Raw genomic sequence first — 57,671 nt, 5'->3', positions numbered from 1 at the left:
GATAGGTGAGCGGTGCACCGGCATCGTGGTCGGCGGCTCGCTCGTAGTCGAACCGCATCGTTTGGTAGTCGATCTGCATGGCGTCTCCGGGTTTTGCGGGATATCTTTTATTAATGTATAGCAAGCAGTATTGCTCCTTGCTAATAATAGCCATTCTATAAAGCTTTTTGAGCGATCGAATCTGTATTTACCCTGGTGCGGTTCCATTGCCCGCAAACCCGGCAACGAATATCCCAGTGAATCGCACTTTCGTCCAAAGCCAGGCGCGCAACGGGCAACGCGGATCTGAGTCAGCGTACCGAGGAGCAGGCGAGCGCACTGCAGGAAACCGCCGCGTCGATGAAGCAACTAAGCGGGACCGTGAAGCAGAATGCCGCCAATGCGTTGGAAGCCAGCGAGCTCACGACTGGCGCTTCGTCGATCGCGGTGCAGGGCGGGAACGTTGTCGGCGCGGTCGTCGAGACGATGAGGGGGATCAACGAGAGCTCGCGCAAGATTGGCGAGATCATCGGCATCATCAATGACATCGCGGCGCAGACCAACATTCTCGCGTTGAACGCGGCAATCGAGGCAGCGCGTGCCGGGGAACAGGGCAGAGGATTCGCTGTCGTCGCGGCCGAGGTGCGCTCGCTCGCGAAACGCAGCGCGCAAGCCGCTCAGGAAATTCGGGAGTTGATTTCCGCAAGCGTGGAGCGCGTCGATCATGGCAGCGCGCTCGTCGACCACGCGGGCGCAACGATGGTGCAGGTCGTGGATGCGATTCAGCGCCTGAGTATTCTCGTGGCGGAAATCAGCAACTCGGGTGCGCAGCAGAGCGTCGGCGTGGGGCAAGTCGGGGAAGCGGTCAGGCGGATCGCCTTCGAGTTGGCGGGGTCGTGTTAGAAGTGAAGCTGACCCAGCCTGTGGCAGGACGCCTGATTCGGACGACGACGTGCTGACTATGCTCACGTTGCTACAAACCGGATATAAAAAAATGCGGAGCCACTCGCACATGCGAGGGCTCCGCTGGTAGGAAGGGCCGGGTGCCGACTGACCATCGATGATTGGATTCTTCTCCGCTGAGGACCAGCACCCGCTCTTCCTGAACAAACCCCGTAGCGTCGATAACTCATTGGGTGGTATGCGCCGCGCCGGCCTGAGTCGTGCCAGGTTGTGCCGATTCAGCCAAAGCGGCGCGTGCGCGGTCGCGGGACTCGCTTACCGACTGGTTGCGTTCTTGCCGGGATTCGCGAGCTTCGGCCCTGAACGCCTTTCTGGCTTCCGCGGTCCGGGCACGTTGTTCACGGTTGGCCTCGCGAATCTCGTTTCGCTTCTGAACGATTGGATCACTGTGGGTAGTCGCCGGTACAGAAGCAGCCTGTGCGACTTGGGGTGCCGCCGTGGCCGGCTGCTGGGCAATAGCAGCGCCGGAAGTCATCAGGCCGAGCACGACGAGCGTTGTGGCGATTCGGTTGGTAAGGCGGCTCATGATTTACTCTCCGTTTAATTGAGGTCTACTGAATAGTGGCGACAGCCTGCAAAAGCGATGTGAGGTTGTCAGCCGAGTGCGGTTGCCTCCGGTGCAGCGAGGCGCTGATGGTTTCTTTCGGACTAGTCTCAGCACAGGAGCCATTCTAACGAATGCCCGATTTATTTCAAATAGCTTTCAGTCAGATTTCCCAGGGTAAACCCTCTATTTAGGGAAACTGAATTCAGTGCCTGGCTCGACAACGTCGAGGAAGCGCACGCCGCGCTAGAGGAGCGTCGGCAGGAAGGGAAGACGGGGGTCGAGATCGGCTGAAGGCAGACGCGTAGCGCGCCGCCAAGCATTGAAACGTCGGGTCGACCTTGGCAAGTGGCATTCGTGATACGTTAGCTGGCACAAGCAGCGATGGAGACCGCCCATGCTGATTTCTCTGCTGTTACTTGTGGGGCTTCTTTGGTGGATGTTCGCGATCCATCCGGGGCATGCGGCGCTCGAGCGACTTCGTGCGATGATGGAATTTGCCCGCTTGGACTTCAAACATTTTCCGAAGCTTGCCCCGCATTCGACTGCCCGGTCTGCGATTGCCCTGGCTCTTTACGCCATCACTTGCGCGATCAGCACAGACAACCTTGGCCTCGCGCAGGCTCAAGCACAGCCGCCGTCGTTCGAGAGCTTCGCCGTCCCGGCCGGCAGCGCACCGCATGACGTCGCACCGGCGCATGACGGCGCCGTGTGGTACACCGCGCAGGCGCGGGGAGCGGTCGGGCGGCTGGACCCGCGCAGCGGCAAAACCGACACGATCGCGCTCGGCGCCGGATCGGCGCCACATGGCGTGATCGTCGGCCCCGATCGTGCGGCGTGGGTCACTGACGGCGGCCAGAACGCAATCGTGCGTATCGATCCGAAGACGCTCGCCGTTACGCGTTTTCCGCTACCCAAGGACCGGCCGGACGCCAATCTGAATACCGCCGTGTTCGACAAACAGGGGCATCTGTGGTTTACGGGGCAAAGTGGTATCTATGGCGAACTCGATCCGCAGCGATCGCGCATGCGCGTCTTTGATGCCCCACGCGGCGCCGGGCCCTACGGTATCTGTGTGACCCGCTCCGGGGATCTGTATTTCGCTTCGCTGGCGGGAAATTACGTAGGTCGCATCGACCCGACCACGGGCGCGGCACAGGTCATAGAACCACCAACGTCGAATCAGGGCGCGCGCCGCGTCTGGGCCGATTCCAGGGGGCGCATCTGGGTCAGCGAGTGGAACGCCGGAAAAGTCGGCGTGTACGATCCTGGCACGCATCACTGGCGCGAATGGCGACTGCCCGGCAACGATCCGCACGCGTATGCAATATTCGTCGACGATCAGGACATCGTCTGGCTCAGCGAATGGAGCGCTAATGCGCTAGTGCGCTTCGATCCGCGTGCCGAGCGGTTCGACGTGTTGCCGCTGCCGCGTGACCACGCGAACGTGCGTCAGATGATGGGTCGTCCGGGCGAGGTCTGGCTGTCCGAATCCGGCACGGATCACCTGCTGCTCTTTCGATCCCGTGCAGCCGATGTGAACGGCCAGTGACCACGCACTGCACCGGGAGCGGAATTGCGCAGTCCGCTGCGCCCCGCGTGCGCGGGCCCGCTACCAAAATGGTCTAGAGGAGCTGGAGGGTCCGCGGATCGGCTTCTCCGCCGAAATACTTGCGCAAAGCTTCGATAAATACGTCGTTGTCGTTCGTGGCGTGCGCGAACAAGGTGACCGACGAGCGAAACTTCAGGTCATCCGGATACCCGAAAATTTCCTCGATGGACCGGTCGCTGACGAGGTTGACCAGGTGCGTCGTTTCGCGCAGCCGTGGGCCGAGTATCGGGTGGCGCAGATAGGCTTGCGCTTCGGCCAGCGAGGAAAGCGCGAATCGCTGAGCCATTGCGCTGGTTCCGAGCCCCTCGATTTGAGGAAACACGAACCACATCCAGTGGCTTCGCTTGCGTCCGTGCCTCAGTTCATCGCATACCTGGTCGTAGACCCGCTCTTGTGCATCGAGGAAGCGCTGAAGATCATAGGGATCGTCCATTTCGTACTCCGTTGCAGGCGTGGAAACCCATCGTTAAACCACGATTCTCGCGCGCATTGCAGGCACGGGTCTACGATGGATCTTCGCGCCGAACCGATGATCTGATTCGGTCCTGATGGTCCGCTTCATGACTGCTCCAAACGGCAACTAGCTGTTGATTTATCTTATACGGAGGCCCTTTTCGCCGCATCCGACGAATGTTCGCGATAGGGGAAACGGCTGGATTCCGATCGCGCGCAGACTATTTCCGATCGAACGTTGATTCGCTCCGTCATTAGCGATACCTTTACGTCTATCCAGGTCGTCGGGTGCTGGTCAACGAAGGGAGAACCGTTTCGTGAAGAGAGCGTGGGCTGTCTCCTGCATCGTCGCATTGAGCGCGATCTTCGGCGGATGCGGCAAGCAGGGACCGCAAAGCGCCACTGAGGCATCGGGCGCATCCGCGAGCTCGGCGCCGGTTCAGCCAGCACAGGGTGCGAGCGATGCAACCGCTGCATCAGGCGCCCAAGGAACGGGCGCGCTGGTCACCGTCACGAAGGCGCAGTTGCCGGCGGAAGCGGCCGAAACACTGCGACTGATCAAAGCGGGCGGCCCCTTCCCGTTTAGCGATGACGGCGTCTTGTTTCGTAACAGTGCGGCTTTGCTGCCGAAGCATCCGCGCGGTTACTACCACACCTATACGGTTCGCACACCAGGCGCGACGGATCGCGGGCAGCGTCGGATCGTATGTGGTGGGCCGCGCAAGCAAACCGGCGAGTGCTATTACACCGACGATTACTACGCCAGCTTTAAGCGCATTGGAGAATAAAGACGGAATGAACTGCATCAGCGACGCTATCTGCGAACTGGCGGCGGCGTCGCAAGGCATCTTTTCGCTAGCTGCGATGGCGCCTGTTTCAGCGAGTTCGGCGACGCAGTCATCGTGCCATTGAGGCCCACAACGATGAGATACCTGCCGACAGCATCAATCCATCGGCCGAAAGTCTGAACGTTGATGGCTTCATCCTGATCACCACAGATCTGGCGAAGAACGACCCCCAGCCATCAGCGCGGCACCTACGATCATCCCTTTGACGACCACGCCGAGTGGAAGGGCGCCGAACTGCGTTCAGCAGTACGTTCGAGCGCCTGGCCATCGCGGCGAGCCGACTGCGCCGAAGTGAAGTCGCGCGTCGGGTCTGGGGCATCGTGCGTGTGAACCTGGAGGGGTTTCCAGACAGTGCGAGTACGCCGTTGACGGCGAGGTCAGTAGGAGATCTCACAATCAGAAAACCTGAAGGCAGCCATCAGAACTATGAGATTTTCCTGCCGTCGGGCTCCTGCGATAGTTGTTCTCAACCGTTGTGTTGGATTTCCGTACCGCGCGTCGTCGTCCAGGGAGAATCTGCATGCATCGTTTTGTGATCGTGGGAGGAGGGGCGGGTGGCATCGAACTCGCAACGAGGCTAGGCGATCGTTATGGTGGTCGGCGAAGAAGCGGGACGCAACGTGCCTCCATTACGTTGATCGACCGCAACCCGACGCATATCTGGAAGCCGCTGTTGCACGAGGTCGCAGCAGGAAGTCTGGACCCATTCGCACAGGAACTGGCGTACGCCGCGCAAGCCCAGTGGCACGGCTTCCAGTTCATCCATGGCGAACTTGTCGGACTGGATCGTGGCTCGAGGCAGGTCCTGCTTTCGCCACTGCTCGATGACGACGGAACCGAAGTGGTACCGCCGCGCCGAATCGGGTACGACTCGTTGATTCTTGCCATCGGTAGTACAACGCACTACTTCGGCGTGCCGGGCGCGGCGCGTATGCTTTGTCTGCACGGGCTCGATCAGCACGATCCAGCATTCGTCGTCTGCGACTGGATTGTGCAGCGTGCCGCGCGGCACTACGTGCATCGAACCCGCGGGCAAATCGACGACGTGTCCGCCCTCATATTCGATCTTCAGATGTCCGCACACGACGAAGAACAGTACGTCCTCGTGCTCGTGGTCGTGCCACACGAGTTGCCCGCGCACTTTCGCGACCTTCACGTACTGATCGTTGACCTGTGCGACAACTTTCGGCGACCAATGATCCGACACATCGGCGAACGCGGCTTCAAGGTCGAACGATTCGGCGAACGGATGGGAAGACATGCTTATCTCCAGGTCGGAATGAGGGATGCGGCGAGCAGCACACCCATCGCGAGATTGAGAATGCGCCAGTGGCGCGGCGTCCGAAACAGCCGCGCGAATAGCACGCCGAGCGCACACCACAGCGCGAGCGACGCGCACGCAGTCACCCCGAACGCTGCACCGAGCAGCATCGCGAGGCGGTTCGGATTGTTTGCGAGCAGGGCGAAAGACGCCGCCGCGCCAACCGTCATCGCCCAGCCTTTCGGGTTGAGCCAGAGCAGCAGGAAACCGTTGACGAGCGAAACGGGCCGCACGGGGCCATTGCTCGCGTTTGGCGGCCCGCTGCGCGCGATGCGCCACGCGAGCCACAGCAGATACGCGGAGCCGAGTGTCCTCACCGCCGTTTGCAGCGACGGCAGCGTGAGAAGCAGACCGCCAAGCCCGAGTGCGGCGACCGCAGCGAGCAAGGCGAGGCCCATAGCGATGCCGAGCATCAGCGGTATCGAGCGTACGAAGCCGAAGCGTGCGCCTGAGGCGGCGGCGAGCGTGGTCGCGCCGCCGGGCGTCACGGTCGCGACGGCGACGAAGAGCAGAAGCGGCAGAATCGAGGTCATCGGTGCACATTCGGATCAGTGAATTCGCACTGTACGGATCGTCAAGGCATCGTGAAAGCTAATAATATTGATGCGGTACATTACGCCGCATAATGTATAGATGAGCCGAAATCTCGACCTCGATCTGATCCGCACCTTCGTTGCCGTCGCCGATAGCGGCAGCATGACGGTCGCCGCGAATCTGCTGCACATGACGCAAGGCGCCGTGAGCCAACAGGTGAAGCGCCTCGAAGATGTGCTGGATTGCCTTCTATTCGTTCGCAAGACGCGCCGGCTGGAACTGTCGCACCAAGGCGAGCAGTTTCTCGTGAAGGCGCGCAAGCTGCTGCGGCTGAATGATGAAATCTGGGCCGACATGACCGGCCAGCCGTTGCGCGGCGCCTTGCGTGTGGGCGTGCCTTACGATCTCGTGACGCGGCTCGCGCCCGCGATGAAGGCATTCGCCGAGGCCCATCCGCACGTCGAAATTTCGTTGGTGTGCGCGGCGTCGCCAGAGCTGAGCGAAGCGGTGAGTAGCGGTCGCGTTGACGTGTCGTTGATCGAATATGTCGCAAGCGAAGCCGAAGGTGAAGTGGTCTGCATCGAGCCGTTGGTGTGGGTCAAGGGGCGCGGCAGTGATGCATGGCAGAAGCGGCCGTTACCGCTGTCGATGGTAGACGAGCGTTGTGCTTTCCGCCCGGTGGTGCTCGGCGCGCTCGCGGACGAGGGCATTGCGTGGCGCACGGTGTTCGAGAGCGGAAACATCGAGGCGACCGCCGCAACGGTGCGCGCGGGCCTCGCGATCACGACCTGGCTCGCCTCCACGGTGCCGGCCGATCTGGAGACGCTCACGTTTCGAGTCAGCGGCTTGCCTGCACTGCCTCCGTTCGCGATCTGTCTGCGATTGCCCGCGACGGTTCAGCCAGCGGCACAGGAATTCGCGCGCCATGTGCGGGATTCGATGTCGAGCGACGCTGGCACTCGACGCGCGCCGCTCGCGAACATTGCGTGACGGACGGCGTTTGAAGTGCGCGCCGGAATCGAGTGATTCAGACGCACGCAGTGCCGCCAGCCATCTTTTAGTTCACGGACGTCGCGATCCTACAAGCGCTGCGGCAGCGCAGCCGCAAAATAGTCAGTCACCCGGCGCACGCGCGCAGGCACGAAACGATGCCTCGGCCAGATGATGCTCACATCACGGGCGTCGCGAATGAAGTCGTCTAGCACGGTCACAATGTCGGGATGCTTGAGTTCGTCGGCGAGCGAGAGCTTCGCGAAGAGGCCGATTCCCACGCCCGCGAGCACGGCCGATCGTATTGTCTCGACGCTATTCGACGACAGGTTGCCTCGCACCGGTACGCTGAATCGGCCTCGTGGCCCATGAAACGGCCAGTTTGCCGACTCCATCAGACCGCCGTAGAGCAGGCAATTGTGATTGGCGAGTTCGGTAGGATCCTTCGGTACACCGTATTGCTCGAAATAGCGACGCGATCCGACGCAGACCAGCGGGGTGCTGGCAATCCGCTTCACGACCGAATCCGGATCGTTGACGGAGCCCACTCGAATCGCGAGATCGATTCGATCCTCGACCATATCGCGTACGAAATCCGACAACACGAGATCGACCCGAAGACCAGGATAGCGCGACAGCAGCTCGGGAATGAGCGGAAGAACGTGCAGGCGACCGAACGTAGAGGCAGAGGCGATCCGGACAAGCCCCGAGACATCCAGCGTGCTGCTGGTCAGCTCGCTGTCGGCCACCTCCATCTCGTCCAGCAACGGCTTGGTGCGTTCGTAGTATTTCTGCCCCTGATCCGTCAGGGTCACGCTGCGTGTGCTTCGGTTGAATAGCAGCACGCCCAGGCGCTTTTCCAGCGCGCCGATCGACTTACTGATCGCGGACTGTGACTCGCCGGTTCTGCGCGCCGCGGCGGAAAAGCCACCTGCTTCAACGACGGCGAAAAAGGCGTTCAATTCGTGAAACCGATCCATTGTATTTCTCTCGTGCGATCTATTCTCTCGGTGAATGGATCTTATGATAAATCCGCCGATTATCATTCGCAGGGGCCGCAATTACGATGTCACTTCCATTCACGAACAGGCAGAAGCTTCAATGTCTACTCTCACAGGGAAGATCGCCGTGATTAGCGGCGGAACGACGGGTATCGGCCTGGCGATCGCCAGGCGATTCGTCGCCGAAGGCGCTCACGTCTTTATCTTCGGTCGGCGCCAAGGCCAGCTCGACGAGGCCGTCAAACTGCTCGGACGCAACGTTACCGCGATTCAGGCCGACGCCGCGAATCTCGATGACCTCGACCGGGTCGCTGCGGCAGTCAGGGACGAAAAAGGTGTCGTCGACATCATCGTGTCGAACGCGGGCTTTACCGAGCAGGCTTCGATCGACACCATCACGCCTGAGCATTTCGACAAGGCATTCAACCTCATGGCGCGCGGCCCGGTATTTCTGGTGCAGAAGCTGCTGCCGATGATGACAGGTGGCGGGTCGATCATCCTGGTTTCGTCGGCCATGCACGTCATGGGCATCCCTGGTCATACCGCCTACGCGGCGACCAAGGCCGCGTTGCGTTCCTATGCCCGCACCTGGGCCGCCGAATTCAAGGATCGCGGCATTCGCGTCAACATGCTTAGCCCCGGTGTCACCGACACCCCGATTCTCGACTCCCAGTCGGCGACACGCGAGGATCTGGTGAGCATGTACAAGAGCATGGTCCCGATCGGTCGACTCGCCCGCGCCGAGGAGATGGCGAGCGCGGCGCTCTTTCTCGCCTCCGAACAGAGTTCCTATATGACGGGCGCGGATTTGATGAATGACGGCGGCATCGGCCAGGTCTGAGTCCGCCATTAAAAGGAGTGCACCATGACCTATTCAACTATCGACCCTGGAAAACTCGCAGCGGAGGCTGGCCGCCGGCTCGCCGGCAGCGGCATGGCTATTGGCGTTGCCAACGCGCATAGCCGCGAGTCGATCGAGGCAATGGCGCAGCAACTCGGTGCGCAGGTCACGGCCATGAGTTTGCAAGATGCGCCCAGCGCGGAGGTCATGATCCTCGCCCTGCCGATTCATGCCCACGCCACCATTGGCGATCAGCTATCTGATTGGGACCGGATGGTCGTTGTCGATGCGAACGACCATGACAGCATCTCGCCGGATGAGCTTATGGGTCTTCTGAATGCCGCGAGGTCATGACCTCCGCGATTTTTACTCGTGCTATTTAGCGGTCGCGTTGTACCACTCGACAGCGTCCTCGCCGGCGGGGACGTTGAACGGGCTCGATGAATCGGTCGCTGCGAGCCAAACTGCTTCGGCGACATCCGATGCGTGCGTGACGGCCGTTTCTTTCTGCCAGTTTGCGAAAATCTGCTCCACGAGCGCGCCGTACGGCTCGGCGAATCCGTCTTTCATCCGTGCCTGCGCGTTCTCGCCGAAGCGGGTGGAAGGCGCGCGTCCCGGCAGCACGACACGCACGCGCACATTGAACTGCTCCAGTTCGAGCGCGAGCGATTCGCTGAATGCGTTGACCGCGGACTTGCTCGCGGTGTAGACCGACAGCAAATGCAGCGGTCGGCAGGTGACGCTCGACGTCACATTGATGATCACACCTTCGCGGCGCTCGCGGAACTGCGGCAACACGGCCTGCGCCATCGCGATGGTCCCGAGCGTATTGGTCTCGAAGATATCGCGCACGGTGTCCATCGGCGTTCCTTCGAGCGCGTTCAGAAAACCGATACCCGCATTGTTGACGAGCACGTCGATCCGACCGGCGGCATCGATGACGGCGCGAATGCTTTGCGGGTCCTTCACGTCGAGGGCGAGAATCGAAAGACGATCGGAGCGCGGCAAGACGTCTTCGCGTGGCGCGCGCATCGTGGCGATAACGCGCCAGTCGCGATCCAGAAAATAACGCGCGATTTCGAGGCCAAAGCCGGACGAGCAACCGGTAATCAAGACGGTCTTCATGTCGAATCCTGTGGTTGGTGACAGTACCAACACAATAAGTCCTGACCGCCCGGACTCGCTACAATTGAGCGTCCAGGTTTCATTCGAAATCGTCCGATCATGATCGACCCGCTCGCCGAAATCGTCACATTGCTGAAGCCGACGCCCACGTTCTCGAAAGTGCTGAGCGGCGCCGGCCGCTGGCGCGCGAGCCGCACGGAAGTCGGCCAGCCGTTCTATTGCGTGGTGCTCGAAGGTTCCTTCCGTCTATCCGTCAATGGTTGCGAGCCGCTCATTCTTCAGGCCGATGACTTCGTGCTCGTGCCCGCAGTTTTTAGCTTCACGATGACGAGCATCAATCCGCCCGACGATGACGACGTCTCCGATATCGCGCCCGCGGCACTGCCCGACGGCAGCTTTCGTTTCGGCGATGCATCGGTCGCGCCAGAAGCCCAATGGCTTGCGGGCCTCTGCGCGTTCGGTTCGCCGGATGCGGCCTTGCTTGTCTCGCTCTTGCCCAAGCTCGCGCACGTGCGCGGTGAACCCAGGCTGGCGACGCTCGTGAAGCTCGTGAGGGAAGAATCGCGCGCGCAGCGGCCCGCGCGCGAGGTCGTGCTGGCGCGACTGCTCGAGGTGCTCTTCATTGAAGCGTTGCGAGCCACGGGGACGGGGGGGCATCGCCCGGACTCGTCCGCGGCCTCGCCGACGCCCGTCTCGCGCTTGCCATCCGTCATGTGCACGAGAGTCCGCACAAGCCCTGGACGATCGCAGAACTTGCAAAAACCGCCGCGCTTTCCCGGTCCTCTTTCTTCGATCGATTCAGCCGCGCAGTCGGCGTGGCACCGATGGAGTATCTGTTGTCGTGGCGCATGGCCGTCGCCAGGAGCCTGCTGCGCCGGAACGAAGTCAGCATCGCGGTGATCGCGGAACGTGTCGGCTACGGCTCGGCGAGCGCATTCAGCGTCGCGTTCACGCGTCATGTCGGATTGCCGCCCACGCAGTATGCTCGAGACGCAGCGAATGTCGTCGCTCGATAGCGTCGTAAAAAGGCTATCGGGCCTAGGGCCGCGAGCTTTCGCCGGATTGCAATCCGTTCGAGGCAGGCCTGGCGTTCGCCTGCAAGCTCGACCGAGACATCGCCTTCCGCGGTCGCGACGCCTTTCTGCGTCTGCGCAAGGCGCCGCTGCGCCGGCGTCTCGCGATCCTGACGGTCGACGGCGCCGAAAATCTGATGCTGTGGGGTGGCGAAGCTATCTTGCGCGAAGGCGAGCCGGTAGGGGCGGTAACCTCAGCCGCGTTTGGGCATACATTGCGATGCCCGGTCGCAATGGGTTTCGTGAACCGTGCCGATGGTGCCGCCGATGCCGCGTGGCTCACGCAAGGCCGCTATACGATCGACGTGGCGGGCGAACAGGTGAGGGCAGCCGTGCATCTTAGGGCGCCGTACGATCCGCGATCGGAACGCGTGAAGGGCTAGATGCAGCGAGCTGAGGCGAGAACGACCCCGAAATCAGGTTTTCGCGCAACAGTCGCGCGTTGCGCCTTCGTGGAGCTTCAGGTCGATCCGGAAATTTTCACTAGAGCATCGTCTACGCCGAAGTGATGAAAATTACATCGAACCTATCCGGCCGATGCCGCGAGACATCGCTCAATGCTTGCTGCATCGCTCTTTCGCACTGTCAATCTGTTCGTCACCGACTTGACTCCGAGCACTGATCTTGCTGCATTGCCAGCGCGCGAGATCTGCCAGCTTTCCGGCACCGACCCGGTGAGCGTGACGACGCCGTGGCTCGCCCTGATGTGAATCTCTGAATCATCCATATCCGGTACACGCCTGAGGGCGCGGCGAACGTCACGAACTATCGAAGTATCCGGCCTGGGTCGAGGCGGCGAGCCCGAGGCCGCCACCCTTTGTGCGACCGCGCCGGCCGTCGCGCTCATACCTTGTTGCGCGTTCGCATAGGCCACGCCACTCGCGATGGCCGCAATTAACATTGCGCCGATTATTCTGCTGGCATTGCTTATGTTCATGCTGGCTCCTTTGGGTCCTGTGAACCTTGCAAAATCCGCTGTCCGTGTCGAACGATTTCTTTGACCAGCAGATCCAGGTCGCGAGCGTTTTCTCGGAACGCGGCTGAACGCCGTGCATAGGGAGCAAACCGGCTGCGTCGTTCTTCTCCATCTCGGCACCTGTCGGGTTCGACGTTGAGCAAACAAGAATCGCCCCAACAGGAGGCAGGATCGGCGCCGTAAGCCGTCACCACTCGGACACGATGCGATACACGCTTGCCCTGCCCTGGAGGCCGCGAAGCGGAGCCTCAAATTCGACGACAGTGCGGCCACCAAGGAGGTCGCGGACTCCAGGCGCACTATAGAGCGCTTCCGAAATGCAAATCTCCCCGGCGTCGGCGAGAGACTGCACGCGCGCGGCGACGTTGACGGCCTGGCCGAAATAATCGAGATTGTCGTTCAGTGTCACCGCAATGGACGGCCCGCAATGTGCCCCGATCTTCAGGATGATCGCCGGTTCTCCACGTTCGCGATTGAAGCGCCCGATTTCCTCCACGATACTCAACGACGCGGAGACTGCGTCCGTTGGTCGACAAAAGACGGCCATCACAGCGTCGCCAATCGTCTTTACGATAGCGCCGGAGTACCGTTGTGCGATCATCTCAAGCAAGGCGAAATGCTGTCTGACGAGGCCGTACGCATTCAGATCACCGATGCGTTCATACATGGCCGTCGAACCCTTGAGATCCGTGAAAACGAACGTCACTTGCCGAATCCCAAGGCCTTCCTTCTCGTCAACGTTCTCCGAGCGGAACAGGCGCCGGAAGGTTTGTCGCGCCACCAGCGCCCCTCCGGAGAGATACGGTTCGAATTCGAGCGGCGGCTTGATGGCCTGAGCGACGACCTCTGGAGGCCAATTGATCAAGAGCAGCGACCCGCGCGTGCTCCCGGTATTCCTTACCTGGATGAGGACAGGACCAGGCGGCACAACGGAGAGCGCCGGGGCAAACCGTTGACCGTCATAACCGACCTGCAACAGTGTCGGCGAGGTGGCGGGCTCACCAGCGATCGGAACAATGAGAGCGGCTTGTGTCTCGACATTCACACCCGTCAAGGCACCGGGGCCAAGAACAGCCTGCAGGGTCGTCGTCGAACCTGGCGGCAGGAACGTGAGGCCGCGCACGAGCCCCCGCAAGAAGTCGAGAAACCGGACTTGCTGGCCGGCGAACCGACCGTCACCGTTAAATCGCAGTTTCCAGTGGAAATCTTCAACGGAAAGCGACTCGGGATCGTGGAACGTCAGCCTCCGAAGTTCGGGCGATATTGAAAACGTGACCTGGATGAAATCGTCGAGGTCGGTTTCGCCCGTAACGTCGCATAGCCCACAGACGTAATGGGTCTTGAGAGTGCGCAATGATCCGAAGCTGTGGAGGACCATTCCCGACTGCGGACAAAGAACGTCCCAGTTCATCTCGAACAATCCGTATCGCGCCGCATGAAGAAAGAGGTCAATGCAATCAGCCTCGCTTATGCCGCGATCTCGCGCAAACGCCAGCGGATTGACCCGGTAGACGGACAGCTCGTCGCCGCTCCTGATCAGAGTCTCGAGCTTGGAAATGACGCGCGGACTCCATGACCTCGCCTGCTCGATCGCGATCATTTTGCTCTCGAGAAGCCGATCGTCAATGTTCATCGTCGTGGCCAGGTCAACGGAAAACAGTCAGACACAACTGCCGTGTCATGTCGCTCTACCTCGGATTGCAAGATACGGTGACGGTTGAACGGCGTCAACAGGAGTGAGCGCGGCGACCCTATCCTCCTCTATCGGCCTCGCCCGAAAGCGCGGCCTCGATCGCCTGGAGCGCATAAAGGAAACCCAGGCTGCTGCCCTCCTGCCGTAGCCGCTGGAGTTCCTTCAGCGATGCCGGATCGCGATTGCCGGTTCCATACGAGACAAGCGCCCGTGCGCGCGCCACGAAAAATCCGGAAAAGGGCGATGGCTCGCGGCGTGCGTAGTCTTCAAGAGCCGCGGCATGATGCGCGGCCGCATCCCAGCGTTTGCGGTCGATGCATGCATCTATCGCATCACGTCGAAACAGAAAGTGGTTGTGGCTCACCGCTCCGGCCGCGAGCAAAGCTTCGCCTTCCGCGAGCGCCTGTGCGAAGACAACGGGGTCGTCCGTCGTGCGCGCGAGCACGCCGAGATAAGCGGGGCCCAGGTAGTTCATGCCGGTCTCCCGGCTGATCGACAGCGCCGCTTCGATATCGGCGCGCGCTTCGCGCGAACGGCCGGCGACCCGATGCAATTCCGCGCGAAACGCGAGCGCTTCACCTTCGAAGCGCCTTGATTTCAGCTCGCGCGCGCACTGTAGCGCAGGAGCGACGTGCTCCCACGCACGATCCCACTCCGCGCGATCGTGCAGGCAGTGCCAGGCAGCGTGATGGGCGACGGCAAGTGCGCGGGGATGCCCCACTTTCTGCGCTGCGGCGACGCTGGCAAGCGCGGCGTCGAGTGCGCTCGCGGCTTCGCCGGTAAACCACGTCGTGATCGCCCGCATCGGAAGGTTGGCCACCTCGATCCGTCCGAAGCCATGGCATTTGCAGAGTTCGATGCAGCGGCTGAAGGCCGCGTGGGCGCTGATCATCCGGCCGCGCATGTACTCGCCATCGCCAAGGCCGCCGAGTGCGGCCGCCTCCTGTTCGGGATCACACGCGTCGCGCGCGAGGGCAAGGCTGCGCCCGTGCTCACGCACGCAGCCGTCGATATCGCCGCGGGGAAAACACAGATTGCCGCGCAGGAAGTGAATGCGCGCCTTTTCGCGCAACAGGCCTTGGGAGGCTTCAGCGGCGTAGTCGAGGTCGGCCCATGCACCGTCGAGATCGTCGATGATCCGCTTCACCGTGGCCCGCCCGATCCATGCGCGGCAACGCTCCGCGTCCGTCGTCGCATATTCGAGGGCGATTTCGAATGCATGAAGTGCCGACTTCATGTCGCCCAGGTCATGCAGGACGCTGCCATGTAGACACTCGAGTGCGGCGCGGTCGCTGCGTTGATCCGCGAGATCGAGCCCTCGTTCGACAAGCCGGAGCGCGGCTTCATGGCGGTGCCCCGACGCCTGCGAGCGCGCTGCTTCGCAATAGGCGAGCGCTGCCCCGGGTTCTCCCGCGCGATCGAGATGTTCGGCTCGCAGGACGAGGTCGCGCTCGCCGTACCACTGTGCGGCGCGACGATGCAAATCGCGGCGCCGGCTTTTCAGCAGCCCGTCATAAATGGCGTCGCGAATCAGTGCGTGATGGAAGATGAATCCGGTGCCCTGACGTCGTAACAGCAGACCGATCACAAGCGGTTCCAGCGCAACGCCGGCATCCGCATCGGCGCCGGCGCCATCGACGAGAAAATCGACCGCCTCCTTCTCGAACAACTGGCCGAGCACCGAGGCAGCCTGCAGCACTGTCTTATCGGCGGGATCAAGCCGATCCAGCCGCGCCTGTACGAGGCTTCGCACCGACCCCGGCACGCCGGTCCCTTCGCCGTCCTGCGCATCGTTCAGCAACTGCTCGAGAAACAGCGGATTGCCCGCCGCCCGTTCGATGCAGCGTCCCGCCAGACCTGCCTGCGCCCCGGGAAACGATCTGGCCATCGCCTGCGCGTCGCTGGCGCTCAGCGGACCCAGATCGATCAGCGAATACGGTCCGCCGGTCGCCACGCGCCACGGCTCTTCACTCGAATCGCCGTGCGTCCGCACTGTCAGCACGAGTACGGCCGGACATCCCGCCATGGTTTCCGAAAGTCCGGCGAGGTCGCGAAGCGTCGATTCGTCCGACCAGTGAATATCCTCGACGACCAGTACCCGAGATTGCTGGCGGCTCGCGCGTTGGACGAGCCGGGTCAGGGCGTTGCGTCGGCCGCGAACGCGCATTTCATTGTCCATGGCCTCGTAGACTGCCCGGTCCTCGAACCCCATCGGCAAATCGACCAGATCTTCGAGGAAGAGTGCGTCGCCAGCGTCGATCAAACCGCTGGCGAGCGCGTGCTCGACGCCAGTGGCACTCGCAGCTCCGTCAGTTGAGCCGTCGGCTGCCAACAGGCCGCGCACGAGAGACTGGATTGCGCCACGTCCGGTTGACGCACCGAAGTCGAGCACGAGGCCAGTATGAGAAAGGAATCCTGACTCCCGCGCCTCGCGTTCGAATTCCTCGACCAGGCGTGTTTTGCCGATCCCGGCCTCACCGCGCAGCAGAACGGTGCGTCCGCCTCCGGTGTCGCGGCAGGAATGGAGCACGGATCGAAACTGCCGCATCTCATGATGCCGGCCGACGAACGGCCGGCCCGGGCGTGAGCGCCGAAGGCCGGCAATACACCACGCCGTGACCGCTTCTGCGAAGCCTTTGACCGACAGCGCGCCGCGTTCGACACAGTCCATGCGGTCAGCCAGCGGGCGTCGCACGCTTTCCGAGATCAGGATCTTCCCCGGCTCAGCCGCATCGGTGAGACGCGAGGCGAGGTTGACCGTGTCGCCGGTGACGGTGTATTCCCTGTGAGTCGCGCTACCGGTGCCGCTTGCGACGACTTCGCCGCCGGCTATGCCGATATGCACGGAGACCGGGCGGCCGAGAGCACGCGACAGGTCGGGCATCCCATCCCTGATCGCGAGCGCCGCCCGCACGGCGCGTTCGACATCATTGCCATGCGAGACCGGCGCGCCGAATACTGCCATGACGCAGTCGCCGACGTGCTTGTCGACGTGCCCGCCATGTTGCTCGATGGTGCGGTCAACCTGCTCGAAGTAGCGATCGAGCACGGCGAGTACTTCCTCCGCGTCGACTTCACGGCTCATCCGCGTGAAGCCACACAGATCGGCGAACAGGACGGCGACCTGCCGTCGTTCGCCTTTCGCCTCGCCTGGGCTCGCGGCGCTATGCCGGGGCCCGGTTCGCGCCCGCAATTCAGTCAAGGCATCGAGCAGTTTGCGGCGATGACCAACCGACGCAATACCCAGTTCTTTCAGATCGTCCGCGGTGAGATCGCGAAGCACGTCGGCGTCGATGGCGTTCTCGCGAAACACCGGTTCATACCGCTCCATTCCGAGGCTGTGCAGCCACACGGCGACGTCCACGAGCCCTCCTGAGAGGAAGGTGTCGAATCCGTCAAAAATAGCACGGGGCTGGCTTCGTGGAGCTCTGCGCCCCGGGCGGCGGCCGACGCATCGCTGCCGCCCATGGGCGCGGTTGTCGACCGGCGGAAAGCAGCGGAGAAGGTGCGTCTCGCGCGTTGCCGACTGGACACCTGGGACTTCAGCGAGGCAGATATCGACGAGCCAGCGCCTCATATAGCGGCCGGGCGACCAGCTTTGGCACTGGCTCGAAATCAGCGCGGTGGCCGTCAAGGAAATCACCAGCCGCGCGAAACGGCAGTGAGGCTACACCGCGCCTGTCCTCGGCTTTGAGCGTGCCAACGCTAGCGCCAGCCTTGCGCCGACCTCGGCGTTGTGTTTCACGAGCGCGATGTTTGTCGCCAGGCTGCGCCCGTCTGTCAACGCCTTGATGCGCGCCAGCAGGAAGGGGGTGACGGCCTTGCCAGTGATTCCTTGTGCAGCGGCCTCGTCGAGCGCCTGCTGGGTCAGCGCGTCGATCTCTTCGAACGACATCGCCGCGGCTTCCGGCACCGGAGTGCTCAACACCACACCGCCGTCGAGGCCCAGGTCCCACTTGGTGCGAATGAACCGTGCCTGTTCCTCCGCGTCGTCCAGCCTGAAGTCCGCGCGAAAGCCGCTGTCACGCGTGTAGAACGCCGCAAAATTGTCCTGTTCGCAACTGAGCACCGGCACGCCGTGGGTTTCCAGGTATTCCAATGTGAGCCCGATGTCCAGGATGGACTTCGCACCGGCACAGATCACCGCCACCGAGGTCTTCGCCAGTTCCTGCAGGTCGGCCGAGATGTCAAAGGTTTCATGCGCGCCTCGGTGTACGCCGCCAATGCCTCCGGTGACGAAGACCTCGATGCCGGCCAACGCCGCACATATCATCGTGCCAGCCACGGTCGTGGCGCCCAGCCCGCCGCCGGCCAGCACGGCCGGCAGGTCGCGGCGGCTGACCTTATGCACGTGGTCCGATCGGCCGATCGTTTCCAGCTCGTCATCCGAAAGGCCGATGTGGATTCGCCCATCGATCAGCGCAATAGTCGCCGGCTCGGCACCCGCGTCACGGATCAAGGCCTCCACTTCGCGCGCAGTGCGAACGTTCCCCGGGTAGGGCATGCCGTGGGCGATGATGGTCGATTCCAGCGCCACGAGCGGGCGACCGGAGGCCTGTGCAGCGGCTGCAGGCGCGCTCCAGGTCAACCAGGAGCGTGCAAGGTCAGCAACCATGTCGATCCTTTCGGTGGTGTGATTCACTGAAGTATGCTGTACAAGACCGGTCCACGGTTTGCTGTGGCCGGCGCAGATGGCATAAGGCAAACGGATTCATCCCGGCGATGGCCGGGAGGATGAGCGTAAATGACCGCGCCCGAAACCGGCTAAGGCCGCGGCCCGTCAGGGGCGTCGGCCTTCAGCGAGTGGTTAGGCGTCCGTGTGCCCTTGGCGCCTTAGGACGACATGCGTGGCCTTCTCCGACGCTACGAATTCAACGCATTCGTATCCCAGAGCCCGCAAGTCGACCCCTTCGAACAGCGATTCTCCCCGGCCGAGCAGGACCGGCGCGACGGCAATGTGCAGATCATCGATGAGGCCCTCGCGAAGATACTGCCGAATTGTGTCCGGCCCACCGCCAATCCGCACGTCCATTCCGGCAGCGGCCTCGCGTGCACGGTCGAGCGCCTCGCGAATGCCTCCTGTTATGAAGTGGAACGTCGTGCCGCCTGCCATCTCGATGGGGGGACGAGCGTGATGGGTCAAGATGAAGACTGGAACGTGATACGGTGGATTGTCTCCCCACCAGCCTTTCCAGTTTGTGTCCGGCCAGTCCCCACGAATGGGTCCGAACATGTTCCGCCCAAGAATCCAGGCCCCGACATTCTGAAAGCCACGGGCGGCGAAATCATCGTCAACCCCGGTCGTACCGCCGTCCTTGCCGAACAAGGCTTGCTGGAACGTGTGTGTTGGGACTAGCCACTGATGCAGTTCCGTCCCGCCAACGCCGAGCGGATTGTTGATGTCTTGATTCGGGCCTGCACCGTATCCGTCGAGCGAAATGGTGAAGCCCGCAACGCGAACGCGTGTCATCGTTTGCCTCCGTTTAGACGCCTAACGTAATGTGGACCGCAAAGCTGCATGGTTTGCCGGAACTACGCGAAATAGTCTGGCAGCAGATTTTTGCTCAAGCATATGTCTCCAGGAGAAGTTTTCCGAATTTGTAAGCTGGCATACAGCGGCGACCAGCCATCCAAACATGGCACGCACCTGCCCAGAGCCAACTTTTGCCTGCCGCAGGCGTACGATGAACGGCATCGTCCCGTTTGAGGACGGCTTGATTGATGGAGGGTCGAGATGAGACGTCTTTATTTCCTCGCATCTGACACGACGATGGCCAAGGCGATCGTAGACGACTTGCTGCGGGCGCGGATCACATGGCGACATCTCCATGTTCTCGCGAATCACAGCGTCGCACTCGAACAGTTACCCGAGGCAACTTTGCTGCAGAGCAGCGACGTCGTGCACTCGCTCGAACGAGGCGTGGCGCTCGGCGGTGCGACCGGAGCGCTTGTCGGCCTCGTGGCGCTGGCGTTTCCTCCCGCGGAGCTCGCTATTGCGGGCGGAGCCGTCATCGCATTGACGTTGGCGGGGGCCGGCTTCGGGGCCTGGACGGCCGCGATGATCGGCGTCGCCGAACCGAATGCACGACTCGAGCGCTTTCGGGACGCCATCCGTAACGGCCAGCTCCTGATCATGGCCGACGTGCCTGGATCGCGCGAACAGGACATCGAGCAGATGGTCGCGCAGCATTTTCCGAAGGCCGATATCGAGGGCGCGGAGTCCACGACACCGATCTTCCCCTGAGAAGCAGTCGGGAGGAGGCGAGCGGCGCCACCTTTGGGGCGACTGCGATCGAAGAAGGGCGGGGGCGTCTCGGCCGATGCCGTTGCAGGCGGCTTTCGTTAGAATCTGTTTTCGATTCTTTTACTCGTCAATTACCGGAGGCGAACGTGCCAGGTTTACTTCCCGATGTCGACCGCGATGGACTCCTCGAATATTCGGTCGTCTACACCGACCGATCGATCAATCACATGTCGCAGCTCTTTCAAGGAGTCGTACGCGATATTTCCGGCGCCCTGAAAAAAGTCTACAACGCGAAGTCGGCCGTTATCGTCCCGGGCAGCGGGACTTTCGGCATGGAAGCCGTCGCCCGGCAGTTCGCGACGAACAGGAAGTGTCTGGTCATCCGCAATGGCTGGTTCAGTTTCCGCTGGTCACAGATTTTCGACATGGGCGACATTCCGTCTGAATCGGTGGTGTTGAAGGCGCGTCCGGTCGAACTAGGTAGGCAGGCCGCATATGCACCGGCTCCGATCGAAGAAGTCGTCGCTGCGATCAAGGAAAACAAGCCAGACCTGGTCTTTGCGCCGCATGTCGAAACCGCATCCGGGATGATGCTGCCTGATGCCTACTTGCGCGCGGTGTCCGACGCGGTGCATGCCGTCGGCGGCATGTTTGTACTGGATTGCATCGCCTCCGGTACGATCTGGGTGGACATGCAGGCCAGTGGCATCGATGTCCTGATCAGCGCACCGCAAAAAGGATGGAGTGCGTCACCCTGCTGCGCAATGGTCATGCTCAGCCCTCTCGCCCGCGAAAAAATCGACGCAACGACCAGCACCAGTTTCGCTTGTGATCTTGGGAAATGGCTGCAGATCATGGAAGCCTACGAGAACGGCGGGTTCGCCTATCACGCCACGATGCCGACGGACAGTCTCGCGACGCTGCGCGACGTCATGAAGGAAACCGAGGCATATGGTTTCGAGAAAGTCAGAGCTGAGCAGCTTGAACTCGGCAAGCGCATTCGCTCACTCCTGAGTGACAAAGGTTTCAAAAGCGTGGCGGCTGAAGGTTTTCAGGCTCCTGGCGTCGTGGTCTGCTATACGGACGATGACGGCATACGGTCCGGCAAGAAATTCGCCGATGCCGGCTTGCAGATCGCGGCCGGTGTTCCCCTTCAATGCGACGAGCCAGAAGACTTCAAAACCTTCCGCGTCGGATTATTTGGCCTGGACAAACTGCATGACGTCGAAGGTGTGGTCGCCAGGCTCGCCAAGGCGTTGGACAGTATTCTTTAGAGCGTTTTTCCAAAGCACGTGCGCGTGGCTCGCTCTCGCGACTGGCCGCCGCACGGCGCCGCGGATGGTGCGACTGGCTGCGCACCATCCGGTTGCAAGTGGCTGTGCGACTGGTCTCCCGCGCGATACAGAAACCGTTTCAAAGAAGAATGATGGGCTGCGTGCAGGCGATACGGCAGCAGCGGGAAAAGGCTTCCCGCTCAGCCGCCGTGCGCGCGCGGAAACCGGCCAACGCGGACATGCTAAGGTCGCTCTACCGCGACACCCCACGCGTGCCGCAGAACCCTCGACGGGATCATCGGGGGTGACGAATGCCTCAGGAAGTCAACCGAATGTTAGGTTCACTGAACAGTAGCCGACCCGATCCCGTCGACCGCTCGCGCCGCCTCGACGGCAATTTTCAAGTCGAAGCGGGTACCGCTTCGAAAATAGGCCGGTGTATAGCGTGTTCGAGGTTTTGTGAGTGCTACTGAGTCACGAGATCGTGACAACAAACGCAAATCCTGTTTCCCTCCGGGTCGCGGAAGTACGCCCCGTAATAGTCCCGGTGATAGTGTGCTCGCAAGCCGGGAGGACCTTCGCAAGAACCTGAGTTTGCCAGCGCGCTAGCGTATGCGTTGTCCACTGAACGACGATCAGGCGCGAGCAATGCCACCATTTGACCGTTTCCGTGTTCTGCTAAGTTGCCATCATATGGCCTGCCGATAAGGAAAAGCGGACGCGGCATACCCTCAGCCATCCAACCAGCCCACGGTTTATCTGGCTCGCAAAACTTCAGTCGATGTCCCAACTCGCTCATGACGGCCGAATAGAATTTCAAGGCTCGGTCAAAGTCATTAACCCCAACGAAAACATGCGAAATCATCCTGATCTGTTCCTGTTCGAATCGCGATGTCTTTGCACGGTATCACGGCGGAGTTGCGCTCGACCTCTTGAACGCTCGCGAGCGTCGGGCCTGCGAGTGGAAACCTGGAAGCTTCGATTAATGAATATGTAATGACAAGCGGCAGAATCGTGCACGCATGCCCCCGATTGGACGGACGACAGGAAAACGCTCGCACATGGTGCCTGGGTACATTCCATCTGTACACCGCATTCCGCCAGGAAGCCTTCTGACAGTGCTGCCGCCCAATCCCGCTTCGTTCCTCACAACATCCATCTGACCGCTGAAGGACTCGAAGTTCGGCTCCTCCAATAATTCCCCGCTTCAACACCTGTCGTGCGAATGGCATGACAGTTGCTTTGAACGTCTCCGCGCGCTGAGACGCGGTCATTCGCGGCCAACATCGGGATCGACGATCAACGGAGGGGCAAATTGAAACTAATCAGTGCGGTCATCAAGCCATTCAAGCTTGATGAGGCTCGAGAAGCCTTGTCATCGCTTGGCGTCTCTGGAATCACAGTTACGGAGGTCAAGGGTTTTGGGCGTCAGAAAGGGCACACCGAACTGTATCGGGGCGCGGAGTACGTCGTCGATTTCCTGCCGAAAGTGAAGATCGAGGTCGCCGTCCCGGATGACATCGTCGATCAGGCTATCGAGGCGATCGAGCGTGCGGCGCGTACCGGAAAGATTGGTGACGGGAAGATCTTCGTGACGCCGATCGAACAGGTGATCCGGATTCGCACCGGCGAGACCGGCGCCGACGCCCTATAAAAACACTGGGATAAGAGGAAAGAGAGATGCGCAAACTGTTGATGACTTTATTGATGGCGGGCTCGCTGCTCGCGGGCGGCCTGGGCTCCGCATTCGCGCAAGACGCATCGGCGCCCGCGGCCGCCTCCGTACCGGTCGCGCAAGCGTCCGCGGCTCCAGCGGCACCGGCCGCGGCGGATGCCGCTGCATCGGCACCGGCCGCCCCAACCGCACCGTTCTCGGTCGATTCATCGAAGATCAACTCCGGCGACACCGCATGGATGCTGACCTCCACCGCGCTCGTGCTGTTCATGACGATCCCGGGTCTCGCGCTGTTCTACGGCGGCATGGTCCGCAAGAAGAACGTGCTCGCGACGCTGATGCAAAGCTTCGCGATCACCTGTGTCGTGACGATCGTCTGGACCGTGGTCGGCTACAGCCTCGCGTTCACGCCGGGCGGCTCGTTCATCGGCGGCTTCTCGCGCGTGTTCATGACGGGCATGAACTACATCAAGGGCGACAAGGCCACGACGCTGACCGTCAGCCATCTCGCGCCGACGATCCCCGAGACGGTCTACTTCGTCTACCAGATGACCTTCGCGATCATCACGCCGGCGCTGATCACCGGTGCGTTCGCGGACCGCATGAAGTTCTCGGCGATGCTGGTGTTCATGACGCTGTGGTCGATCATCGTCTACTCGCCGATCGCGCACATGGTGTGGGAGCCGAGCGGCTGGCTGGCTAGCGCGGGCATCCTCGACTTCGCGGGCGGCACGGTGGTGCACATCAACGCCGGTATCGCGGGTCTGGTCTGCTGTCTGGTGCTCGGCAAGCGCGTCGGCTATGGCAAGGAAGCGATGGCGCCGCACAACCTGACGCTCACGCTGATCGGTGGCGCGATGCTGTGGGTCGGCTGGTTCGGCTTCAACGCGGGTTCGGCCGTGGCAGCGGACGGCCGTGCCGGCTTCGCGATGTTCGCGACGCAGGTGGCGACCGCCGCGGCGGCGCTTGCGTGGATGTTCGCCGAATGGGCGGCCAAGGGTAAGCCGTCGGTGCTCGGTATCGTGTCGGGCGCGGTCGCGGGTCTGGTGGCGATTACGCCGGCGTCGGGCTTCGTCGGCACGGTCGGCGCGCTCGTGATCGGTATCGTCGCGGGTGTGGTCTGCTTCTGGGCGGCCACGTGGCTCAAGCACAAGCTCGGTTACGACGATTCGCTCGACGCGTTCGGCGTGCACTGCGTGGGCGGGATCGTCGGTGCGCTGCTGACCGGCGTGTTCGCGGTCAAGGACATCGGCGGCGCGGACGGTGACGTGATGCTGCAACTCAAGGGTGTCGCGACGACGCTGATCTACAGCGGGGTGGTCTCGTTTGTTCTGCTCAAGGCAATCGACGCAGTGATGGGGTTGCGTGTCGCCGAGGAAGAAGAGCGCGAAGGACTGGACCTGGTGCTGCATGGCGAGGCGGTCGAATAACGGTTGCGCCGCGGATGGAGCGGGTACGACGGTCACTTTCCGTTCGCTGGGGTGGCCGCCGGTACTGCCGAAGCTCGCCCGGACGAGCGAGGAGGTCGTGCCGGGTTCGAGCAACCGGATTTCCGCCAGCCGATGAAAAAGAATAATCAGCAGCATGTTGTCGTACTGGTTGTTCTCATATCGCAAATCGCCTTTTTGGCAATGTTCGCATTCGCCGAACATGTCGTCAGGCATAACAGATGGCTCGCCGCAGGATTCGGATTCGACTTTTTATTCGGCCTGATTCTGTCGGTCGGCTTTCTCGGGATGTGGCGCACGCGCGCCGTCGATTCAGATTTTCTCGGATTTCTTCTGGCCAATCCGGTTGATCTGGCGATCGTGATTGCGACCGCCGGTCAGCTTGTGGCCATTCTGCTTGTTTGATGCGCTTGGAAAGCGCATTTCGATTTAGAAGCAGATCGGCGCGAGCTGACCATCCCAGGTGGAATGTCCCGGGATGGAACTCCAATTAAGAAAAAGCTGTTCTATTTTTCTGTAATCGCAAATGGGGCATAAAGACATGAAAAAAACCTTGTTGGCAATCGGGGTCCTCGGCGCATTTTCGGTTTCCGCGTATGCGCAAAACAGCGTGACCCTGTACGGTCTTATCGACACGGGACTCATCTATTACCAACAACCAGGCCGGTCATAGCAATTGGCAAATGGCGACCAGCTCCACGCAGAATACGGTGTTCGGCCTCAAGGGTACTGAAGATCTGGGAGGTGGTGTTCGTACGACCTTCAAACTCGAGCAGGGCTTCAATCTGAACAACGGTAGCCAGGCCTTTCCGGGTGACGCCTTCGGTTCTCAGGCCTGGGTCGGGTTGCAAAGCGACAACCTCGGCACCGTGACGTTGGGCCGCCAGTTCGATGTGCTGAACGACCAGCTCGGACCGATCTCCGCGGGGAGCAACACGTGGGGTGGCAACCTCGCCGCACACCCGTTCGAGAACGACAACCTGGCGGCTGATTCGGTGGTCGTCAACAACTCGGTCAAGTATGTAAGCCCGACCTATGCCGGCGTGACGTTCGAAGGCATGTATTCGTTCAGCAACAAGGCGGGAGGATTCGCTGACAATCGCGCGTACGGCTTTAGCATAGGTTATGCGCAGGGCCCAGTGAATCTTGCTGGCGGATACCTGCAGTTCAATAACGCAGGCGGCGGCGTATCGGGCACGAATCCGAATGGGGCAATCGCGCAGGGCGACGGAAGCGCGAACTTCATCGCGGAGCGCCAGCGCATCTGGGGCGCCGGCGGCAATTACACGTTCGGCCCCGCAACTGTCGGATTCGTGTGGAGCCATACTCAGATCGACAACATGGCGGGCGTCATCTCGCTGGGCCTCGGCAGCTATCTGCCGCTTGGCGGTAATCTGCGATTGGACAATTACGAGGTGAACGCACACTACTCGGTGACGTCTGCGTGGAGCGTATCCGGTGCCTATACGTTCACTGACGGTGCTTACAACCAGGGGGCCACGAAGGCCTCTCCAAAATGGAATTCGGTCATGCTGCAGACCGACTATTCGTTGAGCAAGCGTACCGACGTGTACCTGGAAGGCGTCTATCAGCATGTTCATGGCGCGCCGGCGGATTCCGTGCTCGCAGATGCGATGATCAATACCCTCTCGCCATCGTCGACGGGCACGCAGGTCGCGGTCACCGTGGGACTGCGACACCAGTTCTGATCTTCTGATTGCACGAATCGTGCGCTGTAGCGATGCGGCTGTGGGCGTAACGTGATGCACGGATACAGCCGCGTTGCAACAGAGGTCGCCTGACTCGCAACTCGTCGCCCCGGGCTACGAGACCTATCGCGGTCTCGGCCGGGACGGGTTATTCGTCAACGTCTCACGCAGGTCGAATCGACCGTAGGCAGCGCGCGGACTCAGCGAGTGCGGACGATCAGCTATCGGGATGGCTCGCGACAAAACTCGCGAACGCATTGTACGGAAGCGCAAGCGCCGTGCCGTTGATCACCAGACCGTAAGTTGCGTCCCCGCTATCGAGCTCGTAATACATCGCCGATTGAATGTTCTTCGTCTTTCTCGCCTGATAGTAAGTGAGCAGGCGCGACGTGATGTAGTTGGCCCGGTACGCCTCGGTCTTCTCCGGTCCTGTGTTCCATTCCGAGATCACGAAGGGGACGCCATATCGGGCCTTGCAATAGGTGGGCAAATCGAAGCCCGGGCCGGACCCGTCGGAGCCGATATCGAAGATGTCGCCGTACACCTCGTAGTTGTGCCACGTAGTCAAGTCCCACCTGACGGTCGGATGGCCGCTCGTGCCATCGGGCTGCTTGCCATCCCACAGAGCGTCGGATGCACCGGTGTCCGCGACGCAAAAGTTGACGCCGCATTTAGCATCCGCCTGCACCGACTTGACCCCGTCGATCATGCCGCGCATCACGCCGCGCATCAGCGGCCAGTTCGCATTGTTGAAGTCGACGACACTCGTTCCTGCGTTGGTGGAGTCGAGAATGATCCCGTTCGCGCGCGTCAGTTCGTTGCCGCATTCATACAGGGTCACGCCGTGGGGTTGCAACGCCGTCGCGACAGCGACCGCGCAATTGAAACCCCGCGTATAGGCCGCCGATTCGCTCGTGAACAGGTTGCCGTTACCGTCGTAGATGCCGACATCGATCAGCACGAAAAGGGTCAAGCCCGCTGGCTGGAATGCCTGTGCCAACGCCACGACCGCGGCGAGTTGCGGTGCGTAGTCGGTACAGCTGAGCCGGTACGTCGAGCAGCCCAGGGTTTGCATGATCGACACGAGCTGCGCCGTCGAATACAAATAATCGTAATGCCCGTTGATGCCGTGAAACGAGCCGGCCGGCGCCGCGGTCGCGATGCGCGGATCGTTGCACGGCAACCATTCATCCGCATCGGCGCACACGTAGAACTGACCGCCGGTCGATTGTGCCCAGAACTTGCCGCCGTACCACAGCAGAAGCGCAGCATTCGACATTGTGCCGACGGCACTTCGATTGCGGTACACGACACCGTTCACGACGGTCCATATTGCGCCGACCTTGTCGATCAGATACGACGCGGGCGGGATCATGGTGCCGTCGGCGGAGGTGCCGCCCAAACGTGGGTCATTGCACGACTGCCATCCCGAACCATTCCATCCGTAAAATTGGCCGCCGGTTCCCTCATGATAGATCGTACCCCCGTACCAGAGTATCAACGAGACGTTGTAGGTGTTGCCCGCCGCGACACCGTTCCTGTAGACAGATCCGCCGACCAGGGTCCATGACGCGTTCTGACTGTCGATAATCACCATCGCCGGCGGGATGGTCGTGTTCTGTGGCGAAGCGTTCGATGCGTTGCCGGGTGACCCCGAGTTCGGGTCCGATGGAGCGCCAGAACTGTCGCCCGAGGTCGAGCCCGACGTACCGGTGGACGCCGTTCCAGTCGAGGCGGTCGGCGACGAGCCGTTCGCCACCGTCGTCGTGCCGCTAGTCGAAGTCGTAATACCGGAGCTGGTCGTGCCCGTCGAGGTCGCGATACCGGAGGTTGCCGTGCCCGTAGAGGGTGCCGCCGTCGTGCTCGACGGGTTCGTGGAATTGCCCGTGGAAGAGCCGCCGGCATCCGCAGTACCGGCATCGCCACCACCACCACCACCACCACCACCACCACCACCACCACCACCACCACCACCGCCGCACGCGCTCAATACGACGCTTCCGCCGAGCGCAGTGAGACAACCAAGAAATTGACGTCGCGCAATCATGACAATAGCGCGAGCTGCCGCGAGGCGGCCCGCAAGGAATCCGGAGAGAAGTTGGGGAGTCCTTCGGGTCGCGAGTGCGTCGCGTGAGCCGTTCAGGACATTCGATGCGCGGTCGTGGGTGGTCTCTCGTTGCGACCGATCACTGAGTCCGGCAAGTCATGCCTGTCTGTCGGCACAAACTGCGCATGGGAGCAGGGTTGTGCCGAAATAAAATCTTTTCGCTCGCAATGGACGAACTGCGAAAAGATTTCACTCTGCGGGTGAGGGCGAGGGAATCGGACGCTGTCTGCACGGCGGCAGACTCAGACGGGCGATCGCAATGCCGCTTATGTGCGATGCGGCCCGACGATGCCCAGCCGCGCGATGCGCCGGTACAGCGTCGCGCGCGATATGCCTAATGCCAGCGCGGCGACGTTAGGCCGCCACTGGCAACGCGTGAGTGCCGCGACGATCCGTGCCCGCTCGTCGTCGGCGCTGGCCGGCGACGTGGAGTTCGCCGCGAGCGCCGGCGTGACGGCGGGCGCGAGTTGCGCCGCGAAGTCCGGCGACACGTGCCGCAACTCGACGCGAGCCGAATCGCAGACCGCGCACGCATAGCGCAGCACGTTGCGCAGTTGCCGGATGTTGCCGGGCCACGAAAAGGCGGCAAGACGCCCGGCGAATTGCGGATCGAGCATCAGCACATGCGTGGCCGCCTGTGCTTCTTCGTTGAACACCGTATCGATCACCTCGCGGATGTCGGCGCGCTCGCGCAGCGGCGGCATCCGCAGCGTCGCGCCGCTCAGGCGATAGTAGAGATCTTCGCGGAACGATCCAGCTTCGACCATCTGCATCAGATCGCGGTGCGTCGCGCAGATCACGTCGATATCGACGCGCACCGGTGTATCGCCGTCAAGCGGCACCACTTCGCCCCCGGCGAGTACACGCAGCAGGCGTGTTTGCAGGCCGAGCGGCATGTCGCCGATTTCGTCGCGAAACAGCGTGCCGCCATGCGCGAGGGCGATCTTGCCGCGCGCGCCGCGACTGCGCGCGCCGGTGAACGCGCCAGGCGCATAACCGAACAGCTCGCTCTCGATCAGCGGCTCCGGAATCGCGCCGCAATTCACGGCGACGAACGGCCGCGTGCGCCGCGAACCCGAGTCGTGCACCGCGCGCGCGAAGACCTCCTTGCCGACACCGGTTTCGCCGAGCAGCAGAACCGGGAGCCGCTTGCCGGCGATCCGCAATGCGACTTGCGCGTTGCGCGCGATCCATTCGTCCGAGCTGTGCAAAAAGCGGCTCATCGCGCCGATGCTGCCGTCCGCATGCGGATCGGCCGGCCGTGTCGCGAGGAGCAGGCGAGCCGCGCGTCTCATCGGCGCGCGAATGCGTGCATACAGCATCGCGCCGGTCGCGCGCAGCCGCAGCGCCACGATCATGTCGGTGCGCGCGACGTCGTGCAGACGGACCTCGGACGTGTCGAATATCACGTCGATGTGACGCGGCCCGTCGAGCCCCGCGATGCTCTCGTGCGCCTTGCGGTTCGCGGTGGCGATGTTGCCGCATTCGTCGAATGCGATCAGTGCTTCGGGCTGTGCTTCGACGAAATGGCGGCTTTGATGGCCGAACAGGATCCAGTGCTGCGCGGTCTGATTCAGAAAGTAGCCATCCTCGATCAAACTCGCGCTTTGCCGCACCAGCTGAAAAACCAGCCCCTGGCTGTCGCGGTTGTCGGGCGATCGAATCGCCGATGCATCGAGCACGCCGATCAATTCACCGGTCGGCGACGCGGGGAAGCCTGCCTGAGCGGCTTGCCCCGCGGCCGACGCGGAATCCGATCACGCCACGAAGCGGCACTGAGAGGCTGGCGTGCGCGTATCCATGTTGCGACCGCGGTTGAGGTGATCGTCGATTTCCGCCGCGCAGCCGAGCATGCGCGGATAAAGGAAGATCGTGAACGCGGCAGTCTCCAGATCGGACTCGCTGAATTCACCGCGTCGCAGCGGCTGCCACAGCATCTTCAGCAGCAATGCGGCGATCACCGCATCGACATTGACGCAATAGACGTTGCGCGAGACGCCTGCGTCGAACAACGCCTGCACCAGCTCGCGGTAGTACGCATGGAACACGTTGTATTCACCGCGCTTCTCGCTCAAGTCGGCGATGAACACTTCGCGCGGGTCGTGGTTGACCGGTCTGTCCTTGAACACCGGATGATTCACGCCCGGCAGCTTCGCGATGTCGAGGCTACCCGCATGCTTCTGCCGCGCCTTGTACTGCGCGTATCGCTCGACGGAGCGCTCGGCGAGCGAGCGCAGGTCCACGCCGTGGCCGGGCTTCGACGGATCGTCCAGCGCGGTTTCCCTGAAAGCATCAATCAGGAACGCGATGCCCTCGTACCCGTTCCCGCCGTGCGTGTAGCCGGTATGCGAGAGAAAGCCGACCAGCGCCTTGTTGAGCTGCACGCGCTCGGGGCCTTCCGGACCGTCGGCGGATACCGCGCCCTTCGCCCCCTGCGCCGAGATCGCACCCGGACCGTTGGTGAGCAGCAGGCCGACGAGCGTTTTGAAGGCGAACAGGTCGTCGGGGCCGGGCTTCAGGTTGAGCAGCGCGGCGAAGCCGATTTCGGTGAGACTGCGCTCGTTCAGCAATTCGTCGGTGGAGAAGCCGCAGAAACCGTCCGGGCCATGCCGCGACGCATCGGCCGATGCACCGATGAGCGTCCCAAATAGCATGCTCCACCAGGGCAGGCTTTCGGCGGTCACGCGCGAGATACGCTTGCGCATGAGCGGGCCCCACGCCAGCGTCGTCGTGATCGCGGCCAGCACCGCGTCGCCGGTCGGGTGAGCGGGCTGCGACGTCAGCCAGCGGACGAACGCCGATTTCGCGCCGCGCGCGGCGAGTCCCGCGAGCATTGCTTCGGCGAGCGGATCGTGAGAGTCGGCGAAGAACTGTTCACAGCCGCTTGCGTCGATGCGTGCGACGTCGAAGGTTTCATTCAGCGCGTCGGCAAGACCAGCGGCCGCAAAACGATCGATCAGCCACCTGGTGACGTCCCGCGCCGCGCGCTGACGTTTCGGCCCGACGATCGACGCCGCAGCCGCGAGAATTGCATTCGGGGCGTTGTCCGCTTCGCGTGCTGCCTGCGCCGCCGCGAGTTCCGGCCTGCCGTGCAGATTGACGAATGCGGCGATCGCCACATCGATGAGTTGTTCGTCATTCTCGCCGCCGAATTCGTGCAGCAGGGCAAGGCCGACGTTCGCTTCGAGCGAACGCGTCGCGGCCTCCAGCATCGACGCGCCGTGCAGGCTGCTCACCTGCGTCTTCGCGTCCATCTGCGACGCGCCCGATGCGTCCTTGAGCGCCTGGCGCGGAGCGATCACGCCGATCTGTCGATTGACCTGATGGACCTGCTCGTTATATGGCGCAACAGCTTCCACGACCGGAATCCCGAGGCCGTCCGGCAGCGCGATGCCCTGATCGGAGCCAAACCACGGCTTGAGTGCGAGACTGCCCTCCGACTCGAAATCGGGCATCGTCGCGTTGGCGCGCATCACGGCGCTCAGCGCGGCCGGGATGTGCGCGATGTTCGTCACCACGGCACCCTTCGTCGAGCAGCATGGATCATCCGGCGTGAAGAGGCGCTCGACGCCGAACTTCTGCATGAACCAGCGTTCCTTGGCTTGCGCATCGTCGTTGCCGCCGGCCATCGCGCCGGCGTGGCCGACTGCCCGCGTGAGGCGGCTCTTCCACCGTCCCACGACGCACGCGACGACTGGCTTCGTGAAGACCGCATCGGCCTCGTAGTAGCCACCCGGTTCGCAGTAAAGCACCGCAGCCTTGCTGCGCGCATCGTTGGCGAGCGCGAACGCGAATTCCGGCGCGGCATAGTGGATATAGACGTCCTTGCCGCTCGAGATGACCGTCGACGTGCCCCAGCCACCCATGCGCAGGTACTGTGCGATCGTCGTGCTGAAGCCACCGGAGTTGGAGAAGATCGCGATCGAGCCCTTGCGCAACGAATCGTCAGGATTGTCGCCGCCGAGCGCTCCGCCGATCCTCACGCGATTCCACGAATCGGCGACGCCGAGGCCGTTCGCGCCGAAGATGTCGATGCCCGCCTGCTGGCCCATTGCGCGGATTTCGCGGGCGTCGTGGACCGCGATCTTCTCGGTGATGATGAAAATCTTCCGCAACTCGGGATTCACGCGGATCAGTTCAGCGACGCCGTCGCGGGCCGCGGACGGCGGCAGGTAAACGACGCCGCAGTTGAACCGGTGTCCCGCCTGCAGCCCCTCACGGACGTTGTTGTACACGGGGATATCGCCGGCCGGCGTCGCGAGCACTTGCCCGCCCTTGCCCGGCGCCGTGCCGAATACGACGTTACCGCCCGAGAATGCGTGACTCACGGGCGTCACGTCCGACGATTCACCGCCCAGGATGTTGAGCACGCACACGCGATCCTCGCGCGTGGCGATCTGTGCGAGTGAGTTGACGCCAACGAAATACTTGAACGTATTGCTGCCTTGCTTGTACATGTCGATCTCCTCAGGCACGAGCCGTTTCGGTTTGCCTCGGTGACGCGCCAATCCTTGCTGCGATCTCGGTGCGGCCGCCGGCGCGCATCCAGGCGTCCGCCTGGCGTGCGTACTGGATCACTTCGCTGATGTCAGAGTCGAAGCCGAACAGCCGATAAGGCAGGCCCAGCGAGTCGCATGTGTCCCTCAGCGCCGACATGCCCCGCACGAGGTTCGGACCTCCACGGCCCAGCACGACATAGAGCGGCGTCGGTCCGTGCTCGCTGAAGTGCTCGCGCAGGGCGTCGGCCATGGCGCGCAGCGTCTCGTAGATGTCCGTGTTATTGGACTTGCCGCCAATGATGAAGAGCACGTTCGCCTGTTCGAGCCAGTGCCTGAAACAGATGCGCGCCACTTCCTTCATCTTCGCGTAAGGCGGATTGCCGCCGAAATCCGACGAGATGATCGCGGCGTCGCCGAGCATTTCGGTGACGAGCGAGTTGGCGCCGCCGCCGAAGGTCGGGGCGAGGATCGTCCCCTTCTCGTTGATGACATACACGTCGCTCTGGCCCTGATGGGTGCGAAGCTGGTTGATCTCCTGCTCAAAATCGGAGTAATCGGCGGCGAACAGATGAGGCGGCAGGCCAAGGCGCGCCCAGCGCGGATCGTCGCGATCGAAGCCGCACTTGAAGTCGCACGCAACCGGCGTAAGGCGACCGTGCCTGTCCTCGCGCATGCGGATCGGGTTCAACTCGAGCGTCGTCATGCCGAAGTCGTGAAAGAGTTCCCAGAGTTTCGGCAACTGCTGCACGAGCGGCGAAATGATCTCCTTCGGCGCGCCGATCTCGCTCAGTGCATTCGCTACGACGAACGCCTTCAACCCGGTCAGCGCATCGAACGGCACCATCGCCACCTGCTTCGGGTCGACTTCCTCGATGTCCATGCCGCCCACGTGCGAAAGCGTCATGGTCGGCGCACGAAAGCGGGTGGAATCCGTGATCGAGAAGTAGACTTCGTGCGTGGCCGGCACACCGGCTTCGAAGGTGACGCCATTCGCCTTCGCCTTGATGTGGCCGACGGTATGCTCGGCGAAGTAGAGCCGCTCCTTTTCCGCGAGCGCGGTCTTCAGGTCGGTCGCGCGGCCAAGCAAACCTGCCTTGCCTTTCTTGCCGACCCCGCCCTTGAAGACGGGCTTGATGAAGATCTGGCGATGACGGTCAATCAGCGCCTTGACTTCCTCTTCGCTGGCGCTCGGACCCAAAATTTCGCTGGCCGGAAATCCGACGAATTGCAGCAGGCGCGCGCCGTGCAACATACCGGTAATTTGCATCGAAATGTCTCCTGAAATTCATTGCGGTATAAAAAGGCAAACGGCTCGTGTGACGCCGGTATTGGCAAACCGCCGGCCGAGCCATTGATCGGGCGCCGTATGCGCAGAGCAGATGCGCGGTCGTTGGCGAACGTTCTATGCGGCGCTCGGGTGCGCTCTATGAAATCCGATGCATGAAGACCGACTGGATCGCGAAACTGCACTGCCCGTGGGCTGCTTTGTAGGCTGCTATCTGTGGAAAGGGCGTGATCCGCAACAGGTCGATTCATGATCGATCGCTCAATGCACGACATAGTTGTGACCTCTGTTGCCGTATTGGTGGGATCGTTCACGTGTTCAATTGGTGCGTGGTAGCAGATCACCCTGTCATGCGCGGCGCGACGTTGTGCCCGAACGGAACGGCCTTTGCCAGCACTACAGTCTCGCCCTCGATGTAGTGCGAAGTGTGAGCTTCGATCGGTGCGGCAGCGATCAGGCGGTTGCCCGCTAGTAGTGAGTTAAAAATCCAATACATAACCCAAGGATTGTTGCTTGCCTTTCGCCAACAGGTACCGCTATCAGGCTGCAAGCCGTAAAACGCTCATTGCCGGACGTTCCACCGCAGGCGGAAATACACACCATGTACAGTCATCGTGGAGGAAGAAATAAATTGCCAACGCGCCTGCCGGCAGCAATGCCTCGACATAGCATAGCGTCGCCGACTCGAGGTATGCGACCGAACCGGCTTACCCCAACCGGCGTCGCCGGAGTCGGTCCAACCCGTTTTTCGATCAGCAAACGCAAGGAAGACCTGTCCACCGAATCCATCGCCGTCTCCTTCAACCTCTCTCTCGTTGATGTAGACATTTACGTAGAACTACAAACAGTAGGCCGTGAGGACATCACTTTTTTGCACGGCTCATAGGGTGTCGTTGCGACACTGTATCGATCGCGACCATGGAGAGAGGTTTGTATGCGAATTTCTACCTCATGACACTCGCGATAGCAGAAATTTGGCGCGCATCGGTTGTGGCAGCGCTCTGCCGCCACTTCCGTATCGACGCTACGATCTTAGTGTGCTGAATCCTTCTGTTAGCTTTCACAAAGGCAGGTTTTCTTTAAGGTCTATCCCTACGTAGCTCGGGCGCCATCAATCTGTACTCGCCGCTTTGGGGCAACATGATCGTCGATCGCGATTACCATACGGGCGCAAGGAAGATTGAGGCGGAGGCTTCGAATCCCGCCAGTTGACTCTCATGTGATCGCTTTCGGACAATCGCCCATGCGCGGCGACTGACTCTTGTGCGTCGCCTGCGGAAGTTCGCCGTACGACTGGGGCCGGCCAGGTGCGCTCATTTGACATCGACGAAGAACCAGCGTCCGGCCGCGGGTGGCGCAACGCGCCGGCCAACCGGTCCGACGGCTTTGGCAGACTTTTCCCTAAAGTTGCATGCGAACCAGGTCGTTATACGTGACGAGCTGGCACTTCTTTCATGGACGGTGTCGTGCGAAGGCGAATCGGAAGGAATCCCAGGCAAATCGGATCAACCTCTACGGGGGATATCCGATGTTTGCCAGCACCTGCAACAGCCTGCTCGTCCTGTTCTCGCTGCTTGTCGCGATTCTGGCCTCGTATACCGCGCTGATCGGGATCTCGTGATCGGTGTCCTTCGCTCCAACTGGTTGCTAGTTTCGGTTGAAGCCGTCGGGCGGCGTTGAACCGGATCGGCAAGCCGGCGAAAACCGGCGCGCCGAGGTGGGTGGCGAGGCTGTTTTACGTCGTCACCGATGTGTTTCGCGAGGGTGAGGACGAACGGGATCACGGCGCGCTGCGCCGGACATGAAGTGTGGACCTCAATTGCCGGATCAGTGACCGCAATAGTGCCGTAGATTGAGCATCGCGTAGGCCATGGTCTCGAATGCGTAGTGGAGCTGACTGATTCGATCGAAGCGAAGCAGCACGCGGCGGAACTTATCTTCTCATGCGAACACGCGCTCGGCAGAAGTTATGCCCACAAAGGTGCTCAGACAAATTCAGATCCCCAGACACAACGATATCCGTGGTTTTTTCGATGAAGTGGCTGAGGCCAGCCCGTACGACTGGATGGTCGTCGGCAATCAGAACATGAATCACGACAACGTACCGAAAGTCCGGAAGGCGATTGTTCGAGGGCCGGCAGTCGACGCTGACCGTACTTCTCCACACGTGACCAGGACCTCCCGTAACCGATGCTGCTGGACTTGGCTCGTGGCCGCCCCTCAGGTCTTTGCTGCTCCGGCTCTCTACGGCCGCCGCCGCTTTTCCCAGATCTGTTGAGTCATCACCGCTCAGCCATACCTGTCCGTCGCACCGCGCGCAGATGGCCAGCGCTCCCGCATGCGACGCGTCCGCCCGCCATACGGTGGCGCGGTGCCCACACGCCACGCACGCATATGTGTAACGCATTTCAGTGAGTATTTCCATCAACGGTCTCCCAGCCATCGCGTCCCGCACTTAACCCTTGAGCGCCGGTAGAAACCAGTTGAAATCGCCGACGCGTTCACCTCGTGCGTTGCTCTCTTTATTGAAGCATCCGGCTCACTCTTCGGAACGCGCCCTGTTTGTTCACTGAGAACACGGCAGATGTCGACTGCCAGGTCGTTGTCCCTGGCGAACCGCATGACAAAATCAAATGCGTCGGGACAGACGCGCCGCAATTCGTGCGCGATGCGCAGGCATTTAAGATCCTGCTCCACAACCGGCATCGCAAGTCGCGTGCAGGCGAGATGAATGCCGGGGCCGCGCTCCCCAACGAACAGCGTGATGATCCCGGTCAGGCGTTCGGCCCAGTCGCCCGGCGGGAACAGCTTGCGTTGCGACGTCACGCCGCGGATCAGGTGACAGTCAATACCATCGTCAGTCATGTTGTGCTGGAATCGCCGGCGTGTGCGCCGTCAGGTAGCGGGCGGGCTGTCTGCGTTCGGGCAGTTTGTCCGACGCTGCGTTCGACGTGAGAATGCCGGTCTGGAAGCTCATTTTTCCGATCGCACCGGTCGTCAGGGTTGTTTTCAGGAAGGGCTCTTCCATGTCAATGATGCGTTGTTAGAGGGTGAAACCTTCTCGGCTTTCACCGCGATGACTTCTGATGGGGTTTCCCATGACTGGAATCCGTCTTTCCTGAATCAGGTGGCGAAAGATCGACGCAGACCGTAACGGGGCCGTGCTTTCGCATCCGGCGACGGCCGTCTCATGGAAACCCCCTAATTGAAAGGCTTTGTCGTGAAAGCCGGGAGAAGGGTTCATGCGCCCATAATCGCGCCATCGATGCAGACAGGCAGCACTTCGCGGCCGACAATAACGGAGACTATCGATGCAACCGAACCTCAGTGCGTTTCGCCATATTGCTCTTGCTTCCAGCCTGCTGTTCAGCCTTGCCTCGCAGCACGCGACGGCTGCCGATAGCGGGAAGATCACGATCATGGTCGGCGGCATCACGAAACTGATCTATCTGCCGGCGCGGCTGACCGAGCAGCTCGGCTACTTCAAGGACGAGGGGCTTGACGTTGAACTGCTGTCGCAGCCAGCCGGTGTCGATGCAGAGAACGAACTGCTGGCCGGTGCCGTCCAGGGTGTCGTGGGCTTCTACGACCACACGATCGATCTGCAGACGAAGGGCAAGGAAGTCAAAGCGATTGTCGTCTTTGGTCAGGTGCCAGGCGAAGTCGAAATGGTGTCGACCAAAGCTGCCGATACGGTCAAATCGATGGCCGACGTCAAGGGCAAGACGCTCGGCGTGACGGGCCTGGGTTCGTCAACCAGCTTCCTCACGCAATACCTCGCCGGACAGCACGGTATCCAGTCGACGGAATACACGATGCTACCGGTGGGTGCTGATGCCAGCTTCATTGCTGCGATCAAACAAGGCCGTATCGACGCTGGCATGACCACGGAGCCCACGGTGTCGGCATTGCTGAAATCGGGCGAGGCGAAGGTGCTCGTCGACATGCGCTCGGTCGAGGGCACGAAGGCGGCGCTGGGCGGCACCTATCCTGCGTCAAGTCTCTACGTGCAGGCCGCATGGGCCGATTCGCACAAGGCGGAAGCGGCCAAGCTCGCGCATGCCTTCGTTCGCACGATGCAATTCATCCACTCGCATAGCGCGGAAGATATCGCGGCGAAGATGCCCGACGACTATCAGAAAGACAAGCCGCTTTACGTGAGCGCCCTGAAGGCGTCATTGCCGATGTACACCGTCGACGGCAGGATGCCGGCTGATGGTCCGGCGACCGTGCTCAAGGTGCTCTCGGCGTTCAATCCGTCGGTCAAAGGCAAGCATGTCGAATTGGACAAAACCTACACCAACGAGTTTGTCAGCTCGAAATAGGTCGCTGGCGCGCTCAGAGCGCTTGTGCAACCGGCTCCGTTGCGCTCGCGGTGCCGCCCTTGTGGCTTCGCTTATTCCCATGGATGGTACTGAATGAACCACGTTGTTTCCAAGGACGCGCCGGTCATCGAGTTTCGCTCGGTGTCATGTCGCTTCATCAGTCCCGATGGCAAGGCGACAGTCGCGTTGCGCAACTTCAGCATGTCCGTAGCCAAAGGCGAGTTCGTCGCGGTGGTGGGACCGACCGGTTGTGGCAAATCGACGACGCTCAGCATGATCACCGGACTGCTCAAGCCGACCACCGGCGAAGTGAGTGTGATGGGCGCACCGGTTGATGGCATCGATCCGCGCATCGGCTTTGTATTTCAGGCAGACGCGGTGTTCCCTTGGCGCTCGGTGCTCGATAACGTCGCAGCCGGCCCGCTGTATCGCGGCCGCTCGAAGTCCGCCGCGCACGACGAGGCGAACGAATGGCTGCGCCGCGTCGGGCTCGAAAAGTTCGGCAAGCACTTTCCGCATCAACTGTCGGGCGGCATGCGCAAGCGCGTCGCGCTCGCGCAGACTTTCATCAACAAGCCGGAAATCCTGCTGATGGATGAGCCGTTCTCCGCGCTCGACATGCAGACCCGCACGCTGATGCAGGATGAGCTGCTGCAGTTGTGGTCGGCCAACGCGGGCTCGGTGGTATTCGTCACGCACGATCTCGAAGAAGCAATTGCGCTGGCCGACCGGGTGTTCGTGTTGAGCGCGCGGCCCGCGACGTTGAAAAAAGTCTATGAGATCGATCTGCCGAGGCCGCGCGTGACGTCGGAGGTTCGCTACGATCCGCGCTTTATCGAGATTTCGCGCGATATCTGGCGCGACCTGCGTGAAGAAGTGCAGATCGCATGACTCAAACCCAGATCCGGAAAACACTCATGGCAACCTCTGAATACATGGCGGAAGCAGGCATCGACGCTACCTCGCTCGCCGCAGTTGAGCGAATTGCACAGCGACGGCTGCGCCAACGGCACGCACTGATCATCGGCTTGCGTGTCCTGGTACTGGTGGTTGTGCTCGGCGGATGGGAGATCGGCGGACGGACCAAATGGATCGATCCATTCTTCTTCTCGATGCCGTCGCTGATCTTCCAGCAGATCGTGGACTGGTTCGTAAACGGCACGTCACAAGGACCGCTGCTGGTGCAGGTCTGGGTCACGCTTGAGGAAACATTCCTTGGGTTTCTGATCGGTTCGGTTGGCGGCATTGTCTGCGGCGTTGTGCTGGGCCGCAACAAGCTGCTCTCCGATGTGTTCAGCCTCTACATCCAGATCGCGAATTCAATTCCCCGCGTTGTGCTCGGCTCAGTGTTCGTGATCGCGCTGGGCCTTGGGATGGCATCGAAAGTGGCGCTGGCCGTCGTGATGGTCTTTTTCGTCGTGTTCGGCAACGCCTTCCAGGGCGTACGGGAAGCTGACCGCTACATGATTGCGAATGCGCAGATCCTGGGCGCATCCAGGCGTCAGCTGACCACTTCAGTCGTGATTCCTTCCGCACTGTCGTGGATTCTCGCCAGCCTGCATGTGAGCTTCGGCTTCGCCCTCGTTGGCGCGGTGGTTGGCGAGTTTCTCGGCTCCAAACAGGGCATTGGCCTGCTGATCTCGACCGCTCAGGGTGCATTCAACGCCAGTGGGGTTTTTGCAGCGATGATCGTGCTCGCGGTGGTCGCGCTTACTGCGGACTATCTGCTTACCACGCTGGAAAAGCGCCTGCTGAAATGGAGACCTGCCGCGTTCTGAGCGTCAGGAGGCGCAAGGTTGCGCTTGCGATCAGCCAGGGGAAGGAAACGGCCAGTGCTGATCGCAGTCGCAGCCGCCGCGGAACATGCCGGGAGTCAACGATGATGCATAGCCTGCGTGCACGCCTGCTCGGGTGGCTGCTGGTGCCGGTCGGCATGTTTGTACTCATCACCGGCCTGATGTCATATGACGCGGCTCGCGAGACTGCCGGCCTCCTGCAGGACAACGCATTGCTCGCCTCTGCGCGCATCATCGGCGAGGAAGTTAATTGGGAAAATGGCGTGCTGATTGCCAGGATTCCGCCCGCAGCGCTCGAGATGTTCGAGTCGCCCTACCAGGATCAGGTGTTCTACAGGATAGTCAAGGGTCGCGCGGACCTGCTCGGCGGCAATCCCAACCTGGCCGTCCCTGCGCATGCAATGCCGCGCCCCGTGTTTTACGACACGGCGCTTGATGGACAGCCCGTTCGCGCGGTCGCCTATGAGCGGGAGCTATACGACTCCGGCGCAACCGAGCCGGTCACAGTTATTGTGGCCAAGACGCAGGCATCGTACCGGGCCATGCTGCAGACCCTGTGGCGTCCCCAGTTGGTCCGGCAGGGGCTGATGCTGGCGCTCGCGGTAGCACTTGCCCTGCGCGGGCTGGCCCTTGAGTTGCGACCGCTCATCAGACTGAAGGAGGACGTGGCCGACCGCGACGCGTTGCAACTCGAGCCTATCTGGATCGAGCGCCTGCCTTCCGAGTTGCGCCCTGTCGTCGACGCGATCAATCAGTGTATCGCGCGCCTGAAACTGCATGCGACCACACAGCGAAAATTCATTGCGGACGCCGCGCACCAGTTGCGTACTCCCCTTGCGCTGCTGGGGGCGCAGATCCAGTGCGCCCGCCCGTGCGGGCATTGGGGACCGCTGCTGACAGATGCGCTGGCGGGTGTACGTCGCACCAGTGGGAAGATGACCGAGATGACCAATCAACTCCTGCTACTGGCCCAGGCCGAGTCGTCACCGCCTGATCGCACACCCGTCAGGGTCGACCTGGCCGCTGTCGTGTCGTGCGTACTGGAAGGACTCGTGGTGGCCGCACAGCGGCGCCAGATCGATCTCGGGGCCGAACTCACCGGACCGGCGTACGTGTCCGGTAGCGTGACCCTGTTGACGGCACTCGTGACGAATCTGGTCGATAACGCCATCCGCTACACGCAGGAGGGCGGAAGGGTTACTGCAACGTGCCGGGAGGAGGGCGATGCAGTTTTACTGCAGGTTATCGATAATGGTCCCGGCATTCCGGCCGAGGCGCGCGCCCACGTGTTCGAACGTTTCTACCGCGGGGCGACTTACGCCGAGGGAACGGGTCTGGGCCTGTCGATCGTGCGCGAAATCGCGCACTCGCATGGCGGAACGGTCGCATTGAAACCCGACGTCGAGCATGTCGGCCTCGTGGTCAGGGTCCGCTTGCCGAGATGGCGTGATTGAGGGCAACGCGATGAAGCTACTACTGGTGGAAGACAACATTGAGCTTGCGCACTGGATTGTCAATCTGTTGCACCAGGAGAACTTCGCGGTCGACTGTGTCCCTGACGGTGAACGCGCGGATGGGGTGCTAACGACGCAACGCTATGACGTAGTGCTGCTTGATCTTCGGTTGCCACGAATGGACGGCAGGGAGGTACTGGCGCGACTACGCCGCCGCGGCGACACCGTGCCGGTGTTGATGCTGACGGCTCATGGTTCGACCGAGGACAAGATTGATTGTTTCAGTGCGGGCGCCGACGACTATGTTGTCAAGCCGTTCGACGCACGCGAGCTGGTCGTCCGTATCAAGGCGCTGATCCGACGGCAGTCAGGTGGCATGTCGTCATGCCTGACCTGTGGCGATCTCCAGTACATATCCGAGACGCGGGAGTTCCTTCACCATGACGCACCCCTGGCGTTGCGGCGTCGCGAGCACACTGTCCTCGAAACGCTGATGTTGCGACAGGGCAAAACGGTCTCGAAGACCATCCTGATGGAGAGTGTGTTCAGTCTGGACGACGAGCCGAGTGCGGACGCCATCGACATCTATATTCACCGCTTGCGCAAACATCTCGCGAGGTCCAGCGCGCAGATCATGACGTTGCGGGGCCTAGGTTACATCCTGCGGCAAAAGGATCCCGGATAATGGGCATAGGGCGTCATTACGTATATCAGTGAATGTACTTAGTTGTACGAGTGACACGGGAAAGGGGCGTGAAGGATTGGGGTAACTAGGATTGCGTCCATCGCATACCAGATTCACATACCCAGAACGGACGGGCTGCAGCGGCCGCGAGCAGAAAACCAGATTTTCAACGCAGCAATCAGAGGAGACGATCTTGAAAAAAAAGTATCTTACGCTGGCTATCGCGGCCAGTGCGCTCGGCGCGACCGCCGCCCACGCGCAGTCGAGCGTGCAGCTTTATGGCCTGATGGACCTGAGCGTGCCGACCTATCAGACGCATGCCGACGCGAACGGCAATCACGTCATCGGCATGGGTATCGGCGGCCTGCCGTGGTTCAGCGGTAGCCGTTGGGGCCTGAAGGGTGCAGAAGATATCGGGGGGGGCTCGAAAATCATTTTCCGCCTGGAAAGCGAATTCGTCGTCGCCAACGGGCAGATGGCGGACCCCGGCCAGATCTTCGACCGCGATGCGTGGGTTGGTATTGAAAATGACACGTTCGGCAAGTTCACGGCCGGCTTCCAGAACACGATCGCACGCGACGCAGCGGCGATCTACGGCGACCCGTACGGTAGCGCGAAGCTGTCCACCGAAGAAGGCGGCTGGACCAATACGAACAACTTCAAGCAGATGATTTTCTACGCGGCCAGCGCGACCGGTACGCGTTATAGCAATGGCGTGGCGTGGAAGAAACTGTTCAGCAACGGCATCTTCGCCAGCGCCGGCTACGCATTCGGCAACTCGACGAGCTTCGGGCACCAACGCCAACTACCAGGCAGCGCTTGGCTACAACGGCGGCCCGTTCAACGTGTCGGGCTTCTATAGTCACGTGAATCGCGTTGGCTTTACAAACCAGACGTTCTCAGTAGGCGGCAACTATACGTTCGGCATCCTGCGTGCCAACGCCGGTTACTTCCGTTACCTGGGCAATCAGGGCGCGCTCGGCCAGCGCCAGGATAACGCATGGACGGTATCGCTCAAGCTGTCGCCAAAGGGACCGTTCGACTACCAACTCGGTTACCAGCAGATGCGCGTGCACAATGCCGCGTACAACAGCGACGGCGACATCCCGAACGCGAACATCGGTGCTTTCGATCCGACGTCGGGTCTCCACAACGGCTACAAGGAAACGTTGTACTGGTCGGCTTTCTATCACCTGTCGAAGCGTACCGAAGTATATCTGGCCGGCGACTACATGAGGCTTCACGGCGGCTATACGGTCGGAACCACGTTTGGTGCGACCAACCAGCTTGAACTCACGACGGGTGTTCGCACCCGGTTCTGATCCTGGAAGCCTCCTGGCTGATTCATCGACGAAAAGTGCTCCTATTTGCGGCGACGGATAAATCCGTTCGCCGCTTTTTTCTGTACCGCGGGTCGAGGACGACTACCATGTTCAGAAATGCCACTATCCGCACCGCCCTGACAGTCACGATCGCCGGCTATGAGGCCGCATTGGTGTTCGTGATTGCCACATCTGTCGCTGGTCTTAAGACGGCCAACGCGGCGCTCGAAAAGATGTACGCCGAAGAGACGGTCGCCGCGCGCCACCTCGCCGCGAGTGGCGAAGCGATTTTGCAGGTGCGGGTCGATCTCGGCGCCTACGAAACGTTCGTCGCGCAGGGAAAACCCACCGACGCGGTGCTCGCCGGCGTGCACGCCGGGCTGGCGGACAGTGGTCGTGAACTGGCGGCGTATCTCACGCAGCCGCCGTCGGACGACGTGGAGAAGGGCCTGGCTGACACCCTGCGCGCGAGGCGTGAGAAGTTGATGAAACAGGTGCTGGCCCCAGAAATCGCGGCGCTCGACCAGAACGATTTCATTACGTTCCGGACCACGGAGCGTCAGGCGCCTGAGGCGGTGTTCAGCGACTATAAAAGCGCCCAGCTTGCGCTGGAGAATGTCCAGATGCAGCAGTAGAAGGCACGCTTCAATCTGGCCCAGGCGCATTTTCATCTGCTGTGCTGGGTGTTTGGGGCCATAGGCGTTGTCGCGCTCGCGTTCGGCCTCTTCGCGCGCTTCATGGTGACCGCGTCGATCGTACGGCCGATCAACGCGGCTATCCAGCACTTCGAGCGGATCGCCGCCGGTGACCTCACAGGGCAGATCGCCACTATGCGTCAACGAAATGGGCTGGCTGATGGGGGCGCTTGCCCGCATGCAGGAGGGCGCTCGTTGCTGCCGTCAGCCAGGTTCGCCACGAAACCGCGGCTATCGCGCACGGCGTGCGTGAGATCGCGAGCGGCAATGCCGACCTGTCGACGCGTACCGAACAGCAGGCGGCGACACTGGAGGAAACCGCATCGAGCATGGAAGAGTTGACCTCGACGATCAGGCAGAATGCCGACAACGCACGGCAGGCCAGTGCGCTCGCCGAAAACGCGTCGGAGATCTCGGCGCGCGCGGCGGCGACGTTGTCGAGCAGGTCATCGACCTGATCGCGGACATGGCGTCGGGATCGGACAGGATCGTCGACATTATTGGCGCAATCGAGGGTATCGCATTCCAGACCAACATACTCGCGCTGAATGCCGCCGTCGAAGCTGCGCGTGCTGGCGACGAAGGGCGTGGATTCGCGGTGCTGGCAGGCGAAGTACGTGCACTGGCACAACGCTCGGCGGCAGCGGCGAAAGAGATCAGGGAGCCGACCAGTGGGTCGGTCGCAAAGGTTCAGAATGGAGCCGAACTCGCGACCCGCGCTGGCGCCACGATGACGGAAATCGTCGGCGCTGCGCGCAATGTAACCCGTATCGTGAGCGAAATCAGCGTGGCTTCGGAAGAACAGTCGCGCGGCATCGAGCAGTTCAACCGCGCGGTCACGCAGATGCACAACGCGACCCAGCAGAATGCCGCGCTGGTTGAGCAGGCCGCGGTAGCGGCGGCGCTCGAAGATCAGGCGGGCGCCCTTGACGATGCGGTGCCGTGTTCCGACTGCATGAATCTCGCCAACCGCTTGGCGAGGAACCCCGCTGGCAGGACTGGACGCCGTCAGAACTATCGACCGCCCAGGCATGAGCCATCGAACCCTTTGTGCCCATGCGATCGTCAAAGCCATCGCAGCGCAACCCTTGTCCCAATTGCCGGTCCAATCAGTAAGGCAGCGCGGTGTGTCAGGAGGCGCGAGATGGATGCTCGAACGACTTTGGGCCGGCTTGGGGCCGGTTTGCTCGCATGCATGCTCCTGGCCAGCTTTGCGGGATGCGACGCGTTCACCGGACCGCCCGCACCGGAATGGCCGGGCCCCCACGCGCCGTATCCTTTCCCCAACGACGTTCCGCATCGGACCGAATGACGTGACATGGGCGCGGTAAATTCTCGCGTTCATTGTGCGTCGCGGACCTGCCATAACCGAACGTCGGCCGGAACAGGCTTTGCAGATCTGCGAAAAAAACGGTTCTGTCGCGGTAAGGCGATGTGAGCAAACGACAGAGATTTGACTAGGAACACTTACATAGACGGAGAGTAGAATTGACGGGCGCCCGGTGGCTTGAGTTTGCCTGCGTCTTTCATCTGCCCCTTGGCGATCATATGCATGAGTTCAATGCCGCTCAGCAAGATGCGGGCACAGCGAAAATCCTTGAATCCCAACATGGGTCGGGTACGTCGCTTGATCGCCCGATGGTCTTGTTCCACGATATTGTTGAGATACTTGGCCTGGCGGATCTGGATGGGCGTCTGACGCTCGGCGTTCACGGCGTGCAGCCCGGCCAGATTGGCACCGCTCTTGTCGATGGTTACGGTCTCGGGCGCGCCATTCTGATCGATGGCCTTCTCGAAGTACCGTCGGGCCGCTTCCTTGTCCCGCCTGGCTCGCAGCAGGAAGTCGACCGTGTTGCCGACCTTGTCGACGGCGCGGTAGAGATACTTCCATGTGCCCCGGACCTTCACATAGGTTTCGTCCATCTGCCAACTCTTGCCGACCGGGCGCTTGCAGCGGCGGAACGCCTTTTCAAGCACCGGCAGGAGCTTGATGGCCCACCGGTGCACGGTCGAATGATCGACCGCGATCCCCCGTTCGGCCATCATCTCCTCGAGATTGCGCAAGCTCAGCGGGTAGGCGACGTACCAACGCACGCAAACCAACATTATCTCAAGCGGATAGTGCAACCGCTTCAGCACTTTGGCTACCGCCGGACTCAGTGCTTTCATTGTCGTTCACACCATTCTGTAAGGTCGCCCAGCATACCAGCCTCCGCTATTGCAACAGAACCAAAGTAGGGGCGTGCGGACGATGTTCTTCCCGAGCGCGCGCGATGTTTGCTGGATATCCTCGCGAGTTACACCTGACAGAAAAAATCCGCTTCGGTTCCGCAGTGGGCTATGGGTGCCCGACGATTGTGCAAGATGTCGGGAAGCTCCATTTTTCGTTCCTCCTTTCATTATCGGTCAGTGCGGCAGTGATCAGTGGCGTACGCTGAAATCGACACGCAAATTGCGGGGCATCATCGAGAATGCAAACACCTCTTCCACCGGAGCCATACCTTCGGATGCTGACAAACGGAAGTTGCGGGACATCATTGCGATGGCGGATCGTATTTCGAGCAAGGCGAGACTCCGCCCCGGGCAAAGGCGGGGCCCGGACCCAAAGGGCACGAAACCAGCGCGATGACGGCTGGCGGCATCGGCGCCAGAGAGCCAGCGGTCGGGGGCGAATGCGTCAGCCTCTGAAGCACTTCTGTCCTCTAAGCCCTGGTAACGTGTTAGCAGCGCGATGACGGTTCCCTTCGGGATGTCAACGTCACCTATCAGGACGTCGCGATTGGCTTCGAGGCCTAGAACGGGTGCGACCGGTTTGAGTCGCATGGTCTCGTTGGCCACAGCATCGAGAAACGCAAGCCGATCAGTATCGCCAAGGTCTTCGAGTATGACCGCCTGTCCAACGACGGAGTCGACTTCCTCTTGCATCCTGCGCTGAACGTCGGGGTGACGACACATGAAATGGGTCATCCAGGCGATCGTGTTTGCCGTGGTATCTTCGCCGGCCAAAAGTATCGTAAATACATTCGCAAACACCTCGTCATCTGTTAATGGAGCCAAGCCGTCTTCTTGAGCAACTACCAATGCCTCCAAGAAGTTTGTCGGATGTGACGCAAAATCATGTGACTGCGCAAGGCGTGCGCGACTGTCGCTGATAAATTCACTGACGATCTCGCGAAGCGCCTTTACAGCACGATCTAGCGCTCTGTCGTCGGGCAGTTTGAGGTAGTGCCAATAGGGGAACGGGGTGTTGATCCGATGATTGAGCATCGGAAATATCCGCTCGAGATGTTGCTGGATGACGTCACCCTCGCACTCAAGGGTGTTCATGTCGTACCCAAGCGTGAGGTTCGTCGTCACGTCTACCGTATAGCGCATCAGGTCCTTCTGAATATCAACAGATCGCTGTTCGCGAGCCGCTTTGTCCAGGCGGCGCCTCAGACGCTCGGTCACTTTGCACAGCGTCGGGAAAAACGTTCGCAGATGCGCTGGGTCCAACGCTTGCGCGACCAACTGGCGTTGCCTTCTCCATGCCTCTCCTTCAGCGGAGAACACGCCGTTCATCCCAAGCTCCCTGGAGACGTTTTCAATTGCATCCCAGCGGCGATAGGTTCTCGGCCGATCGCGCAGGATCTGATTGATCAGGTTAGGATCCGCAATAGCGACGAACGGTCGATGCATCAGCCTGTACGTATAGATGGGCCCAAAGTCGCGGCACCACTCCTCCAAGGTGAGATGCAGCCTCGTGGGATGTAACTGGAGTAAGTTACCCAAAATGGGGAGCCCCTTGGGGCCTGGAAGTTGTGCTAGCGAGCGGACTGGGCGCGGAGAGGCCGGCGACGATGGCTGACCAGCATTTACGTGCAATGCTTTCCACTTCTGCACCTCATCCCTATAAACGAGCACGTGAGCGCCATCGACCAGCGCGCTAAACTGCTTCAGACGGACACCCACCTGGCTGAGGGCGCAACCCGATGCACATTCAAACTGCCAGCCATGTCCTCGACAGGTCAGAACGCCGTCCTTTACCGAGCCTTCCGACAGCAGCGTGCCTTGGTGTGGACACCGGCCTTCGAAAATCGTAATCGCATCCGAATGCTTAATCACGACGAGTTCGACGCCTTCGACTTGTGCCGCGGTGACGCTATCCTCGACAAGTTCAGGCTTCTGCGCCACGACAATTCTTTCCTGGTGACGCGGTTGACCTATACCAGTGCTTATATCCATTGCCCGCTCCTTCGCGCGAGCGCCTCAAACTGCAGACGTTAGGCCAAAAAAAGTCGGTTCAGGAACTGCAGTACGGCCAGACACAATTGCGCGCAGCATCCGCTTATTAACTGAGAGCGATCTCTCGTGGAAGAGAGTTGTCGCGAACATACCGATGGGGGATGGCACGGAAAGACGCAACCGTCACCCGGGTGCGTACGAACAGTAGGTCCGGCCCTGCGTAGAGCCTCGCAGCGTGGACGCCGTACGTTCCGCGTGGTGTGTCACTGCGCGACGAGATCTAATCAAGAATGATAGATGCTATAGCGTGGCCGACAAGCCCCTTTTTCAGAGGCGTCGTTCGTATCGATCGAGAAGTCCGGTCTGATGGCAATGCAACTGGACACTATGATCAGGTGATAGATGTGGCGGTGTTGCTTTCTCATTTGGCCGCGCTAGCGACTCATCAGGCGGCGTAGAAAAAGAATGTGGGCAAGGAAAGGCAAAGGCGCGGGTCAGCGCTGCATCGTGTCGGGAGTTTGCTCTGCATGACTCTACGGGTCGCGCGCTTCCCAGCGACACGGTTGACGGACCGGTTCAGAACGTCGGGCGCTGTCCGACCCGTTGCCGTCATTCGTGTAGTCGCGCCGGCAACGGCCGCTCTCAAAGTCCAACGGCCATTCGTTCTCTTGAGGTCGCCTGCCGCTTGTCGGCCAATGCCGACCTTGGGGCAGGCTGAATTCTACGTCGGCAATGTGATGGATTGCCGACGGTAGCGGCGTCGAGCAGGCGGGCGATAGCTTCCGACATCGCGAACTCACACTCCCGACCCGTTGCAGCCGGTGGGTATTCGCTCGCCGAATGACTGATCATCGTCGAACTCCGGCTGTTGGAATCAAGGGGCTGATCCGCTCGACCAGAGCCTTTCCCACGGGCGTTGCAAAGTAGCGCGTCGCTATCGATGTGCTGCAACGACGGGACAATTGTGCTTCGCCTCAGCGCGCAACGACGAACGATGTGTGCATGCCCATCTCATAGTGCCCCGGCCGGTTGCAAATCAGCACGTAGCGTCCTGGCGCAAGCTTCAATGACAGGCGCTTGGTCGAACCCTGCGCCAAGTCTTCCACCTCGCCCATTTTCTTGAACCGGCTTTCCGTAACCAGGCCTTTGTGGACGGGCAGATGCGCGTCGTCCACGTCTGTCCTCAGCACCACGAACTCATGTTCGGTATTGCCGTTCGCTGCGTTGTTCACCTCGAACGTGACGGTTCCGGCCTTCGCTGTGCCGGGATCGAGTTGAATGGTGTTGTCCGTTAGCTTTACATGGATCGTTTCGTCCGCATGACCGCTCAGCGGCACAACGCCGAGCGCAACCGCCGCCAGAACGAACGCAGTATGGTTTCTGTCGATCATGATATTTCTCCTCGAAAGGGCCGCGTTGCCGCAAGACGCGTTGAACCACGGTGCCGGGTTCGCCGGCTCCGAAGGCTAGTGGAGCAACTGTTCTCTCGATGACCGTCGCGCGTCAGTAGGCACGTTCGCCAATATGCATGGTTAGGAACCCTCGTCATCGTCGTGGCCGCTGGAGACCACTGTTCGCGGCGCACATCGCTTCGCCTTCACGCAACGGTGCAAGCAGGCTTGCACGCATCGCGCGCGTGAATTCATCGCGGATGAAGGACCGTGCTCGCCAGTGCAGGCGAACCTCGGTAATAGAACGTGAGTGGGCTTCGGAATATTCCGCCCGATGTCGCGTGGGAAGCCGCTTTCCGGCGCGCGCCGTGGCGGAGAACACAAAAGATTCGAACGATCCGAGTGGCTTCCCGGTTCACCGACGTGCTGCCTGGTTCGCCAACGCGCTACTTTCCAGTCGCGCCCCGCGGTTATCATTCGACGTGACGAAGCTCGCGGCGAAGAATCTCTCCGACGCTTGACGTCAGCCCGAGATCTCGCGTCTGGAACCCGTAAGGGTGGCTACCAGGAGCCTGTCGGACTTCAGCGCCCGCCAAGCAACGGCCTGAACGTCGGGCATATTTCGCGAGCTACAGGACAATCAAAGAGTTGCGCATCCCGTTTTTAAATCGTCTCGGGCGATTGTCGTTGCATCGACCGCGACCTTTTGAAGGTAACGCGTTCGATATCCAGAAACCTTGTCCCGGAAGCAACTGGCCTTAGCGATATCCATTGGGTTGTCATGTACCTCTGTCAACGGTCACGAACAGTTGCGTTATGGCATGCTCCTCTATGTCGCACTCTTCACATGGTGCAAGGACGATGCGCATACCTCGATGCACAGCCAAGCGAGCAGTCAGGGCACGGCTGTCTACATTGCTCCGTCCCGAAGGCGTCGACCCCGACGCCTCGATCCTGCTTGTTGCCCGTGGACTGCGCGGCATCTGCGATGGTTTTATCGCGGTGCTGCTACCCGGATATCTGCTGTCGCTCGGCTTTGGGCAACTGGCTGTCGGGCTCATCAGCACGACCACGTTGTTCGGATCGGCCGTTGCGACGGCCCTGGTGGGTCTCGCAGGCAATCGCTTTGCACAGCGGGGCCTGCTGCTCTTCGCGGCGGTGTTGATGACGGCTACAGGTCTTTGTTTCGCAGGCCTGTCTTCGCTGTGGCCGCTACTCGTCGTCGCGTTCATCGGCACGCTGAACCCGGGTTCCGGCGATGTCAGCCTGTTTCTTCCGCTCGAGCATGCAAGGCTCGCCGAATCCGCAACGCGTGACGCACGAACCGCCCTGTTTGCACGATATAGCCTCATCGGCGGACTGTGCGCCGCAGTCGGCTCCCTCGCGGCTGGCCTGCCCGATTCGATCAGCGTCCACTCGGGCGTTTCGCCACTCACGGCGATACGCGCGATGTTCACCGTCTACGCGACGGCAGGATTCGTGATCCTGCTCCTTTACCGGCGTCTGCCGGCACGCGAGTCCAGGACCGACACGCCGCGCGTGCCGCTTGGGGGTTCACGCGGAATCGTCACGTGCCTTGCGCTGCTCTTCAGCGTTGACGCCTTTGCGGGCGGACTTCTCGTCAACTCGCTGCTGACCTTGTGGTTGGTCCAGCGGTTCGGCCTTTCGCTCGGCGCAGCCGGCCAGTTCTTTTTCTGGGCAGGGCTGCTTGGCGCCGGCTCTCAACTGGCCGCGCCGCCGTTGTCGCGCCGGATCGGCCTGCTCAACACGATGGTGTTTACGCATATCCCCTCGAGCGTATGCCTGATTGTCGCAGCGTTTTCGCCCTCCCTCACGCTGACCCTCGCGCTCCTCCTCGCACGCAGTGCTCTTTCACAGATGGACGTGCCCACGCGCAGCGCCTACGTGATGTCGGTCGTCACGCCCGGGGAGCGTCCCGCAGCGGCGAGCTTTACCGCGGTTCCGCGAAGCCTGGCTGCAGCGCTCGCGCCCACCCTTTCAGGAGTATTGCTGGGCCTGGGGTGGCTCAGTGCTCCGCTAGTCGCGTGCGGCGCGCTGAAGATTGCCTACGATCTTTCGCTGCTCGCCGCATTTCGTCACGTCAGGCCCGACGGAGATTCGTCATGAAAGAACGTATCGGCACGAACCGTCGCCGGGCTGCGATGTTGCTCGTCATTCTTTTGACGGTCGAAGTTGCGGCACTGGTCGTCCATCACAGCGCGACCGCTGCCAGCACTCCACCCACGGTCGAACTACCGTTGACGCACGTCGCCGACATCCCGCTGCCGGGTCGCGCTACCCGGCTCGATTACGAAAGCTATGACCCTGACCGGCATCTGCTGTTCATCGCACACCTCGGCGACAGCGAAGTAATCGTCTTCGACACGCAGAACTCAGGTGTTGTCGCCCGCATTGGAAACATCGCCGCCGTTCATGGCGTCCTGGTGGTACCGGCACAGTCCCGCGTGTACGCGTCGGCGACCGGCACGAACGAAGTTGTTGCCATCGACGAGGCCACCCTGAAAATCACCGCACGTATGCAGGGTGGCGTTTATCCGGACGGAATGGCATATGCACCGGACACCCGGAAACTCTATGTATCGGACGAGACAGGTGGGACTGAAACTGTGATCGATACCCAATCCAATCGCCGCACCAATACGATCCCTTTGGGAGGGGAAGTCGGCAACACCCAGTACGATGCGACATCCCGTCACATCTTCGTCAATGTCCAGTCGCGAGCACAACTGGTCGAAATCGATCCATCGACCGACGCAATCGTCGCCCGGATCGACCTGCCGGGCGCACGCGGCAACCACGGCCTCTATATTGTTGCGCAACGACACCTCGCGTTCGTCGCGTGCGAAGGCAACCACCGACTGCTGACGCTGAACCTGCTTACCAGGCATGTCGTCCAGTCATTCGACGTTGGCGGTGATCCCGATGTGCTCGCCTTCGATCCAGGTCCGGGCACGCTCTATGTTGCTGGCGAAGCAGGCATCGTGTCGATGTTTACAGTGGGTCTCTCAACCGTGTCGAAAATCGGCGAAGGTCGCATCGGGCCCAACGCGCATGTGGTTGGTGTCGATCCATCAACGCATCGCGCCTATTTCCCGCTGAAGAACGTCGACGGACGTCCGGTGCTGCGCGTCATGGCGCCCCGGCGGGTTGTGCCGTCGCTGTGAAACGATGACGGACATAGGAGCATCGACACAAAAATGCGCTCAATCCTCGCGGGACTTTTGCTGCTACCTCAGCCCTCGCTGCCGCTCCGACGTAAGCGATCGCATGCTGGCCGACACGACAGGATGACTTTGTATGCGTCCGACTGATACGGGATGCCCGACGCGAAATCTTACGAAGGCGATTGCGAGAAAAACGTACCATCGTCGCTCGCGACACCTGGTGACAAGCCTTCTGTTGCTCCGACCATGCTGCGGACGCCGCATGGTGGATCGCAGTAGGACTTCAAGAGAAATCCCCTGTTTCTTGGGTCAGTAGCACTACGACTGGCCGTTTCCTACAAAGCGGCCATTCAGGTTGAAACGTTTTGATCGAGCAGATCGCTAGGCGACTGTCTTGAACCGTTCCGGACGAAGGTAAGCGAGGGCAACAGAGATGCGCTGCAGGCAATCGGGCTTAATTCGGTCGGACGGTTTTGTCTATAAGAGTCCGCGGCTTCAAGTCGGCACGTCAACTGCAACGATTCGCTTCGGTCCACGACCAGGTGGCAAACCTGTTCATGCATTGCCGCTACAACACGAACGCGCAACGGAAGCGAGACGCCCGTGACCAGGCCTTTAAGGCGTGGGAAAGGGTGACGTGCGCTGCCGGAACGCATCGCCGCCTGAGTTCGCCAGCGTTCACGCGCCGCGTTTCCGTTCGGCCTCGCTACAACAAGTTGACCGTACCGCTAGGAGCGAGGTACGCGACGGATCTCATCCGACTTGCGGCACGAGATAGCGGCAGGCTCATTGAGCGGACCTCGCGGTGCAAGAAGTTGAGGTGAGCAAAACGTAATACAAATCGAAAAGAACTGTCATTCTCAGGAAATCAATGAAGGTTAACATCAGGTGCCTGCTCATCGGCAAGACACTGCCGCTTTCGGCACGTAAGGTTCAGTTGGCAGGCCGCGACGGTAGTGATTTTCAGTGCATGAGGCCGCTTTCTAATTGATTCTTTGACAGCCCTTTTAATATAGGAGTGCTTGATGCGTTTAGCCTTGATTTCACTTGCGGTTGCCTCGAGTTTGTCCCTGACTGCTTGTGGTGGAAGCGTCTCTCCTACCAGCGGCCGCGTCCAGCCCTCTACGGCCATAGCGCTCCCGGCGGGAGTCAAGTCACTGGACCCGAACTATAATATCTCGGTGTTTGCGCATGGCCCGTCAACGTCATCACTCCCTGACGATATGACGGTCTCAGTTGACGGGCAAAGTGTCTTCGTCGGCTATCAGGACGATCAGGATTCTGCCGGCAAACCAGTGGCATCCGGCAAGACGACCGGGGAAGTCATCCAATATGACCTGAATGGAAACCTATTGAAGACGTTCGCCGTGAAAGGGCATGTCGATGGTCTAGTGACGGTCGACTCCAATACCATCTGGGCGAGCTCAAACGAAGACGGCAACCCCGTGGTGTCCGTGATCAAGGTGAGCGCGGGCACGGTCTCTTCCTACACGTACAACAAGACGCTCATGCCGCAATCGGGAGGGAGCGACGGTACCGGCGGTCTGGACGATATGGTCATGGTGAACGGCAGCGTGTATGTGACGCTGTCGGGCGAATTCAAGACCGCTGCGCACAATGCCACGCCGCCCGGACCGAATGCCAACCCGTTCCCGGTTATCGCACGGCTTACGATCGATCCCGATGGACAACACTTTGATCTCGACGGCGACTCTGCAACGACGACCGCTGCCGCTTACACGCTGCTCGGCAATGGAGCAGCTGTGGATAAGTTGACAGGCGCGCCGCGCACGTTGAACGTGCTCGATCCTGATTCGCTCGGGCTGGACCCGGCAGGCAATGTCATCCTGGACGATCAGGAAGGCCACTCGCTCATCACGATCGGTAACATTGGAACGCCGCAACAGAGCGTGTCGGTACTTGACCGTACCTTGAATGGAACGCCATTCAAAGTCGACGATACGCGTTTCGCTCCGCCGACGGGAAGGTCGTTCATTCTTTTCACCGACAACGATGTGTCGAACAACATCTACCGCGTCGATTACAAGGGTGGCGCGTTCCCCGCAAACCAGGGCTACAGCACCTCAGGTAGCGTCACTGATTCGCTTCTCGCGATGGATTACTCGACCGGCAAGTTCACGACCATCGTTGCTGGTGTGCCGGGCGCGCATGGGATGCGCTTCATAAGCAACTGACACAGCCCTCCCGAGCAAAGCCACTCCGTTCACGGACTGGACGATGTCCGGATCTCCGGATGATTCGAGGCCGGTTTTTCCGGATATCCGCAGCACTTCTGCGGGCTCTGATAATCATATAGCCGTACATGGACTCCCGCCTATGAGCTAGATCGGTGTGCATTTTGAAGGTCTCGACTGCGTCCGTACATTCGGCTTTTGATGTGCCTGCCATCAGCACGAGCCATCATGGAAGTTTGCGCGCTTGCTCCTCATCGGCCTCTTGGCTTCGTAACGCAGCCGCTGGATATATCAGGATTTGCAAGCGCCGGTCCGACCGGTTCACCATGCTTTGCCGCTTCTTGCGCAATCGTGGATGGAGTGAAGGTGTCTCGCTGCGTTACAGGACGGCTATGCCAACTTGAAGCTGTCACAATGGTCAATATTGCCCACGCTATCCGCGCCGTCTTGTTCGCGAGAGCGATTGCAGCGACGCTCACGTGGCGGCGTTGCATCACGGCTTTGATCCAGCAACTGTGCCGGGCGGATTCAACCGGTCGATGCAATAGTTCGATGGAATCGTTCAGCCGGTGTTTCGGGCGGATTCAACCGGTCGTTGCAACATCTCCTAACGGAGGTGTCACATGGGACGACCACAGGGTTGGGGTTCGGAACAGACGGGAAGACCAATAATGCGATCGCCTGGCAGGCCAAGTGTCAATCAACTAGAGACCAAGCGAGCCTTCTGGAACTGTATCGCGCAGGGCATGGAGACTGAAGCTGCCGCACTGGCATGTGGCGTGTCACAACCTTTGGGACCAAGATGGTTCCGTGAGGCGGGTGGAATGCGGCCGATCGAACTGGCGCCGGGCGCGGGGCCCTATCTGTCTTTTTCTGAAGGCGAAGAAATCGCGCTGCTGCGGGCACAGGATTGCGGGGTTCGTGAGATCGCGCGAAGACTGCAGCGCTCGCCTTCGACGATCTCACGCGAGTTGCGCCGTAACGCTGCGACCCGTGGCGGTACTTTGATATACAGGGCGACAGTTGCTCAGTGGAAAGCTGAGCGTGCAGCGGAACGTCCGAAAGCTTCCAGGCTGGCAGAGAACGAGAGATTAAAGAAATATGTGCAGAGTCGATTGGCGGGAGCAGTCACCGACTCAGAAGGCAGGCCAATTGCCGGACCTGTACCGCCCTTCGGTGGAATGGATCCCGTCTCCCTCGCGAACCAGGCTGCCGCGTAAGAGAGGATGTCGCGCTCCATTTTCAGTTGCCGGACTTCACGACGCAACCGTGTGAACTCCTGCCGTTCGGCTGTGGTCAGACCGTCATACCGCACACCTGTGTCGCGATCAGCCTGCGCCACCCAGTTGTAGATGGTCTGTGCAGTCGGCTCGAACTCCTTTTCCAGTTCCTCCGGGGCCTGCGTCCGGCCTTAACCAACTCGACCATGTGAGCCCGGAATTCCATAGGGTATGGGGTACGATGCCTGCCCATTTTCGACACCTCCTGATCAAAAGCATAGGTGTCCGTTTTTGCGGGTCAACTTCAATCAATCAGGGCGGCGGCCTTCGGCTACAACACCGGTACGATTAGCCAGTCTTATGCAACTGGCCCGACAACGCTTCAGGGCTATTGCCGAGGCGCTGCCGATACGCCGTGCGGCGGCGCCGGACTCGTCGTCATTTACGACGGAACGATCAACCAGTCGTTCGCAACCGGTCTCGTGACACAGCCGACCTACGGGCCGATCGGCATTGCGCGGACCAATACAGGCACGATCGCGAACGATGTGTATTGGGATACCCATACCACGGCCGCCACGATCCGCGTCAAGTACGGCACACCGATTCCCACGGCGAACGGGCTGACCACCGCGCAGATGAGTAATCCGGCATCGTTCGTGTCGTATGACTTCGGTCCGACGGGAGTGTAGGCGATGCCTGCCGGCGCGACGCATCCGGTGCTGCGCTGGCAAGTGGCGCAATGACCCACGCGGATGACGGCGGCAAGCCTCGCGGCGTTCACCGCATCACTGCTGATCCCCTTCGTCGTCCGACTAGTCACGCCCAAGGTACTGCCGCTCGGTTGCGTTCACGACTGCCGTGCTGGCGGTGGGGAGTGTCAGTTATGTTTTTCAGTCCGCCACTTCGCACTTCGGAGCCTTAAGCAGCGATGCCTCGCTACGGTGCTCCGCGCCAGTGTTGAACAAAGGCCTTTCCTTATCTC

The 57,671-nt window shown here is 61.0% G+C and carries 41 protein-coding genes and 11 pseudogenes (1 of these 52 only partly in view); 29 read left to right on the top strand and 23 right to left on the bottom strand.

Features of this window, described 5'->3' with window-relative positions:
- Positions 1-79: the 5' end (the start) of an FAD-dependent oxidoreductase gene (locus OKW41_RS25105; RefSeq protein ID WP_429574278.1), read on the bottom strand. 1,607 nt of this gene lie to the left of the window's left edge; the window shows 79 of its 1,686 coding nt (coding positions 1-79); the start codon lies at positions 77-79; its stop codon lies beyond the left edge, outside the window.
- A 170-nt stretch (positions 80-249) separates the two neighbouring features.
- On the opposite strand from OKW41_RS25105, the pseudogene OKW41_RS25100 reads away from it, so the two are divergent.
- A pseudogene (locus OKW41_RS25100) lies at positions 250-855 on the top strand (methyl-accepting chemotaxis protein); the annotation flags it as partial.
- A gap of 253 nt (positions 856-1,108) precedes the next feature.
- On the opposite strand, the gene OKW41_RS25095 reads toward OKW41_RS25100, so the two are convergent.
- On the bottom strand, positions 1,109-1,468 hold the full coding sequence (locus tag OKW41_RS25095; RefSeq protein WP_429447400.1) for a hypothetical protein: 360 nt from the start codon (positions 1,466-1,468) through the stop codon (positions 1,109-1,111).
- 415 nt (positions 1,469-1,883) lie between these two features.
- Between OKW41_RS25095 and OKW41_RS25090 the strand changes: the two genes are divergently transcribed.
- A complete protein-coding gene (locus tag OKW41_RS25090) occupies positions 1,884-3,038 on the top strand; it encodes a virginiamycin B lyase family protein (protein ID WP_429574277.1) in 1,155 nt (384 codons plus the stop codon).
- A gap of 73 nt (positions 3,039-3,111) precedes the next feature.
- Here OKW41_RS25090 and OKW41_RS25085 read toward each other — a convergent pair whose 3' ends face one another.
- On the bottom strand, positions 3,112-3,531 hold the full coding sequence (locus tag OKW41_RS25085) for a DUF1810 domain-containing protein (protein ID WP_429447404.1): 420 nt from the start codon (positions 3,529-3,531) through the stop codon (positions 3,112-3,114).
- A 337-nt stretch (positions 3,532-3,868) separates the two neighbouring features.
- On the opposite strand from OKW41_RS25085, the gene OKW41_RS25080 reads away from it, so the two are divergent.
- Both OKW41_RS25080 and OKW41_RS25075 read left to right on the top strand, forming a co-directional pair.
- Positions 3,869-4,339 (top strand): ribonuclease, encoded by a 471-nt coding sequence (locus OKW41_RS25080; protein ID WP_184039907.1) that lies wholly within the window; start codon positions 3,869-3,871, stop codon positions 4,337-4,339.
- 580 nt (positions 4,340-4,919) lie between these two features.
- A pseudogene (locus tag OKW41_RS25075) lies at positions 4,920-5,324 on the top strand (FAD-dependent oxidoreductase); the annotation flags it as partial.
- Positions 5,325-5,327: 3 nt separating this feature from the next.
- Here OKW41_RS25075 and OKW41_RS25070 read toward each other — a convergent pair.
- Together OKW41_RS25070 and OKW41_RS25065 are read right to left on the bottom strand one after the other, a co-directional pair.
- Positions 5,328-5,660 (bottom strand): annotated as a pseudogene (locus tag OKW41_RS25070) (cupin domain-containing protein); the annotation flags it as partial.
- Between the two features lie 2 nt (positions 5,661-5,662).
- A complete protein-coding gene (locus OKW41_RS25065) occupies positions 5,663-6,253 on the bottom strand; it encodes a LysE family translocator (RefSeq protein WP_429447406.1) in 591 nt (196 codons plus the stop codon).
- 100 nt (positions 6,254-6,353) lie between these two features.
- Between OKW41_RS25065 and OKW41_RS25060 the strand changes: the two genes are divergently transcribed.
- Positions 6,354-7,244 carry a LysR substrate-binding domain-containing protein gene (locus OKW41_RS25060; RefSeq protein WP_429574276.1) on the top strand — a complete coding sequence of 297 codons (891 nt, stop codon included), beginning with the start codon at positions 6,354-6,356 and terminating at the stop codon, positions 7,242-7,244.
- Positions 7,245-7,333: 89 nt separating this feature from the next.
- Here OKW41_RS25060 and OKW41_RS25055 read toward each other — a convergent pair whose 3' ends face one another.
- A complete protein-coding gene (locus OKW41_RS25055; RefSeq protein WP_429574384.1) occupies positions 7,334-8,224 on the bottom strand; it encodes a LysR family transcriptional regulator in 891 nt (296 codons plus the stop codon).
- Between the two features lie 121 nt (positions 8,225-8,345).
- Here OKW41_RS25055 and OKW41_RS25050 point away from each other — a divergent pair, with 121 nt between their 5' ends.
- Both OKW41_RS25050 and OKW41_RS25045 read left to right on the top strand, forming a co-directional pair.
- On the top strand, positions 8,346-9,086 hold the full coding sequence (locus OKW41_RS25050; RefSeq protein WP_429574383.1) for an SDR family NAD(P)-dependent oxidoreductase: 741 nt from the start codon (positions 8,346-8,348) through the stop codon (positions 9,084-9,086).
- Between the two features lie 24 nt (positions 9,087-9,110).
- Positions 9,111-9,440, top strand: a complete 330-nt coding sequence (locus OKW41_RS25045) for an NAD(P)-binding domain-containing protein (RefSeq protein ID WP_429574275.1) — start codon at positions 9,111-9,113, stop codon at positions 9,438-9,440.
- A gap of 21 nt (positions 9,441-9,461) precedes the next feature.
- On the opposite strand, the gene OKW41_RS25040 is transcribed toward OKW41_RS25045, so the two are convergent.
- Positions 9,462-10,211 carry an SDR family oxidoreductase gene (locus OKW41_RS25040; protein WP_429574274.1) on the bottom strand — a complete coding sequence of 250 codons (750 nt, stop codon included), beginning with the start codon at positions 10,209-10,211 and terminating at the stop codon, positions 9,462-9,464.
- Between the two features lie 99 nt (positions 10,212-10,310).
- Here OKW41_RS25040 and OKW41_RS25035 point away from each other — a divergent pair.
- Positions 10,311-11,227: pseudogene (locus OKW41_RS25035) on the top strand (AraC family transcriptional regulator).
- Between the two features lie 8 nt (positions 11,228-11,235).
- Positions 11,236-11,667 (top strand): annotated as a pseudogene (locus OKW41_RS25030) (glycine cleavage T C-terminal barrel domain-containing protein); the annotation flags it as partial.
- Between the two features lie 143 nt (positions 11,668-11,810).
- On the opposite strand, the gene OKW41_RS25025 reads toward OKW41_RS25030, so the two are convergent.
- The 5 genes from OKW41_RS25025 to OKW41_RS25005 form a co-directional block, all read right to left on the bottom strand.
- Positions 11,811-12,011: a BON domain-containing protein gene (locus OKW41_RS25025; RefSeq protein WP_429574382.1), complete on the bottom strand. Its 201-nt coding sequence runs from the start codon at positions 12,009-12,011 to the stop codon at positions 11,811-11,813.
- 436 nt (positions 12,012-12,447) lie between these two features.
- The gene (locus tag OKW41_RS25020; RefSeq protein ID WP_429574273.1) at positions 12,448-13,893 is read right to left on the bottom strand and encodes a DUF5939 domain-containing protein; all 1,446 of its coding nucleotides are present in this window, start codon (positions 13,891-13,893) and stop codon (positions 12,448-12,450) included.
- A gap of 118 nt (positions 13,894-14,011) precedes the next feature.
- The gene (locus OKW41_RS25015) at positions 14,012-17,317 is read right to left on the bottom strand and encodes an adenylate/guanylate cyclase domain-containing protein (protein ID WP_429574272.1); all 3,306 of its coding nucleotides are present in this window, start codon (positions 17,315-17,317) and stop codon (positions 14,012-14,014) included.
- A 303-nt stretch (positions 17,318-17,620) separates the two neighbouring features.
- Positions 17,621-18,568 (bottom strand): pseudouridine-5'-phosphate glycosidase, encoded by a 948-nt coding sequence (locus OKW41_RS25010; protein ID WP_429574381.1) that lies wholly within the window; start codon positions 18,566-18,568, stop codon positions 17,621-17,623.
- A gap of 192 nt (positions 18,569-18,760) precedes the next feature.
- Positions 18,761-19,423, bottom strand: coding sequence for a dihydrofolate reductase family protein (locus OKW41_RS25005; RefSeq protein ID WP_429574271.1), 663 nt, complete (start codon positions 19,421-19,423; stop codon positions 18,761-18,763).
- A 264-nt stretch (positions 19,424-19,687) separates the two neighbouring features.
- On the opposite strand from OKW41_RS25005, the gene OKW41_RS25000 reads away from it, so the two are divergent.
- Both OKW41_RS25000 and OKW41_RS24995 read left to right on the top strand, forming a co-directional pair.
- A complete protein-coding gene (locus OKW41_RS25000; protein ID WP_429447418.1) occupies positions 19,688-20,197 on the top strand; it encodes a DUF1269 domain-containing protein in 510 nt (169 codons plus the stop codon).
- Positions 20,198-20,343: 146 nt separating this feature from the next.
- Positions 20,344-21,471: an aminotransferase class V-fold PLP-dependent enzyme gene (locus OKW41_RS24995; protein ID WP_429574270.1), complete on the top strand. Its 1,128-nt coding sequence runs from the start codon at positions 20,344-20,346 to the stop codon at positions 21,469-21,471.
- Positions 21,472-21,937: 466 nt separating this feature from the next.
- Here the strand turns inward: OKW41_RS24995 and OKW41_RS24990 are convergent, their stop codons facing one another.
- The gene (locus tag OKW41_RS24990; RefSeq protein ID WP_429447420.1) at positions 21,938-22,336 is read right to left on the bottom strand and encodes a VOC family protein; all 399 of its coding nucleotides are present in this window, start codon (positions 22,334-22,336) and stop codon (positions 21,938-21,940) included.
- 450 nt (positions 22,337-22,786) lie between these two features.
- On the opposite strand from OKW41_RS24990, the gene OKW41_RS24985 reads away from it, so the two are divergent.
- From OKW41_RS24985 to OKW41_RS24970, 4 genes and pseudogenes are all read left to right on the top strand, one after another.
- Entirely contained in the window at positions 22,787-23,125 is a 339-nt protein-coding gene (locus tag OKW41_RS24985; protein WP_026226100.1) for a P-II family nitrogen regulator, read from the top strand.
- Between the two features lie 26 nt (positions 23,126-23,151).
- Entirely contained in the window at positions 23,152-24,576 is a 1,425-nt protein-coding gene (locus tag OKW41_RS24980) for an ammonium transporter (RefSeq protein WP_429447421.1), read from the top strand.
- Between the two features lie 51 nt (positions 24,577-24,627).
- Positions 24,628-24,999, top strand: coding sequence for a hypothetical protein (locus OKW41_RS24975; RefSeq protein WP_429574269.1), 372 nt, complete (start codon positions 24,628-24,630; stop codon positions 24,997-24,999).
- 136 nt (positions 25,000-25,135) lie between these two features.
- Positions 25,136-26,303, top strand: a pseudogene (locus tag OKW41_RS24970) (porin).
- Positions 26,304-26,520: 217 nt separating this feature from the next.
- Here OKW41_RS24970 and OKW41_RS24965 read toward each other — a convergent pair.
- The 6 genes and pseudogenes from OKW41_RS24965 to OKW41_RS24940 all read right to left on the bottom strand — a co-directional run bounded on the left by OKW41_RS24965 (position 26,521) and on the right by OKW41_RS24940 (position 37,222).
- Positions 26,521-28,350, bottom strand: a complete 1,830-nt coding sequence (locus OKW41_RS24965) for a hypothetical protein (RefSeq protein ID WP_429574268.1) — start codon at positions 28,348-28,350, stop codon at positions 26,521-26,523.
- A 326-nt stretch (positions 28,351-28,676) separates the two neighbouring features.
- Positions 28,677-30,116 (bottom strand): annotated as a pseudogene (locus OKW41_RS24960) (sigma-54-dependent Fis family transcriptional regulator); the annotation flags it as partial.
- Positions 30,117-30,167: 51 nt separating this feature from the next.
- Complete coding sequence (locus OKW41_RS24955; protein ID WP_429574267.1) at positions 30,168-32,867, bottom strand: CoA-binding protein; 2,700 nt, start codon at positions 32,865-32,867, stop codon at positions 30,168-30,170.
- A 10-nt stretch (positions 32,868-32,877) separates the two neighbouring features.
- Positions 32,878-34,176: an ATP citrate lyase citrate-binding domain-containing protein gene (locus OKW41_RS24950; RefSeq protein WP_429574266.1), complete on the bottom strand. Its 1,299-nt coding sequence runs from the start codon at positions 34,174-34,176 to the stop codon at positions 32,878-32,880.
- A gap of 2,601 nt (positions 34,177-36,777) precedes the next feature.
- Positions 36,778-37,059, bottom strand: a pseudogene (locus tag OKW41_RS24945) (DUF3579 domain-containing protein); the annotation flags it as partial.
- The gene (locus OKW41_RS24940; RefSeq protein WP_429447429.1) at positions 37,052-37,222 is read right to left on the bottom strand and encodes a hypothetical protein; all 171 of its coding nucleotides are present in this window, start codon (positions 37,220-37,222) and stop codon (positions 37,052-37,054) included. The pseudogene OKW41_RS24945 and the gene OKW41_RS24940, both read right to left, overlap by 8 nt.
- A gap of 283 nt (positions 37,223-37,505) precedes the next feature.
- On the opposite strand from OKW41_RS24940, the gene OKW41_RS24935 reads away from it, so the two are divergent.
- The 9 genes and pseudogenes from OKW41_RS24935 (at position 37,506) to OKW41_RS24895 (ending at position 45,783) form a co-directional block, all read left to right on the top strand.
- Entirely contained in the window at positions 37,506-38,519 is a 1,014-nt protein-coding gene (locus OKW41_RS24935; protein ID WP_429574265.1) for an ABC transporter substrate-binding protein, read from the top strand.
- Between the two features lie 93 nt (positions 38,520-38,612).
- Positions 38,613-39,410: an ABC transporter ATP-binding protein gene (locus OKW41_RS24930; RefSeq protein WP_429447432.1), complete on the top strand. Its 798-nt coding sequence runs from the start codon at positions 38,613-38,615 to the stop codon at positions 39,408-39,410.
- Positions 39,411-39,454: 44 nt separating this feature from the next.
- Entirely contained in the window at positions 39,455-40,297 is an 843-nt protein-coding gene (locus tag OKW41_RS24925) for an ABC transporter permease (protein ID WP_429448744.1), read from the top strand.
- A gap of 101 nt (positions 40,298-40,398) precedes the next feature.
- Positions 40,399-41,769: a sensor histidine kinase gene (locus OKW41_RS24920; RefSeq protein ID WP_429574264.1), complete on the top strand. Its 1,371-nt coding sequence runs from the start codon at positions 40,399-40,401 to the stop codon at positions 41,767-41,769.
- 10 nt (positions 41,770-41,779) lie between these two features.
- Positions 41,780-42,454, top strand: coding sequence for a response regulator (locus OKW41_RS24915; RefSeq protein ID WP_429447436.1), 675 nt, complete (start codon positions 41,780-41,782; stop codon positions 42,452-42,454).
- Positions 42,455-42,647: 193 nt separating this feature from the next.
- Positions 42,648-43,776: pseudogene (locus tag OKW41_RS24910) on the top strand (porin).
- Positions 43,777-43,883: 107 nt separating this feature from the next.
- Positions 43,884-44,411 carry a Tar ligand binding domain-containing protein gene (locus OKW41_RS24905; RefSeq protein WP_429574263.1) on the top strand — a complete coding sequence of 176 codons (528 nt, stop codon included), beginning with the start codon at positions 43,884-43,886 and terminating at the stop codon, positions 44,409-44,411.
- A gap of 305 nt (positions 44,412-44,716) precedes the next feature.
- Complete coding sequence (locus tag OKW41_RS24900) at positions 44,717-44,929, top strand: hypothetical protein (protein ID WP_429447442.1); 213 nt, start codon at positions 44,717-44,719, stop codon at positions 44,927-44,929.
- Between the two features lie 8 nt (positions 44,930-44,937).
- Positions 44,938-45,783 (top strand): methyl-accepting chemotaxis protein, encoded by an 846-nt coding sequence (locus tag OKW41_RS24895; protein WP_429574262.1) that lies wholly within the window; start codon positions 44,938-44,940, stop codon positions 45,781-45,783.
- Positions 45,784-45,938: 155 nt separating this feature from the next.
- Here the strand turns inward: OKW41_RS24895 and OKW41_RS24890 are convergent, their stop codons facing one another.
- The 3 genes from OKW41_RS24890 to OKW41_RS24880 form a co-directional block, all read right to left on the bottom strand.
- Positions 45,939-46,640 (bottom strand): IS6 family transposase, encoded by a 702-nt coding sequence (locus OKW41_RS24890; protein WP_429574261.1) that lies wholly within the window; start codon positions 46,638-46,640, stop codon positions 45,939-45,941.
- Positions 46,641-46,892: 252 nt separating this feature from the next.
- Positions 46,893-48,695, bottom strand: coding sequence for a cytochrome P450 (locus tag OKW41_RS24885; RefSeq protein WP_429574260.1), 1,803 nt, complete (start codon positions 48,693-48,695; stop codon positions 46,893-46,895).
- A gap of 974 nt (positions 48,696-49,669) precedes the next feature.
- The gene (locus tag OKW41_RS24880; protein WP_429447445.1) at positions 49,670-50,086 is read right to left on the bottom strand and encodes a cupredoxin domain-containing protein; all 417 of its coding nucleotides are present in this window, start codon (positions 50,084-50,086) and stop codon (positions 49,670-49,672) included.
- A gap of 861 nt (positions 50,087-50,947) precedes the next feature.
- On the opposite strand from OKW41_RS24880, the gene OKW41_RS24875 reads away from it, so the two are divergent.
- The 3 genes from OKW41_RS24875 to OKW41_RS24865 all read left to right on the top strand — a co-directional run bounded on the left by OKW41_RS24875 (position 50,948) and on the right by OKW41_RS24865 (position 55,466).
- Positions 50,948-52,213, top strand: a complete 1,266-nt coding sequence (locus OKW41_RS24875) for an MFS transporter (RefSeq protein WP_429574259.1) — start codon at positions 50,948-50,950, stop codon at positions 52,211-52,213.
- Positions 52,210-53,271 (top strand): YncE family protein, encoded by a 1,062-nt coding sequence (locus OKW41_RS24870; RefSeq protein WP_429574258.1) that lies wholly within the window; start codon positions 52,210-52,212, stop codon positions 53,269-53,271. The genes OKW41_RS24875 and OKW41_RS24870 overlap by 4 nt, the downstream gene beginning before the upstream one ends.
- Positions 53,272-54,296: 1,025 nt before the next feature.
- Complete coding sequence (locus OKW41_RS24865; protein WP_429447451.1) at positions 54,297-55,466, top strand: hypothetical protein; 1,170 nt, start codon at positions 54,297-54,299, stop codon at positions 55,464-55,466.
- A gap of 390 nt (positions 55,467-55,856) precedes the next feature.
- Here OKW41_RS24865 and OKW41_RS24860 read toward each other — a convergent pair.
- Positions 55,857-55,987: pseudogene (locus OKW41_RS24860) on the bottom strand (IS110 family transposase); the annotation flags it as partial.
- Positions 55,988-56,089: 102 nt separating this feature from the next.
- On the opposite strand from OKW41_RS24860, the pseudogene OKW41_RS24855 reads away from it, so the two are divergent.
- Together OKW41_RS24855 and OKW41_RS24850 are read left to right on the top strand one after the other, a co-directional pair.
- Positions 56,090-56,647, top strand: a pseudogene (locus OKW41_RS24855) (helix-turn-helix domain-containing protein); the annotation flags it as partial.
- A 320-nt stretch (positions 56,648-56,967) separates the two neighbouring features.
- The gene (locus tag OKW41_RS24850; protein ID WP_429447452.1) at positions 56,968-57,378 is read left to right on the top strand and encodes a hypothetical protein; all 411 of its coding nucleotides are present in this window, start codon (positions 56,968-56,970) and stop codon (positions 57,376-57,378) included.
- Positions 57,379-57,671: the final 293 nt, after the last annotated feature.

The sequence above is a fragment of the Paraburkholderia sp. UCT70 genome (assembly GCF_050434085.1).
GTDB lineage: Bacteria > Pseudomonadota > Gammaproteobacteria > Burkholderiales > Burkholderiaceae > Paraburkholderia > Paraburkholderia tuberum.
This window is presented reverse-complemented; position numbering and strand designations above follow the sequence as displayed.

Coding starts and splice junctions, on each gene's coding strand:
- OKW41_RS25095 (WP_429447400.1), bottom strand. CDS start 1,468: ATGAGCCGCCTTACCAACCGAATCGCCACAACGCTCGTCGTGCTCGGC.
- OKW41_RS25090 (WP_429574277.1), top strand. CDS start 1,884: ATGCTGATTTCTCTGCTGTTACTTGTGGGGCTTCTTTGGTGGATGTTC.
- OKW41_RS25085 (WP_429447404.1), bottom strand. CDS start 3,531: ATGGACGATCCCTATGATCTTCAGCGCTTCCTCGATGCACAAGAGCGG.
- OKW41_RS25065 (WP_429447406.1), bottom strand. CDS start 6,253: ATGACCTCGATTCTGCCGCTTCTGCTCTTCGTCGCCGTCGCGACCGTG.
- OKW41_RS25060 (WP_429574276.1), top strand. CDS start 6,354: ATGAGCCGAAATCTCGACCTCGATCTGATCCGCACCTTCGTTGCCGTC.
- OKW41_RS25055 (WP_429574384.1), bottom strand. CDS start 8,224: ATGGATCGGTTTCACGAATTGAACGCCTTTTTCGCCGTCGTTGAAGCA.
- OKW41_RS25050 (WP_429574383.1), top strand. CDS start 8,346: ATGTCTACTCTCACAGGGAAGATCGCCGTGATTAGCGGCGGAACGACG.
- OKW41_RS25045 (WP_429574275.1), top strand. CDS start 9,111: ATGACCTATTCAACTATCGACCCTGGAAAACTCGCAGCGGAGGCTGGC.
- OKW41_RS25040 (WP_429574274.1), bottom strand. CDS start 10,211: ATGAAGACCGTCTTGATTACCGGTTGCTCGTCCGGCTTTGGCCTCGAA.
- OKW41_RS25025 (WP_429574382.1), bottom strand. CDS start 12,011: ATGGATGATTCAGAGATTCACATCAGGGCGAGCCACGGCGTCGTCACG.
- OKW41_RS25020 (WP_429574273.1), bottom strand. CDS start 13,893: ATGAACATTGACGATCGGCTTCTCGAGAGCAAAATGATCGCGATCGAG.
- OKW41_RS25010 (WP_429574381.1), bottom strand. CDS start 18,568: ATGGTTGCTGACCTTGCACGCTCCTGGTTGACCTGGAGCGCGCCTGCA.
- OKW41_RS25005 (WP_429574271.1), bottom strand. CDS start 19,423: ATGACACGCGTTCGCGTTGCGGGCTTCACCATTTCGCTCGACGGATAC.
- OKW41_RS25000 (WP_429447418.1), top strand. CDS start 19,688: ATGAGACGTCTTTATTTCCTCGCATCTGACACGACGATGGCCAAGGCG.
- OKW41_RS24990 (WP_429447420.1), bottom strand. CDS start 22,336: ATGATTTCGCATGTTTTCGTTGGGGTTAATGACTTTGACCGAGCCTTG.
- OKW41_RS24980 (WP_429447421.1), top strand. CDS start 23,152: ATGCGCAAACTGTTGATGACTTTATTGATGGCGGGCTCGCTGCTCGCG.
- OKW41_RS24965 (WP_429574268.1), bottom strand. CDS start 28,350: ATGATTGCGCGACGTCAATTTCTTGGTTGTCTCACTGCGCTCGGCGGA.
- OKW41_RS24955 (WP_429574267.1), bottom strand. CDS start 32,867: ATGTACAAGCAAGGCAGCAATACGTTCAAGTATTTCGTTGGCGTCAAC.
- OKW41_RS24950 (WP_429574266.1), bottom strand. CDS start 34,176: ATGCAAATTACCGGTATGTTGCACGGCGCGCGCCTGCTGCAATTCGTC.
- OKW41_RS24940 (WP_429447429.1), bottom strand. CDS start 37,222: ATGGAAGAGCCCTTCCTGAAAACAACCCTGACGACCGGTGCGATCGGA.
- OKW41_RS24935 (WP_429574265.1), top strand. CDS start 37,506: ATGCAACCGAACCTCAGTGCGTTTCGCCATATTGCTCTTGCTTCCAGC.
- OKW41_RS24930 (WP_429447432.1), top strand. CDS start 38,613: ATGAACCACGTTGTTTCCAAGGACGCGCCGGTCATCGAGTTTCGCTCG.
- OKW41_RS24925 (WP_429448744.1), top strand. CDS start 39,455: ATGGCGGAAGCAGGCATCGACGCTACCTCGCTCGCCGCAGTTGAGCGA.
- OKW41_RS24920 (WP_429574264.1), top strand. CDS start 40,399: ATGATGCATAGCCTGCGTGCACGCCTGCTCGGGTGGCTGCTGGTGCCG.
- OKW41_RS24915 (WP_429447436.1), top strand. CDS start 41,780: ATGAAGCTACTACTGGTGGAAGACAACATTGAGCTTGCGCACTGGATT.
- OKW41_RS24905 (WP_429574263.1), top strand. CDS start 43,884: ATGTTCAGAAATGCCACTATCCGCACCGCCCTGACAGTCACGATCGCC.
- OKW41_RS24895 (WP_429574262.1), top strand. CDS start 44,938: ATGGCGTCGGGATCGGACAGGATCGTCGACATTATTGGCGCAATCGAG.
- OKW41_RS24890 (WP_429574261.1), bottom strand. CDS start 46,640: ATGAAAGCACTGAGTCCGGCGGTAGCCAAAGTGCTGAAGCGGTTGCAC.
- OKW41_RS24885 (WP_429574260.1), bottom strand. CDS start 48,695: ATGGATATAAGCACTGGTATAGGTCAACCGCGTCACCAGGAAAGAATT.
- OKW41_RS24880 (WP_429447445.1), bottom strand. CDS start 50,086: ATGATCGACAGAAACCATACTGCGTTCGTTCTGGCGGCGGTTGCGCTC.
- OKW41_RS24875 (WP_429574259.1), top strand. CDS start 50,948: ATGCGCATACCTCGATGCACAGCCAAGCGAGCAGTCAGGGCACGGCTG.
- OKW41_RS24870 (WP_429574258.1), top strand. CDS start 52,210: ATGAAAGAACGTATCGGCACGAACCGTCGCCGGGCTGCGATGTTGCTC.
- OKW41_RS24865 (WP_429447451.1), top strand. CDS start 54,297: ATGCGTTTAGCCTTGATTTCACTTGCGGTTGCCTCGAGTTTGTCCCTG.